At 71.9% G+C, this 53736-nt stretch carries 70 protein-coding genes (2 of these 70 running past the window's edge); 12 read left to right on the forward strand and 58 right to left on the reverse strand.

Translation table 11 applies throughout. From position 1 onward, the window contains the following. On the reverse strand, positions 1-769 hold the 5' portion of the coding sequence (gene guaB, locus GCU60_RS10510) for an IMP dehydrogenase (protein WP_163204929.1). Its footprint begins 746 nt before the window's first position; 769 of the gene's 1515 nt are visible here — the first part of the coding sequence; the start codon lies at positions 767-769; its stop codon lies off the left edge, out of view. A gap of 135 nt (positions 770-904) precedes the next feature. On the opposite strand from guaB, the gene GCU60_RS10515 reads away from it, so the two are divergent. Then, the gene (locus tag GCU60_RS10515; RefSeq protein ID WP_163204931.1) at positions 905-1303 is read left to right on the forward strand and encodes a DUF5319 family protein; all 399 of its coding nucleotides are present in this window, start codon (positions 905-907) and stop codon (positions 1301-1303) included. A gap of 158 nt (positions 1304-1461) precedes the next feature. Here GCU60_RS10515 and GCU60_RS10520 read toward each other — a convergent pair whose 3' ends face one another. Further along, positions 1462-2181: a DNA-binding response regulator gene (locus tag GCU60_RS10520; RefSeq protein ID WP_430537415.1), complete on the reverse strand. Its 720-nt coding sequence runs from the start codon at positions 2179-2181 to the stop codon at positions 1462-1464. Between the two features lie 361 nt (positions 2182-2542). On the opposite strand from GCU60_RS10520, the gene GCU60_RS10525 reads away from it, so the two are divergent. Continuing rightward, positions 2543-2842, forward strand: coding sequence for a WhiB family transcriptional regulator (locus GCU60_RS10525; RefSeq protein WP_104523745.1), 300 nt, complete (start codon positions 2543-2545; stop codon positions 2840-2842). Between the two features lie 137 nt (positions 2843-2979). Here GCU60_RS10525 and groL read toward each other — a convergent pair whose 3' ends face one another. Beyond that, positions 2980-4626 (reverse strand): chaperonin GroEL, encoded by a 1647-nt coding sequence (gene groL, locus GCU60_RS10530; protein ID WP_163204933.1) that lies wholly within the window; start codon positions 4624-4626, stop codon positions 2980-2982. A gap of 108 nt (positions 4627-4734) precedes the next feature. Next, the gene (groES, locus tag GCU60_RS10535) at positions 4735-5112 is read right to left on the reverse strand and encodes a co-chaperone GroES (protein WP_430537416.1); all 378 of its coding nucleotides are present in this window, start codon (positions 5110-5112) and stop codon (positions 4735-4737) included. Between the two features lie 142 nt (positions 5113-5254). Here groES and GCU60_RS10540 point away from each other — a divergent pair, with 142 nt between their 5' ends. Beyond that, entirely contained in the window at positions 5255-6487 is a 1233-nt protein-coding gene (locus GCU60_RS10540; protein ID WP_163204935.1) for a THUMP-like domain-containing protein, read from the forward strand. A 29-nt stretch (positions 6488-6516) separates the two neighbouring features. On the opposite strand, the gene tsaD is transcribed toward GCU60_RS10540, so the two are convergent. From tsaD to GCU60_RS21580, 4 genes are read right to left on the reverse strand one after another with little or no spacing between them, the layout of a single operon-like run. Next, entirely contained in the window at positions 6517-7551 is a 1035-nt protein-coding gene (gene tsaD, locus GCU60_RS10545; RefSeq protein ID WP_163204937.1) for a tRNA (adenosine(37)-N6)-threonylcarbamoyltransferase complex transferase subunit TsaD, read from the reverse strand. After that, a complete protein-coding gene (gene rimI, locus GCU60_RS10550; RefSeq protein ID WP_163204939.1) occupies positions 7548-7976 on the reverse strand; it encodes a ribosomal protein S18-alanine N-acetyltransferase in 429 nt (142 codons plus the stop codon). Before rimI ends, tsaD begins: the two co-directional genes overlap by 4 nt. Before the next feature lie 14 nt (positions 7977-7990). Further along, entirely contained in the window at positions 7991-8626 is a 636-nt protein-coding gene (gene tsaB, locus GCU60_RS10555) for a tRNA (adenosine(37)-N6)-threonylcarbamoyltransferase complex dimerization subunit type 1 TsaB (protein WP_163204941.1), read from the reverse strand. Between the two features lie 6 nt (positions 8627-8632). Continuing rightward, positions 8633-9169: a GNAT family N-acetyltransferase gene (locus GCU60_RS21580; protein WP_204261804.1), complete on the reverse strand. Its 537-nt coding sequence runs from the start codon at positions 9167-9169 to the stop codon at positions 8633-8635. Positions 9170-9270: 101 nt separating this feature from the next. Here GCU60_RS21580 and GCU60_RS10565 point away from each other — a divergent pair, with 101 nt between their 5' ends. Continuing rightward, positions 9271-9669 carry a GtrA family protein gene (locus GCU60_RS10565; protein ID WP_163204943.1) on the forward strand — a complete coding sequence of 133 codons (399 nt, stop codon included), beginning with the start codon at positions 9271-9273 and terminating at the stop codon, positions 9667-9669. 7 nt (positions 9670-9676) lie between these two features. On the opposite strand, the gene tsaE is transcribed toward GCU60_RS10565, so the two are convergent. From tsaE to GCU60_RS10620, 11 genes are all read right to left on the reverse strand, one after another. Then, entirely contained in the window at positions 9677-10123 is a 447-nt protein-coding gene (gene tsaE / locus GCU60_RS10570; protein WP_163204946.1) for a tRNA (adenosine(37)-N6)-threonylcarbamoyltransferase complex ATPase subunit type 1 TsaE, read from the reverse strand. Further along, positions 10120-10758 carry a uracil-DNA glycosylase family protein gene (locus GCU60_RS10575; RefSeq protein ID WP_163204948.1) on the reverse strand — a complete coding sequence of 213 codons (639 nt, stop codon included), beginning with the start codon at positions 10756-10758 and terminating at the stop codon, positions 10120-10122. Before GCU60_RS10575 ends, tsaE begins: the two co-directional genes overlap by 4 nt. A gap of 37 nt (positions 10759-10795) precedes the next feature. Continuing rightward, complete coding sequence (locus GCU60_RS10580) at positions 10796-11989, reverse strand: alpha/beta fold hydrolase (RefSeq protein ID WP_163204950.1); 1194 nt, start codon at positions 11987-11989, stop codon at positions 10796-10798. Then, complete coding sequence (gene alr / locus GCU60_RS10585; protein WP_163204952.1) at positions 11989-13125, reverse strand: alanine racemase; 1137 nt, start codon at positions 13123-13125, stop codon at positions 11989-11991. Before alr ends, GCU60_RS10580 begins: the two co-directional genes overlap by 1 nt. Then, positions 13122-14588 carry an NAD(P)H-hydrate dehydratase gene (locus GCU60_RS10590; protein ID WP_163204954.1) on the reverse strand — a complete coding sequence of 489 codons (1467 nt, stop codon included), beginning with the start codon at positions 14586-14588 and terminating at the stop codon, positions 13122-13124. The genes alr and GCU60_RS10590 overlap by 4 nt, the downstream gene beginning before the upstream one ends. Then, positions 14585-14971, reverse strand: a complete 387-nt coding sequence (locus tag GCU60_RS10595; RefSeq protein WP_163204957.1) for a holo-ACP synthase — start codon at positions 14969-14971, stop codon at positions 14585-14587. Before GCU60_RS10595 ends, GCU60_RS10590 begins: the two co-directional genes overlap by 4 nt. 102 nt (positions 14972-15073) lie before the next feature. Continuing rightward, positions 15074-16951, reverse strand: coding sequence for a glutamine--fructose-6-phosphate transaminase (isomerizing) (glmS, locus tag GCU60_RS10600; protein WP_163204959.1), 1878 nt, complete (start codon positions 16949-16951; stop codon positions 15074-15076). 84 nt (positions 16952-17035) lie between these two features. Further along, positions 17036-18382 carry a phosphoglucosamine mutase gene (glmM, locus tag GCU60_RS10605; RefSeq protein ID WP_163204961.1) on the reverse strand — a complete coding sequence of 449 codons (1347 nt, stop codon included), beginning with the start codon at positions 18380-18382 and terminating at the stop codon, positions 17036-17038. Between the two features lie 17 nt (positions 18383-18399). Beyond that, the gene (gene rpsI / locus GCU60_RS10610) at positions 18400-18819 is read right to left on the reverse strand and encodes a 30S ribosomal protein S9 (RefSeq protein WP_163204963.1); all 420 of its coding nucleotides are present in this window, start codon (positions 18817-18819) and stop codon (positions 18400-18402) included. After that, the gene (gene rplM / locus GCU60_RS10615; RefSeq protein WP_163204965.1) at positions 18816-19259 is read right to left on the reverse strand and encodes a 50S ribosomal protein L13; all 444 of its coding nucleotides are present in this window, start codon (positions 19257-19259) and stop codon (positions 18816-18818) included. Before rplM ends, rpsI begins: the two co-directional genes overlap by 4 nt. 146 nt (positions 19260-19405) lie before the next feature. Next, complete coding sequence (locus tag GCU60_RS10620; RefSeq protein WP_163204967.1) at positions 19406-19912, reverse strand: carbonic anhydrase; 507 nt, start codon at positions 19910-19912, stop codon at positions 19406-19408. A 63-nt stretch (positions 19913-19975) separates the two neighbouring features. Here GCU60_RS10620 and moeA point away from each other — a divergent pair, with 63 nt between their 5' ends. The 3 genes from moeA to GCU60_RS10635 are packed head-to-tail and all read left to right on the forward strand — an operon-like array spanning position 19976 to position 22178. Further along, positions 19976-21217, forward strand: coding sequence for a molybdopterin molybdotransferase MoeA (gene moeA, locus GCU60_RS10625; RefSeq protein WP_345770527.1), 1242 nt, complete (start codon positions 19976-19978; stop codon positions 21215-21217). Then, complete coding sequence (gene moaC / locus GCU60_RS10630; protein ID WP_163204969.1) at positions 21214-21687, forward strand: cyclic pyranopterin monophosphate synthase MoaC; 474 nt, start codon at positions 21214-21216, stop codon at positions 21685-21687. The genes moeA and moaC overlap by 4 nt, the downstream gene beginning before the upstream one ends. Next, positions 21684-22178, forward strand: coding sequence for a molybdenum cofactor synthesis domain-containing protein (locus tag GCU60_RS10635; RefSeq protein ID WP_163204971.1), 495 nt, complete (start codon positions 21684-21686; stop codon positions 22176-22178). The genes moaC and GCU60_RS10635 overlap by 4 nt, the downstream gene beginning before the upstream one ends. A gap of 144 nt (positions 22179-22322) precedes the next feature. On the opposite strand, the gene fdhD is transcribed toward GCU60_RS10635, so the two are convergent. After that, positions 22323-23159, reverse strand: a complete 837-nt coding sequence (gene fdhD / locus GCU60_RS10640; RefSeq protein WP_163204973.1) for a formate dehydrogenase accessory sulfurtransferase FdhD — start codon at positions 23157-23159, stop codon at positions 22323-22325. A 42-nt stretch (positions 23160-23201) separates the two neighbouring features. Between fdhD and mobA the strand changes: the two genes are divergently transcribed. Then, positions 23202-23792: a molybdenum cofactor guanylyltransferase gene (gene mobA / locus GCU60_RS10645; RefSeq protein WP_163204975.1), complete on the forward strand. Its 591-nt coding sequence runs from the start codon at positions 23202-23204 to the stop codon at positions 23790-23792. A gap of 10 nt (positions 23793-23802) precedes the next feature. Next, positions 23803-24468 carry an SDR family oxidoreductase gene (locus GCU60_RS10650; protein ID WP_163204977.1) on the forward strand — a complete coding sequence of 222 codons (666 nt, stop codon included), beginning with the start codon at positions 23803-23805 and terminating at the stop codon, positions 24466-24468. Between the two features lie 7 nt (positions 24469-24475). Here the strand turns inward: GCU60_RS10650 and truA are convergent, their stop codons facing one another. From truA to rpsL, 37 genes are all read right to left on the reverse strand, one after another. Further along, positions 24476-25393, reverse strand: coding sequence for a tRNA pseudouridine(38-40) synthase TruA (truA, locus tag GCU60_RS10655; RefSeq protein WP_345770528.1), 918 nt, complete (start codon positions 25391-25393; stop codon positions 24476-24478). Then, complete coding sequence (locus tag GCU60_RS10660; protein WP_239520892.1) at positions 25365-25661, reverse strand: hypothetical protein; 297 nt, start codon at positions 25659-25661, stop codon at positions 25365-25367. Before GCU60_RS10660 ends, truA begins: the two co-directional genes overlap by 29 nt. Next, a complete protein-coding gene (gene rplQ / locus GCU60_RS21585; RefSeq protein WP_163204979.1) occupies positions 25658-26272 on the reverse strand; it encodes a 50S ribosomal protein L17 in 615 nt (204 codons plus the stop codon). Before rplQ ends, GCU60_RS10660 begins: the two co-directional genes overlap by 4 nt. A gap of 156 nt (positions 26273-26428) precedes the next feature. Next, positions 26429-27505: a DNA-directed RNA polymerase subunit alpha gene (locus GCU60_RS10670; RefSeq protein WP_104527725.1), complete on the reverse strand. Its 1077-nt coding sequence runs from the start codon at positions 27503-27505 to the stop codon at positions 26429-26431. 105 nt (positions 27506-27610) lie between these two features. Next, the gene (rpsD, locus tag GCU60_RS10675) at positions 27611-28237 is read right to left on the reverse strand and encodes a 30S ribosomal protein S4 (RefSeq protein WP_163204981.1); all 627 of its coding nucleotides are present in this window, start codon (positions 28235-28237) and stop codon (positions 27611-27613) included. 36 nt (positions 28238-28273) lie between these two features. Then, entirely contained in the window at positions 28274-28681 is a 408-nt protein-coding gene (gene rpsK / locus GCU60_RS10680) for a 30S ribosomal protein S11 (protein ID WP_014377968.1), read from the reverse strand. 96 nt (positions 28682-28777) lie between these two features. Further along, entirely contained in the window at positions 28778-29158 is a 381-nt protein-coding gene (rpsM, locus tag GCU60_RS10685) for a 30S ribosomal protein S13 (protein ID WP_163204983.1), read from the reverse strand. A 14-nt stretch (positions 29159-29172) separates the two neighbouring features. Continuing rightward, positions 29173-29286 (reverse strand): 50S ribosomal protein L36, encoded by a 114-nt coding sequence (gene rpmJ, locus GCU60_RS10690; RefSeq protein WP_012950458.1) that lies wholly within the window; start codon positions 29284-29286, stop codon positions 29173-29175. Between the two features lie 74 nt (positions 29287-29360). Beyond that, complete coding sequence (infA, locus tag GCU60_RS10695; RefSeq protein ID WP_012950459.1) at positions 29361-29582, reverse strand: translation initiation factor IF-1; 222 nt, start codon at positions 29580-29582, stop codon at positions 29361-29363. 295 nt (positions 29583-29877) lie between these two features. After that, positions 29878-30735, reverse strand: coding sequence for a type I methionyl aminopeptidase (gene map, locus GCU60_RS10700; protein ID WP_239520894.1), 858 nt, complete (start codon positions 30733-30735; stop codon positions 29878-29880). A 40-nt stretch (positions 30736-30775) separates the two neighbouring features. Then, positions 30776-31390 (reverse strand): adenylate kinase, encoded by a 615-nt coding sequence (locus tag GCU60_RS10705; RefSeq protein ID WP_163204985.1) that lies wholly within the window; start codon positions 31388-31390, stop codon positions 30776-30778. Continuing rightward, positions 31390-32700: a preprotein translocase subunit SecY gene (secY, locus tag GCU60_RS10710; protein WP_163204987.1), complete on the reverse strand. Its 1311-nt coding sequence runs from the start codon at positions 32698-32700 to the stop codon at positions 31390-31392. Before secY ends, GCU60_RS10705 begins: the two co-directional genes overlap by 1 nt. A 171-nt stretch (positions 32701-32871) precedes the next feature. Next, positions 32872-33315, reverse strand: a complete 444-nt coding sequence (rplO, locus tag GCU60_RS10715) for a 50S ribosomal protein L15 (RefSeq protein WP_163204989.1) — start codon at positions 33313-33315, stop codon at positions 32872-32874. Between the two features lie 13 nt (positions 33316-33328). Then, positions 33329-33508 (reverse strand): 50S ribosomal protein L30, encoded by a 180-nt coding sequence (rpmD, locus tag GCU60_RS10720; RefSeq protein ID WP_163204992.1) that lies wholly within the window; start codon positions 33506-33508, stop codon positions 33329-33331. 1 nt (position 33509) lies between these two features. Beyond that, positions 33510-34124 (reverse strand): 30S ribosomal protein S5, encoded by a 615-nt coding sequence (rpsE, locus tag GCU60_RS10725; RefSeq protein ID WP_026857030.1) that lies wholly within the window; start codon positions 34122-34124, stop codon positions 33510-33512. A 49-nt stretch (positions 34125-34173) separates the two neighbouring features. Continuing rightward, positions 34174-34581 (reverse strand): 50S ribosomal protein L18, encoded by a 408-nt coding sequence (gene rplR / locus GCU60_RS10730; RefSeq protein WP_163204994.1) that lies wholly within the window; start codon positions 34579-34581, stop codon positions 34174-34176. Beyond that, on the reverse strand, positions 34581-35120 hold the full coding sequence (gene rplF / locus GCU60_RS10735; RefSeq protein ID WP_163204996.1) for a 50S ribosomal protein L6: 540 nt from the start codon (positions 35118-35120) through the stop codon (positions 34581-34583). The genes rplR and rplF overlap by 1 nt, the downstream gene beginning before the upstream one ends. A 12-nt stretch (positions 35121-35132) precedes the next feature. Then, positions 35133-35537 carry a 30S ribosomal protein S8 gene (gene rpsH / locus GCU60_RS10740; protein WP_430537417.1) on the reverse strand — a complete coding sequence of 135 codons (405 nt, stop codon included), beginning with the start codon at positions 35535-35537 and terminating at the stop codon, positions 35133-35135. Between the two features lie 138 nt (positions 35538-35675). After that, positions 35676-35861, reverse strand: a complete 186-nt coding sequence (locus GCU60_RS10745; protein WP_014377980.1) for a type Z 30S ribosomal protein S14 — start codon at positions 35859-35861, stop codon at positions 35676-35678. 19 nt (positions 35862-35880) lie between these two features. Further along, positions 35881-36465: a 50S ribosomal protein L5 gene (gene rplE / locus GCU60_RS10750; protein WP_163205000.1), complete on the reverse strand. Its 585-nt coding sequence runs from the start codon at positions 36463-36465 to the stop codon at positions 35881-35883. A 4-nt stretch (positions 36466-36469) separates the two neighbouring features. After that, on the reverse strand, positions 36470-36805 hold the full coding sequence (gene rplX, locus GCU60_RS10755; RefSeq protein ID WP_430537418.1) for a 50S ribosomal protein L24: 336 nt from the start codon (positions 36803-36805) through the stop codon (positions 36470-36472). A gap of 2 nt (positions 36806-36807) precedes the next feature. Then, positions 36808-37176, reverse strand: coding sequence for a 50S ribosomal protein L14 (gene rplN, locus GCU60_RS10760; protein ID WP_014377983.1), 369 nt, complete (start codon positions 37174-37176; stop codon positions 36808-36810). A 222-nt stretch (positions 37177-37398) separates the two neighbouring features. Further along, positions 37399-37689 carry a 30S ribosomal protein S17 gene (rpsQ, locus tag GCU60_RS10765; RefSeq protein ID WP_163205002.1) on the reverse strand — a complete coding sequence of 97 codons (291 nt, stop codon included), beginning with the start codon at positions 37687-37689 and terminating at the stop codon, positions 37399-37401. Continuing rightward, positions 37686-37919, reverse strand: coding sequence for a 50S ribosomal protein L29 (gene rpmC / locus GCU60_RS10770; RefSeq protein ID WP_089336468.1), 234 nt, complete (start codon positions 37917-37919; stop codon positions 37686-37688). Before rpmC ends, rpsQ begins: the two co-directional genes overlap by 4 nt. Continuing rightward, positions 37919-38335 carry a 50S ribosomal protein L16 gene (gene rplP / locus GCU60_RS10775; protein ID WP_104523783.1) on the reverse strand — a complete coding sequence of 139 codons (417 nt, stop codon included), beginning with the start codon at positions 38333-38335 and terminating at the stop codon, positions 37919-37921. The genes rpmC and rplP overlap by 1 nt, the downstream gene beginning before the upstream one ends. Before the next feature lie 4 nt (positions 38336-38339). Next, entirely contained in the window at positions 38340-39275 is a 936-nt protein-coding gene (gene rpsC / locus GCU60_RS10780) for a 30S ribosomal protein S3 (protein ID WP_163205004.1), read from the reverse strand. Beyond that, positions 39275-39739, reverse strand: a complete 465-nt coding sequence (rplV, locus tag GCU60_RS10785; protein WP_163205006.1) for a 50S ribosomal protein L22 — start codon at positions 39737-39739, stop codon at positions 39275-39277. Before rplV ends, rpsC begins: the two co-directional genes overlap by 1 nt. A gap of 20 nt (positions 39740-39759) precedes the next feature. After that, positions 39760-40041, reverse strand: a complete 282-nt coding sequence (gene rpsS / locus GCU60_RS10790) for a 30S ribosomal protein S19 (RefSeq protein WP_029340037.1) — start codon at positions 40039-40041, stop codon at positions 39760-39762. A 23-nt stretch (positions 40042-40064) separates the two neighbouring features. Next, the gene (gene rplB, locus GCU60_RS10795) at positions 40065-40898 is read right to left on the reverse strand and encodes a 50S ribosomal protein L2 (RefSeq protein ID WP_163205008.1); all 834 of its coding nucleotides are present in this window, start codon (positions 40896-40898) and stop codon (positions 40065-40067) included. Positions 40899-40972: 74 nt separating this feature from the next. Beyond that, positions 40973-41275: a 50S ribosomal protein L23 gene (rplW, locus tag GCU60_RS10800; RefSeq protein ID WP_163205009.1), complete on the reverse strand. Its 303-nt coding sequence runs from the start codon at positions 41273-41275 to the stop codon at positions 40973-40975. Continuing rightward, the gene (gene rplD / locus GCU60_RS10805) at positions 41272-42063 is read right to left on the reverse strand and encodes a 50S ribosomal protein L4 (RefSeq protein WP_345770529.1); all 792 of its coding nucleotides are present in this window, start codon (positions 42061-42063) and stop codon (positions 41272-41274) included. Before rplD ends, rplW begins: the two co-directional genes overlap by 4 nt. Continuing rightward, entirely contained in the window at positions 42060-42725 is a 666-nt protein-coding gene (gene rplC / locus GCU60_RS10810; RefSeq protein ID WP_163205011.1) for a 50S ribosomal protein L3, read from the reverse strand. Before rplC ends, rplD begins: the two co-directional genes overlap by 4 nt. A 15-nt stretch (positions 42726-42740) precedes the next feature. Then, positions 42741-43046 (reverse strand): 30S ribosomal protein S10, encoded by a 306-nt coding sequence (gene rpsJ, locus GCU60_RS10815; protein WP_014377994.1) that lies wholly within the window; start codon positions 43044-43046, stop codon positions 42741-42743. A gap of 115 nt (positions 43047-43161) precedes the next feature. Further along, complete coding sequence (tuf, locus tag GCU60_RS10820; RefSeq protein ID WP_014377995.1) at positions 43162-44355, reverse strand: elongation factor Tu; 1194 nt, start codon at positions 44353-44355, stop codon at positions 43162-43164. A gap of 89 nt (positions 44356-44444) precedes the next feature. Next, entirely contained in the window at positions 44445-46544 is a 2100-nt protein-coding gene (gene fusA / locus GCU60_RS10825; RefSeq protein ID WP_163205013.1) for an elongation factor G, read from the reverse strand. 85 nt (positions 46545-46629) lie between these two features. After that, positions 46630-47100: a 30S ribosomal protein S7 gene (rpsG, locus tag GCU60_RS10830; RefSeq protein ID WP_104527747.1), complete on the reverse strand. Its 471-nt coding sequence runs from the start codon at positions 47098-47100 to the stop codon at positions 46630-46632. Continuing rightward, positions 47100-47474 (reverse strand): 30S ribosomal protein S12, encoded by a 375-nt coding sequence (gene rpsL, locus GCU60_RS10835; RefSeq protein ID WP_014377998.1) that lies wholly within the window; start codon positions 47472-47474, stop codon positions 47100-47102. Before rpsL ends, rpsG begins: the two co-directional genes overlap by 1 nt. A 549-nt stretch (positions 47475-48023) precedes the next feature. Here rpsL and GCU60_RS10840 point away from each other — a divergent pair. The 3 genes from GCU60_RS10840 (at position 48024) to GCU60_RS10850 (ending at position 49847) form a co-directional block, all read left to right on the forward strand. Beyond that, on the forward strand, positions 48024-49064 hold the full coding sequence (locus GCU60_RS10840; RefSeq protein ID WP_163205015.1) for an LLM class F420-dependent oxidoreductase: 1041 nt from the start codon (positions 48024-48026) through the stop codon (positions 49062-49064). A gap of 62 nt (positions 49065-49126) precedes the next feature. After that, complete coding sequence (locus tag GCU60_RS10845) at positions 49127-49555, forward strand: hypothetical protein (RefSeq protein ID WP_163205017.1); 429 nt, start codon at positions 49127-49129, stop codon at positions 49553-49555. Next, positions 49545-49847, forward strand: coding sequence for a transcriptional regulator (locus GCU60_RS10850; protein ID WP_163205019.1), 303 nt, complete (start codon positions 49545-49547; stop codon positions 49845-49847). Before GCU60_RS10845 ends, GCU60_RS10850 begins: the two co-directional genes overlap by 11 nt. A gap of 162 nt (positions 49848-50009) precedes the next feature. On the opposite strand, the gene GCU60_RS10855 is transcribed toward GCU60_RS10850, so the two are convergent. Continuing rightward, positions 50010-53736: the 3' portion of a DNA-directed RNA polymerase subunit beta' gene (locus GCU60_RS10855; RefSeq protein WP_163205021.1), read on the reverse strand. 179 nt of this gene lie beyond the right edge of the window; the window shows 3727 of its 3906 coding nt (coding positions 180-3906); its start codon lies off the right edge, out of view; the stop codon is at positions 50010-50012.

Raw genomic sequence — 53736 nt, forward strand, 5'->3', positions numbered from 1 at the left:
TGTCGACGACGAGCACGTCGACGCCCGCCTCGACCAGCAGCCCGGCGCGCTTGAACGCGTCCTCGCCGACGCCGAGGGCGGCCCCCACGACCAGACGGCCGTCGGCGTCCTTGGTGCTGAGCGGGAACTGGTCGCGCTTGACGAAGTCCTTGACCGTGATCAGCCCGCGCAGCCGTCCGGCGTCGTCGACCAGCGGCAATTTCTCGATCTTGTGCTGCTTGAGCAGTGCCAGAGCGTCGTCGGGGTCGACCCCGACCGGCGCGGTGACCAGCGGCAACGGCGTCATCACGTCGCGCACCAGCCGGTTCTGGTCGGTCTCGAACCGCATGTCGCGGTTGGTGACGATGCCCAGCAGGACCCCGTCGCCGTCGACGACCGGGGCACCGGAGATCCGGTAGCGGGCGGAGAGGGCGTCGACCTCCGCCAGGGTGTTGTCCGGCGAGCAGGTGACCGGGTTGGTGACCATGCCGGCCTCCGACCGCTTGACCAGGTCGACCTGGCCGGCCTGCTCCTCCGCGGAGAGGTTGCGGTGCAGCACGCCCATGCCCCCGACACGGGCCATGGCGATCGCCATGCGTGCCTCGGTCACGGTGTCCATGGCGCTGGACAGCAACGGCACGGCCAGCGTGATCCGCCGGGTGACCCGGCTGCTGGTGTCGACCTCGGCCGGGACGACGTCGGACGCTCCCGGGACGAGGAGCACGTCGTCGTAGGTGAGTCCGAGGCGGGCGAACTTCGCCGGCAGCTCGGGCACGGAGTCGGGCTGCATGTGCGCGGCCACCCTTCGCAGCAGTTCGGTATCGGGCCGGTCGGGACGCGGCTGGGACGCGGGAGACCACCTCTGATCGTAGGCGGCGGCGAATCGGGGGCGGTGTTCCGGCCGTCCGGCGGCTACCGTGGAGGTGTGTCCCCGTTCGATGACGCCCTGGGGCCGGACTTCGGTCCGGCCGACCGTCCCGCTGCGCCACCACTCACCATGGAGGAGCGCGCCGGGGTGCTCGACGACCTCGCCGAGCTCGAGGTGTTCCGGACACTCCTGGAACCCACGGGCATCAAGGGCATCGTCGTGGACTGCCCCGACTGCGAGGAGGAGCACCACGTCGACTGGGCGCTGATGCAGGCGAACCTGCGCCAGCTCCTCGAGGAGGGGCAGACCGGCCGGCACGAGCCGCCGTTCGACCCGAACCCCGACGACTACGTCAGCTGGGACTACGCCAGCGGGTACGCCGACGGCGTCGCGGCGCGAGCCGAGCAGGACGAGCCCAGCGGCCGGCACAGCGGTCGGCACGCCCGCGAGGACTGAGCACATCGCGATCCTCCGGATCGCACCGCGGCCAGGTGCCGCCCCCGGCTCGACCTCCACGGGGAGCTGTCAGGGCAGACACCCGGATACGCACGAGGGCGGGAATCCGGTCGTGGATTCCCGCCCTCGTGCGCAAGGGAGCGCTCAGCGCTTCGCGGTCAGGCCATGATGCCGCGGCGGAAGCCCAGCGCGACGGCCTCGGCACGGTCCTTGGCACCCAGCTTGCGGAACAGCCGCCGGGCGTGGGTCTTGATGGTGTCCTCGGACAGGTAGAGCTCACGGCCGATCTGGGCGTTGCTCTTGCCCTGGCTCATGCCGGTGAGCACCTGCATCTCGCGCATCGACAGCGCGACCGTCGGAGCGGCGTCGCGGACCGTCGAACGCACCGTGGTGGGCGCCGAGCCCGCCAGCGGGGCGGCTCCGCTCCACGCGGGCACCGGCTGCTGGGGCACCGGCTGCTGCGGGATGCGGCCGCCGTCGGCACGCAGTCCCACGCGGGAGAGGCCCAGGCCCATCTCGATGGGGCTGGCGTCCCAGCGGAGGTAGCCGCGGGCACCGAAGGCCACGGCGGCGCGGACGCTGTCGGCGTCGTCGGGGGCACCGAGCACGAGCACCGGCAGGCCGGGATTGCCCCGCAGCGCCTGCGTCGCGGCCGACAGCCCGGTGTCGACGGCACGCTGGGTGCCGACCACCAGGACGTCGGGGGTGCGCGCGGCCAGTCGCGACATCAGCGACTGCGCGTCGCCCACGACCTCCACCCGGCCGACGAAGGGCAGCGCGACCAACCGCGAGGCGACGTCGTCACGGACCCGACGTCGCTCGTCGTACACCCACACGGTCGCGCCGTGCACCGGGGCACGCATCCTGTCCTCGATCACGCCTGCTCCTCGCTTCTCCGGCCACTGGCCGGTCCCCCCACCGGCGGGGATGACCCCCACCGGGTGTCGCTCGGGCGGAGGGCTCCCACCCGGGGGCCCTCCACCTCTGCGCAGGTCGCGAGACGTGTCCGGGCAACTCCCCCACCCGGACGTCGGCGCGACCTGGAGCCACCTTGATCGACTGACGGGGGTACCGACAGACGCCCTCACCCCCGGGGGTGAGCGCCCCCGAACGGTGGTGGCGCAGCACACACGGGTGAAAAGTTGCGAATCGGCCGTGTTTGACCCGCGTACGCCACGGGCACCGGCCCCTTGCAGCCGGACAGCCCTTCTCCGGCTCGATTCGAGTCCTGGAGGAGACATGGCCGACATCCGCAGACTCCCGACGCCCGTCGCCGAGGTCTGGGACTGGCAGCTCCACGGCGCCTGCCGTGGCGAGAACACGTCCCTCTTCTTCCACCCGGACGGCGAGCGCGGTCCGGCCCGGGCGCGGCGGCAGACCGCGGCCAAGGCCGTCTGCGCGCGGTGCCCGGTCGTGGAGGCCTGCCTGAAGCACGCCCTCGCCGTCCGTGAGCCCTACGGCGTCTGGGGCGGCATGAGCGAGGAGGAGCGGACCCGGCTGATCGCCGCCGAGCCCGCCGCAGTCGCTGCCGGGGTCTGACACACCCCTCACGAACGCCGAAAGGGCCGGTCCAGCATTCGCTGGACCGGCCCTTTCGTTGTGGTGACGTGCTGGAACGGCCCCCCTGCAGGGCCCCGCCGCGAGCCTGCGAGCGGCGGGGGCAGGGGGGTCCTTCCTCAGTGGCTGTGGCCGTGCCCGCCGTGCGAGTGGCCGTGGGTGTGGTGCCCGCCCCCGCCGTGGTCGTGGTCCTCCTCGGGAGCCTCGACGACCGCGGAGTCGGTGGTCAGGATCATCGCGGCGATCGACACGGCGTTGCCGAGTGCGGCCTTGGTGACCTTGACCGGGTCGATGACGCCCTGGCCGGCCAGGTCGCCGTACTCGCCGGTCGCGGCGTTGAAGCCCTGACCGGCGCCGGCCTCGCGCACCTTGGCGACGACGACGCGACCCTCGAAGCCGGCGTTCTCCGCGATCTGAACCGCGGGGGCGTCCAGCGCGACCCGCACCGCACGGGCGCCGGTCAGCTCGTCGCCCTCGAGGTCCAGCGCGTCGATCGCCGCGGCCGCGTGCACCAGAGCCGAGCCACCGCCGGGGATGACCCCCTCCTCGACCGCCGCGCGGGTGGCCGCGATGGCGTCCTCGATGCGGTGCTTGCGCTCCTTGAGCTCGACCTCGGTGGCCGCGCCGACCCGGATGACGCCGATGCCGCCGGCCAGCTTCGCGAGCCGCTCCTGCAGCTTCTCGCGGTCCCAGTCGGAGTCGGTGGCGTCGATCTCGCGGCGGATCTGCGCCACGCGGTCGCCGATGGCCTCCGACGTTCCGCCGCCGTCGACGATCGTGGTGGCGTCCTTGGTGACGGTGACCCGGCGGGCGGTGCCGAGCACCTCCAGGCCGACCTGGTCGAGCTTGAGGCCGACGTCCTCGGTGACGACCTGACCGCCGGTGACGACGGCGAGGTCGGTCATGAACGCCTTGCGGCGGTCACCGAAGAACGGCGACTTCACCGCGACGACCTTGATGGTCTTGCGGATGGAGTTCACGACCAGGGTGGACAGCGCCTCGCCCTCGACGTCCTCGGCGACGATCAGCAGCGGACGGCCGCCGGTCGACAGCACCTTCTCCAGCAGCGGCAGCAGCTCCGCCAGCGCGCCGACCTTGCCGCTGACGAGCAGCACCAGGGCGTCGTCCAGGACGGCCTCCATGGCCTCCTGGTCGGTGACGAAGTACGGCGAGAGGTAGCCCTTGTCGAACTGGAGGCCCTCGGTGACGTCCAGCTCGGTGTGCAGGGTGTTGCTCTCCTCGACGGTGATGACACCGTCCTTGCCGACGCGCTCCATCGCCTCGCCGATCAGGTCGCCGACCTCGGCGTCCTGGGCGGAGATGGTCGCGACCTCGGCGATGGCCTCGCGCTTCTCCACCGGGATCGCGGCGGCGTCGAGGGCGGCGTGGACCGCGTCGACGGCGGCGCGCATGCCGCGGCCGAGCGCCATCGGGTTGGCACCCGCGGCGACGTTGCGCATGCCCTCGTGCACGAGCGCCTGGGCCAGCACCGTGGCGGTGGTGGTGCCGTCACCGGCGACGTCGTTGGTCTTGGTGGCGACGCTCTTGGCGAGCTGGGCGCCGAGGTTCTCGTAGGGGTCCTCGAGGTCGACCTCGCGGGCGATGGTGACGCCGTCGTTGGTGATCGTCGGGGCGCCGAACTTCTTGTCGAGGACGACGTTGCGGCCGCGCGGGCCGATCGTCACCTTGACGGTGTCGGCGAGCTTGTCGACGCCGCGCTCGAGCGCGCGCCGGGCGTCCTCGTTGAACTTGATGATCTTGGCCATGTGGGACCTCTCGATCAGGGCATGCGGGAAAAGACGACCGCCCCGGGACCCGAGTTCGGGTCGCCCGGGGCGGTCGGAGAACTACGTGGTGGAGCTAGTGGCGCGAGGTCACTTCTCCACGACGGCGAGCAGGTCACGCGCGGAGAGGACGAGGTAGTCCTGACCGGCGTACTTGACCTCGGTGCCGCCGTACTTCGAGTAGATGACCACGTCGCCGACGTTCACGTCGAGCGGAACGCGGTTGCCGTTGTCGTCGATGCGGCCGGGGCCGACGGCGACGACGGTGCCCTCCTGGGGCTTCTCCTTGGCGGTGTCCGGGATGACCAGACCGGAGGCGGTGGTGGTCTCGGCCTCGTTGGCCTGGACCACGACGCGGTCCTCCAGCGGCTTGATGCTGACCTTGGTAGCGGTCGTCACGTCGGTGACGCCCCCTTCGGTGTCGGACGGCTGGTGGATGGTGGTGCTGTGGTGCTGATGCTGTGGCACGGGATCCGGGCACCCGCCGTCGCGGGGGTCGGGCGCCAGCCCGTGTCGCTTGGCACTCTACCTATGAGAGTGCCAGCCGCTCAACCCGGTCCCCGGGGTGGGTGACGGCGGGCCGGACCGGCCCGTACGCCACGCTGTGCAGGTGGATCCGGAATCCGAGGAGCAGGCCGCCGAGACGGTCCGCCAGCTGCGCGCCCTGGCGACGCCGGAGGGCGCGGCGGCGCTGGACCTCGCGTCGGCGCTGCTCGACGCCGGGACCGATCCGGTCGCGGCGCTGAGCCGGCTGCGCGGCGAGGTCGGGACGGACCTGGCCGGCCCGGCGTGGGGCATCGCCCGCCAGCGGCAGCGGGCCCGGGCGACGTTCGGGGCGGACGCCGGTCGGATGCTGTTCACCTCCGACGCCCTGGAGCAGGCCGGACGTCCGGAGCTGGCCGCCCGGCGCGCGACCCGGCTGCTGGCCGGGGGCGGCGACTCGGTCGCCGACCTCGGTTGCGCGGCCGGCACCGACACGATCGCGCTGGCCAGGGCCGGCGCCCGCGTGCTGGCCGTGGACCTCGACCCGGTCGCCCGCGAGCTGACCGCCGTCAACGTCGAGGCGCTCGGGGTCGCCGACGACGTCTGGGTGGTCGCGGGCGATGCCGTGGAACTGGTGGCGGCGGCCCGTGGCGGCGAGGTGGCCGGGTGCGGCGCCGCCGTGCTCGACCCCGCCCGGCGGGCCGGCGGAAAGCGGCAGCTGGACCCCGACCGCTGGTCGCCCCCGTGGTCGACCGTCGCGCTCCTGCTGGAGAAGGTGCCCACGTCGGTGGTGAAGGTGGCGCCCGGGCTGGACCACGAGCGCGTGCCGGCCGGGGTCGAGGCGGAGTGGGTGTCGGTCGGCGGCTCGATCGTGGAGGCGCTGCTCTGGGGCCCGGCGGTGTCCACCACGTGGCGTCGGGCGACCGTGGTGCGCGACGGCGAGGTGCACGAGCTGACCGCCGACGCCGACCCCGGCCCGGCAGCCGCCGGTCCGGTGCGCGCGTTCCTGCACGAGCCCGACCCGGCGGTCATCCGGTCGGGGCTGGTCTCGCTGGTGGCCGCGCAGCTGGGCGCCACGCTCGTGGACCCGACGATCGCCTACCTGACCTCCGACGCCGCGGCGGACGGCCCCTGGGTCCGGTCCTACCGGGTCGAGGAGGTGCTGCCGTTCAACCTGAAGAAGCTCAAGGCGCTGCTGCGCTCGCGCGGCGTGGGCCGCGTCGTCGTCAAGAAGCGCGGCTCGGCCATCGAGCCGGAGACCCTCGCCCGCCAGCTGCGCACCGATGCCAGGGGGACGGCGACCGTCGTCGTCACCCGGGTCGCCGGCGCCCCCACGGCGCTCGTCTGCGACGTCACGTAGGGCCAAAGTGGCCATTTCGGCCCTCAGGTTCAGCGGCTGACGACGTCGATCGGCAGGGAGCTGTCCGCCCCGAGGTCGGGCTCCGACGGCGCCACCCCGGCCGCGACCAGCCGGGACCCCAGCGCGGCCACCATCGCGCCGTTGTCCGTGCACAGCCTGGGGCTGGGCACCCGCAGCACGATGCCGGCCTTGGCGCAGCGCTCCTCGACGAGGGCACGGAGCCGGGAGTTGGCCGCCACTCCCCCGCCGAGCACGAGGTGGTCCACGCCGTGGTCCGTGCAGGCGCGCACCGCCTTGGCGGTCAGCACGTCGGCGACCGCCTCCTGGAAGGACGCGGCGACGTCGGCCACCGGCACCGGCTCGCCCGCCCGCTCGCGGGCCTCGATCCAGCGGGCGACGGCGGTCTTCAGTCCGGAGAACGAGAAGTCGTAAGGCGCGTCGCGCGGGCCGGTGAGGCCGCGCGGGAACGCGATCGCGCGCGGGTCGCCCTCGCGGGCGGCCCGGTCGATCGGCGGACCGCCGGGGAACGGCAGGCCGAGCACCCGGGCGACCTTGTCGAAGGCCTCGCCGGCGGCGTCGTCGATCGTGCGCCCCAGCGACTGCACGTCCTGGGCCAGGTCGGGCACGAGCAGCAGCGAGCTGTGGCCGCCGGACACCAGCATCGCGATCGAGGGCTCGGCCAGCGGACCGTGCTGCAGCTCGTCGACGGCGACGTGCGCGGCCAGGTGGTTGACGCCGTACAGCGGCTTGTCCAGCGCCAGCGCGTACGCCTTGGCCGCGGCCACCCCGACCAGCAGCGCGCCGGTCAGGCCGGGCCCGGAGGTGACGGCCACGGCGTCGACGTCGGAGGCCGCGATGCCGGCCTCGTCCAGCGCGCGGTGCACCGTGGGCACCATCGCCTCGAGGTGCGCCCGCGAGGCGATCTCCGGGACGACCCCGCCGAAACGCTCGTGCTCGGCCATCGAGGTGGCGAGGGCGTCGGCGAGCAGGGTGTGCCCGCGGACGATGCCCACGCCGGTCTCGTCGCACGAGGTCTCGAACCCGATGACCAGCGGCTCGCTCACGGCCTCTCCCGTTTCATGACCACGGCGTCCGTGCCGCTCGGTTGGTAGTACTTCGGCCGCCGGCCGATCTCGGCGAACCCGCGCCGCCGGTACAGCTCCTGCGCCCGCTCGTTGTCCGCGCGGACCTCCAGCAGTACCACCGGGCTGCGCCGGCGGTCGGCCTCGGCCAGCAGGGCGTCCAGCAGCAGCGCGCCGATGCCCTCCCCCTGCCGGGTGCCGGTGACGCCGATCGTGGCCACGTGCGCCTCGTCGTCGTAGGCGATGAGCCCGGCATACCCGACGACCGCACCTTCGTCGTCGGCCACCAGGTAGTGCCGCGTCCGGGTCTGGGCGAGCTCGTCGCGGTACATCGCCGCCGTCCAGGTGTCGGGGGCGAACAGCTCCTCCTCCAGCACCATGACCGCGGGCAGGTCGGCGAGCGACATCGGCCGCAGCCGGGTCACTGCGTCACGGCCTTGATCGAGGTCGGCGGCACGGCGTCGGGCCGGCGGAGGTAGAGCGGCACCAGCGGCCCGGCGGACGCCGGGTCGGCCAGCTGGGGGCCGGCCGCGCGCACCAGGCCCGCGGTGGTGACGTCGGCGGCCGTGACGTCGGCGCCCAGCCGGGCGGCGAAGGCCGGGTCGCCGGTGAACGGGCCGGGCAGCCCGAGCTCCTCCGGTCGCACGACGGCCGGCCCGTCGGTCCGGGTGCCGTCGGCGGCGTAGGTGGCCCAGTAGACCTCCTTGCGCCGGGCGTCGGTGACGACCGTGCGCGCCCCGGAGCCGACCGCGTCCAGCGAGCAGACGCCGATCACCGGCAGCCCGCGGGCGTCGGCGATCGCCGCCGCGGTCACCACCCCGACCCGCAGACCGGTGAAGGGACCCGGCCCCAGTCCGGTGACGACCGCCTCGACCTCGGACAGCGCCAGGCCGGCGTCGGCGAGCACGCCCTGGACGGCCGGCGTCAGCAGCTCGGCGTGCTTCGTGCCGGAGGGGACCGCCCGCTCGGCGAGCACCTCGGTGCGACCGTCGGGCGTCCAGCGCGCCAGCCCGGCGACGAGCGTCGGGGTGGCGGTGTCGAGCGCGAGGAGCAGCACGACGGATCAGCCTAGGTGAGTGCCCGCCGCCACCTCGTAGACGATCTCCAGCCCGTCCTCCTCGTCGACCTGCTCCCCCACCTCGACGAAGCCCTCACCGAGCACGAGGTCGCGCGAGACGACGTTGTCCGGGGCGATGCTGGCGCGCACGGTGGCGACGGCGGGCTCGGCGGCGGCGCGGGCCAGCATGGCCCGGAGCGCGGCGCGGGCGTACCCCTGCCGGCGGTGCGCGGGGTCGATCGAGTAGCCGACCTCGACCATGCCCGCGGCGTCCGGTGGGCCGTGGAAGCCGGCCTTGCCGACCGCCAGTCGCCGGGCCGGGTCCCAGACCACCCGGGTGATCCAGTCCAGGCTGGGCGGGTCGACCAGCACCTGGGCGGCGCGGATGCTCCACACCCAGCGGCACTCCTCGCCGGCCAGGTACGGGCTCAGCGGCACCGGCGCGCCGGCCTCGGCGGTCGCCAGGTCGCCGTCGGCGAGGGCGCGCAGCACCGCGCGGTCCAGCCGGACCAGCTCCACCCGCGGACCGCTGCCTCCACTCACGGCGGCAGGCTAACCGGGGCGCCCTCCGGCCGCCCAGGGCACGGGCAGCGATACTCCCGGCACCCCCGCGGCAGAAGGGGGCACACGCGGGGAGGCGGTCGATGGCGCAGGAGGCCGGCGACGGGTTGGTCCGCCAGCTCCTGCGGTTCGGGATCGTGGGCGGCGTCAGCGCCCTGGTGGACCTCGGCGTCTACGCCCTGGGCCTGCACCTCGGGCTGGCCACGTACGCCGCCCGGGCACTGAGCTTCGCCGCCGGCACCACCACCGCCTACGCGCTGAACCGCCGGTGGACCTTCGCGGCCACCGGCGGCGCCCGGCGGGCCGCCGGGTTCGCCGTCCTCTACGGCACGACGTTCGTGGTGATCCTGGCGACCAACGCCCTCGGCCTGGCGCTGCTCCCGGAGAGCTCCTGGCGGGTGACCCTCGCGTGGGCCGCCTCGCAGGGGCTGGGCACCGCGATCAACTTCGTGCTGCTCCGCCGGGTCGTCTTCCGCGACTGACGCCGGCTCAGCCGAGCCGTTGCTCCCAGCCCGGCCCGTGCGGCACCAGCACGGCGGTGCGGACGTCGTCGTCGCGCCGGTCCAGCCGCACCTCGAGGTGCTCGTCGGCCAGCTGCTCGACCAGCCCCTGTCCCCACTCGACCACGGTCACGGACGACGCGACCGTGACATCCAGGTCCAGGTCGTCGACGTCGGCGTGCCCGCCCAGCCGGTAGGCGTCGACGTGCACCAGCGGGATCCGGCCGTCACGGTGCACGCGGGCGATGACGAACGTCGGCGAGGTGACCGGCTCGCGCACGCCGAGCCCGGCGCCGATGCCCTGGGTGAGCGCGGTCTTGCCCGCCCCCAGGGGGCCGACCAGCACCACGAGGTCACCGGGCCGGGCCAGGGCGGCCAGCCCCCGCCCGAGGGCATGGGTGTCGGCGAGGGTGGCCAGCACGTGCTCCCGCTTCACGCGGCCCCTCGCAGCGTCGTGGCGACGGCGGTCAGATCGGCCAGCAGTCCCGCCCGCGGCGCCCCGTTCGGGCCGAACCGGATGGCGGCCGAGGGGTGGTAGGTGGCCCACACCGCCCGCCCGTCCACCTCGTGCGGGCGCCCGCGGACCGCGGCCAGGACGGTGCGCGGCCCCAGGAACCACTTGGCCGACGACAGCCCGAGCGCGACGACGACCGGCGCGTCCAGCAGCTCCAGCTGGCGGCGCAGCCAGCCACTGCACCGGGCGACCTCCGGCGCCTTCGGCGTCCGGTTGCCCGGCGGGCGGCACTTCACCACGTTGAGCACGGCCGCCTCGGCCCGGTCGAGCCCGGCCTCACCGAGCAGCAGGTCCAGCAGCGCCCCGGACTTCCCGACGAACGGCCGGCCGGTCTCGTCCTCCGTGGCGCCGGGCGCCTCGCCCACCAGCACGAGGCGGGGTCGCCCGGTGACCGGCACGTCCCCGACGACGACGTGCTGCCGGGCCGCCGCGAGCTCCGGGCACGCCAGGCACCCGCCGGCGGAGCGGGCCAGCGACGACCAGTCGGGTGCGGCCGCGGCCGTGCGCGCCACCTCCTCGGCGGCGGCGTCGAGCCGGGGCGGACGGGGTGCGGCCACCCGCGAACCATAACGACGGCGGTCGTGCCCGAACCGATCAGCCCCGGGCGCCGGCCGAGCGCTCGGCGGCGACCCGTCGCAGCAGGGCGGTGAGCGCCGCGCTCACCTCGCCGGGCTCCTCCAGGGGCACCATGTGCCCGGCGGCCGGGACGACGACGTACTCGACCCGGTCCTGGTCCGCGCCCCCGAGCCCCGCCACGATCAGGTCGCTGTGCTCCTTGGGGATCATCTTGTCGCGGTCGCCGGTCAGCACCAGGGTGGGCACCGCCCGGAGCGGCTCCAACGAGCCGGTCTCGTCCAGGCCGGCGAGCGCCGGGTAGAACTCCGCGATCACGTCCACCGGCGTGCCGGCGATCATCGCGTCCACGTAGCGCACCAGGGCCGGGTCCACGTCGCCCCGGCCGAAGGACAGCGACCGGGTCGCCGCGGACACCAGCTCTGCCGCCAGCCGCCGGGTCCGTTCGGCGAACACGGGCCGGTGCCGCATCGTCCAGGCCGCCACCGGCAGGACGGCGGCGCGCACGCGGGTGAGCATCTCCGGCAGGCCGAAGTCCAGGTCGGCCAGGTTGCCGCTCGACGTCGACACCAGCGCGGCGCCGACGACGCGGCTGCCGAACAGCTCGGGACGCAGCGCGGCCAGCCCCATGATCGTCATGCCGCCCATCGAGTGCCCGACGAGCACGACGGGTCCGCGCGGTGCCCGGGCGTCCAGCACCGCCAGCAGGTCGCGGGCGAGCTGGTCGATCGTCGAGTGCTCCGGCGTCCCCCGGCCCGACGCGCCGTGCCCCCGCTGGTCGTAGAAGACCAGCCTGGCATCGGGCCGGTGCCCGTTCTCCGTGGCCAGCTCCGCGGCCAGGGTGCGCCGCTGGAACGCCCACGAACCCATGGACAGCGTGTAGCCGTGGACGAAGACGACGGTCAGCGGCGCATCCCGCGGCCCGATCTCCTCCACGGCGAGCACCACGCCGTCGTCGGCCTGCACCAGCGCGGTGCGGTCGGCGGGCCTGGCCTCGACGCCCAGCGGGTCGACCTGCCGCAGCTGGCCCTCGCTGAGGTTCTCCGGCAGCTCCGCGGCCGGCCCGAGCTCGGCGGCCCGGAGCCGTCGCGCCGCGATGCGGCTGACGGCCACGCCGGCGGCGGTGCCCGCGGCGGCGAGACCGAGCAGACCGCCGACGACCCCGGCGGTGTGGGCCCTCGGGTGCTTGTGCGCGAGCCGGCGGTCGCGCGCCATCAGACGGCCCCCGCGGACCCGACGTAGCAGCGGGTGAACCGCCCCCCGATCCGGGTGACCAGCTCGTAGTGGATGGTGCCGGTGGCGTCGGCCCACTGCTGGGCGGTGGGCTCCCCGCCCTCTCCGGGCCCCCACAGCACCACCTGGTCCCCCGGGGCGACGGCCGCGTCGCCGACGTCGAGGACGAACTGGTCCATGCACACCCGGCCCGCGATCGTCCGCTTCGCGCCGGCCGCCAGCACCGGGGCGGCGTTCCCCCCGGCCCGGGGCACGCCGTCGGCGTAGCCGACGGGCACGAGGGCGAGGGTGGTCTCGGCGGGCGTGGTGTACGTGTGCCCGTAGGAGACCCCGGCGCCGGCCGGCACCCGCTTGGTCAGCGCGACGCGGGCCTGCACGGTCATCGCCGGTCGCAGGCCGTGGTCGGCGGCATCCCCGCCCAGCGGGTCCAGCCCGTAGACGGCGACGCCCGGGCGCACCATGTCGAACCAGGTGTCCGGCAGCGCCACGGTCGCCGCGGAGTTGGCCAGGTGCCGGCGGGCGTCGGTGAGGCCGGCGGCGCGGGCGATGCCGACCGCCTCCTCGAACACCCGCACCTGCGCCCCGATCGTGGGGTGGGTGGGTGCGTCGGCATGGGCCATGTGGCTCCACAGCCCGACGACGGTCAGATCCCCGTCGGCCTGGGCCCGGGCAGCGGCCGCCACCAGCTCGGGCCAGTCGGCCATCGTGGCGCCCTCCCGGGACAGCCCGGTGTCGGCGAAGAGGTGCAGCCGCGCCGGGCGGCCGGTCTCCCGGGCGGCGGCGACCACCTCGGCCAGGCCCCAGCCGGCGTTGACCGACACCTCGACGTCGGCGGCCAGCGCGGCGGCGAGGTCGGCGCCCGGCCCGTTCAGCCAGGCGAGCAGCGGGGCGGTCACGCCGGCCGCGCGCAGCGCCAGCGCCTCGGCCAGCACCGCGACACCCAGCTGGTCGGCGCCACCGGCCAGGGCTGCCCGTGCCGACGGCACCAGGCCGTGGCCGTAGCCGTCGGCCTTCACCACCGCCATCAACGGCCGGCCGACCCGTTCGCGCAGCACCGCGGTGTTCGCCGCGATCGCGTCGAGGTCGACGACCACCTCCGCCCCGGTCCCGTTCGTCACGGCCCCGAGTCTGGCAGGCCACCGGGGCGGATCCCGCGCACCCGGCTGATCGTCTCGGGCAGGCGGCGCACGAGGTCCCCGGCGACGAAGGGCCCGCGCGCGGCGGCCACCTGCCCGGCACGGCCGTGCACGTGCGCGGCGACGGCGGCGGCCTCCGCCAAGGGCAGGCCGGTGGCCAGCAGGGCACCCGCGATGCCGGAGAGGACGTCACCGGTGCCCGCGGTGGCCAGCCACGGGGTGCCGGTCGCGTTGACGAAGGCGGTGCCCTCCGGCGCGGCGACCACCGTCGCGTCGCCCTTCAGCAGCACGATCGCGCCGAGGTCTGCGGCCAGCCGGCGCGTGGCCCCGATGCGGTCGCTGCCCGGCTCGGCGCCGAACCGGGCGAACTCGCGGTCGTGCGGGGTGAGCACCGTGGGCGCGCGGCGGCCCCGCACGAGCTCCGGCTCGCGGGCGAGCAGGGTCAGCGCGTCGGCGTCGACGAGCACCGGCAGGTCGGTGGCGAGCACCTCGGCCAGCACCGCGCGGGCGTCGTCGTCGGTGCCCATGCCGGGCCCGACCACCCAGGCCTGCACGCGGCCGGCGTCCGCGGGCCGCCCGTCGGTGACGATCGCCTCGGGCCAGGCGGCCCGGACGCCGTCGGCGGCCGTGCCGGCGTACCGGACCAGCCCCGGACGGGTGCGCAGCGCCGCTCCGGTGCACAGCACGCCCGCGCCGGGGTAGGTGGCCGACCCGGCGACGACGCCCACCACCCCCTGCGAGTACTTGTCGTCACCCGCGTCGGGTTCCGGCAGCCGCGCGGCGGCGTCGGCGTCGGTCAGCTGCCACGCGCCGGGGGCCGGCAGGTGCTCGTCCAGCCCGATCTCCACCAGGTGCACCTCGCCGGCGTGCGCCCGCCCGTCGCCGACCACGAGGCCCGGCTTGACCGCGCCGAAGGTGACCGTGTGCGTGGCGGGGAAGGCGGCACCGTCGACGGCACCGGTGTCGGCCGCGACCCCGCTGGGCACGTCGACGGCCACCATCAGCGCCGGCCCGACCGCGGCGCGGTCCACCAGCGCGGCGGCGTCCGGCCGCAGCCCGCCGGAACCACCGATCCCGACGATGCCGTCGAGCACGAGGTCTGCCCGGTCCAGGTGGGCTCCGGCCTCGGACGGTTCCACCACGCGGCCACCGGCCTTCAGCAGCGCGCGGAGGCCGCCGGCGTGGGTGCGGTCGGATGCCAGCAGGACGGCGGTGACCCGCACGCCCCGGCGGGCCAGGAAGGCACCGGCGAACAGTGCGTCCCCGCCGTTGCCGCCGGCCCCGACGAGGAGCGTCACCCGGGTGCCGGAGGCCCGGCCGAGCAACCGCAGGCAGACGGTGGCCAGCCCGGTCGCCGCTCGCTGCATGAGCGCGCCGTCCGGCAGGGCCGCCAGCAGCGGCGCCTCCGCCGCCCGGACCTCCGCGGCGGTGAACAGGCCGATCACGTCGTCTCCCGGGCCAGGCCCTCGGCGACCACGACCGCCGAGGCGATGCCGCCGTCGTGGCTGAGGCTCACGTGCCAGGACGTGACGCCCAGCTGGGCCGCCCGGCCGGCGACCGAGCCGCGCACCGCCAGGTGCGGCCGGCCGTGGTCGCCCACGGTCACCTCGGCGTCGTGCCAGTGCAGGTCACCGGGGGCACCGAGCGCCTTGGCCAGTGCCTCCTTGGCGGCGAACCGGGCGGCCAGCGACTCCCCCGTGCGCGGCGCACCCGACGGGGTCCGCTGCTCGTCGGCGGTGAACAGGCGGTCGCGGAGCCCGGGCGTGCGCTGCAACGACTGCGCGAACCGTTCCACCGGCACCACGTCGATCCCGACCCCGATGATCACCCGGCCAGTCTGCAGGGTGATCGTCGACGACGCCGCTCCGAGCGCAAGGCCCCGACCAGAGGCTCGCCCCGAGCGTGCGAGGGGTGAGGAGGTCGGGGTCCTTCACTCGACGGTGACGCTCTTGGCCAGGTTGCGGGGCTGGTCGACGTCGAACCCGCGGGTGTCGGCGATCTCGCAGGCGAGCACCTGCAGCGGCACCGTGGTGACCACCGGGGCGAGCAGGGTCGGCGTGCGCGGCACCCGGATCAGGTGGTCGGCGTACGGGACGACGTCCTCGTCGCCCTCCTCGGCGATCACGATCGTCCGTGCCCCGCGGGCACGGACCTCCTGGATGTTGGAGACGACCTTGCCGTGCACCGAGTTGCGGCTGCGTGGCGACGGCACGATCACCACGACCGGGGTGCCCTGGTCGATCACGGCGATCGGGCCGTGCTTGAGCTCGCCGGCGGCGAAGCCCTCGGCGTGGATGTAGGCCAGCTCCTTGAGCTTGAGGGCCCCCTCCAGCGCCACCGGGAACCCGACGTGCCGGCCCAGGAACAGGATGGTGCCGGCGTCGGCCAGTGACCGGCCGAGCTCGCGCACCGGCTCCATCTGCTCCAGCACGGTGGCCACCGCGTCGGGCAGGGCGCGCAGGTCCTCGACGATCGCGGCGATCTCGTCCTCGTACTTCACCCCGCGCACCTGGGCGAGGAAGAGCCCCACCAGGTAGCAGGCGACGACCTGGGCGAGGAAGGCCTTGGTCGAGGCGACGGCGATCTCCGGACCGGCGTGGGTGTAGAGGACGGCGTCGGACTCGCGCGGGATGGTCGACCCGTTGGCGTTGCAGATCGCCAGCACGCGCGCCTTCTGGTCCTTCGCGTGGCGCAACGCCATCAGGGTGTCCATCGTCTCGCCCGACTGGCTGATGACGATCACCAGCGTGGAGCGGTCCAGCACCGGGTCGCGGTAGCGGAACTCGCTGGCGACCTCGACCTCGACCGGGATCCGCGTCCAGTGCTCGATCGCGTACTTGGCGATCAGGCCCGCGTGGAAGCTGGTGCCGCAGGAGACGACGAAGATCTTGTCGATGTCGCGCAGCTCCTGGTCCGACAGGCGCACCTCGTCGAGCACGAGCTCGCCGTCCTCGGCCAGCCGGCCCAGCAGCGTGTCGGCGATCGCCTGCGGCTGCTCGGCGATCTCCTTGAGCATGAACCAGTCGTAGCCGCCCTTCTCGGCGGCGGCGGCGTCCCAGTCGACCGTGTAGGCCGTCGGCTCGGCCGGCGTGCCGTCGAAGCCGGTGACCGTCAGCCCCCGGGTGCGGTCGATCTCGACCACCTGGTCCTGGCCGAGCTCGCGGGCCTCCTTGGTGTGCCCGATGAACGCGGCGACGTCGGAGCCCAGGAAGTACTCGGCGGTGCCGTCCACGGTCTCGCCGACGCCCACGACCAGCGGGCTGCTGCGGCGGGCGGCGACGAGCGTGTCCGGCTCGGCGACGTGCGTGCAGACGAGCGTGAAGGCACCCTCGAGACGGCGGGAGACCCGGCGCAGCGCCTCGGCCAGCCGTCCCTCGCCCTCCGGCGTGCTCTGGTAGACCGCCGCCAGCAGGTGGGCGACGACCTCCGTGTCGGTCTCGGAGGTGAACTCGACGCCGGCGGCCTCGCACTCGGCCCGCAGCGACGCGAAGTTCTCGATGATGCCGTTGTGGATCACCGCGACCGACCCGTCGGCGGAGACGTGCGGGTGCGCGTTGCGGTCGGTCGGCCCGCCGTGGGTGGCCCACCGCGTGTGCCCGATGCCGATGGTGGCCGCGGGCAGGGGTTCTTCGGCGAGGACCTTCTCCAGGTTGGCCAGCTTGCCGGCCTTCTTCGCCGTGCTCAGCTCGCCGCCGGAGAGGACGGCGATGCCCGCGGAGTCGTAGCCCCGGTACTCCAGCCGGCGAAGGCCCTCCAGGACGACGTCCAACGCGCCCTGCGGACCGACGTAACCCACGATGCCGCACATTGCTCCGAGGGTACCGGGGCGGACGCGGTCGACGGTCCCGCCGAGGCGGGAGGACCCCCAAGGGGGTGTCTGCTGCCGGCTCGGTCAGCCCGCGCGTGCCACGACCGCGGCGAGCCGCTGGGCCACCGCGTCGGCCAGGTCCTGGGTCGGCGCCTCGACCATGACCCGCACGAGCTGCTCGGTGCCGGACGGGCGCAGCAGCACCCGGCCGGCCTCGCCGAGCTCGGCCTCGACGGCGTTCACCGCGGCGGCCACCTCGTCGCTCTCGGCGACGGCGAGCCGGTCCTGCACGGGGACGTTGATCAGCACCTGCGGCAGCCGGCGCACCACGGAGGCCAGCTCCGCCAGCGAGGAGCCGGTGGCGGCCATCCTGGACAGCAGCGCCAGCCCGGTGAGCAGACCGTCGCCGGTCGTGGCGTGCTCGAGGAACACCAGGTGCCCGCTCTGCTCGCCGCCGAGGCTCAGCCCCCCCGCGCGCAGCGCCTCCAGCACGTACCGGTCGCCGACCGCGGTGGTGTGCACGGAGATGCCCGCGTCCCGCATGGTGTGGTGGAAGCCGAGGTTGCTCATCACCGTCGCCACGACGGTGTCGGCCTTGAGGGCGCCGCGCTCGTGCAGGGCCAGCGCACAGATGGCGAGGATGGCGTCGCCGTCGACGACGTCACCGGCGGCCGTGACCGCCAGGCAGCGGTCGGCGTCACCGTCGTGCGCGATGCCGATGTCGGCCCCGCGCTCCCGGACCGCGTCGATCAGCGGGCCGAGGTGGGTCGAGCCGATGCCGTCGTTGATGTTCCAGCCGTCGGGAGCGCAGCCGATCGCGTGCACCGTGGCACCCGCGCGCCGGTAGACCTCCGGAGCGGCGCCGGCGGCCGCGCCGTGCGCGCCGTCGACGACCACCGAGAGCCCGGTGAGGGGCTGGTCGACCGTCGAGAGCAGGTGCTCGAGGTAGGCGTCGGCACCGTCGGCGAGGGCGCTCACGCGGCCGATCGCGGCACCGGTCGGGCGATGGTCCGCCGACGAGCCGGACGTCACGGCCTGCTCGATGGCGGCCTCGAGGGCGTCGGGCAGCTTGTGCCCACCGCGGCTGAAGAGCTTGATGCCGTTGTCCGGCATGGGGTTGTGACTGGCCGAGATCATCACGCCGAGATCGGCGTCGCTGCGGCCGGTCAGGTAGGCCAGCGCCGGGGTGGGGACCACCCCGGCCAGGAGCACCTCTGCTCCGGCGCTGGTGAGGCCCGCGACCACTGCGGCCTCGAGCATCTCCCCGCTGGCACGGGGATCACGGCCGACGACCGCGACGGGACGCGAGGTCCCGTCGCGGTCGGCGAGCACGCTTGCGGCGGCGCGAGCCACCGAGAGGGCCAACTCCGGCGTGAGGTCGGAGTTGGCCCGACCCCGGACGCCGTCGGTCCCGAAGAGTCTCCCCCCCATGGACGACGCCGTCCCGGTCAGCGCTTGGAGTACTGAGGCGCCTTGCGGGCCTTCTTGAGCCCGTACTTCTTGCGCTCCTTGACCCGCGGGTCACGGGTGAGGAAGCCGGCCTTCTTGAGGGCCGGACGGTCCTCGGCCTCGATCTCGATGAGGGCCCGGGCGATGGCCAGGCGCAGCGCGCCGGCCTGGCCGGTGACGCCACCACCCTTGAGCAGGGCGACGACGTCGTACTGCTCGGCCTTCTCGAGGGTCACGAACGGCTCGCGGATGAGCTGCTGGTGCACCTTGTTCGGGAAGTACTGCTCCAGGGTGCGGCCGTTGAGCTTGAACTCGCCGGTGCCGGGGAGGAGGCGGACGCGGACGATCGCTTCCTTGCGCCGGCCGACGGTCTGGATCGGACGCCCGTCGGCGTCGGTCACGGTCAGTGCGCTGGTCACTGGGCCACCTGCTTGATCTCGTAGGTCTGGGGCTGCTGCGCGGCGTGCGGGTGCTCCGGGCCGGCGTAGACCTTGAGCTTCTTGAGCATCTGACGGCCCAGGGTGTTGTGCGGCAGCATGCCCTTGATCGCGCGCTCGACGACGCGGTCGGGGTGCGTGCGGAGCTGGTCGCCGACGTTCGTGGTCTTGAGACCACCCGGGTGACCGGAGTGCCGGTAGGCGACCTTGTCGTCGCGCTTCGAGCCGGTCAGCGCCACCTTGCCGGCGTTGACGATGACGACGAAGTCGCCGACGTCCACGTGCGGGGCGTACTGGGGCTTGTGCTTGCCGCGCAGCAGCTGCGCGGTCTGGCTGGCCAGTCGACCGAGCACCACATCGGTGGCGTCGATGACGTGCCAGGCCCGGGCGACCTCGCCGGGCTTGGGGGTGTACGTGCGCACGGGCGCTCGACTCCTCGTCGTCGGGGTGGCTGGTGGGATCGCCTCACCGAGTACGGGAGACAGGGGACGGCGCGCGGGCACCAGCCGGCTTGCGCGCGCCAGCCGGTCACGATACCAGCCGCGGCGGTGCCGCCTGCCGGGCCCGGTCAGCGGGCGCCGGCGTCCAACTCGGTGACCTCGCGCAGGCGCCCGGTCTCGACGTCGTACACGGTGCCGCGCACCTCGTGGGAGAGCAGGTACGGGGAGTCGCGCACCAGCCGCATCGACTCCCGCACGTCGGCGTCGACGTCGGTGAAGGTGCGGGCCGCCCACGGCGGGCGCCGGCCGGTCGCCTTCTCCACCGCGTCGGCGAAGCTCACGTCGTCGGTGGACTGCAGACCGCACTCGGTGTGGTGCACGAGCACGATCTCGCGCGTGCCGAGCGCGTGCTGGCTCAGGGTCAGCGACCGGATGACGTCCTCGGTGATCACGCCGCCGGCGTTGCGGATGACGTGTGCGTCGCCGACCTCCAGGCCCAGCACACCGAACAGCGGGATGCGGGAGTCCATGCAGGCCACGACGGCGACCTTGCGGGCCGGGCGCACCGGCCTGCTGCCGGGGAAGCGCTCCGCCCAGGCCGCGTTCGCCTCGAGCATCCGGTCGATCTCCGCCACGTCACCCTCCGTCTCACCGTGCCGTCCGGGGGACAGTAACCGGCGGCCGACGAGCTGGCTCGCGTGACCATCGGCCAGGATGGACGGGTGCGCACGGTCGAGGAACACCAGGCGGTGGTCGACGCGCTGCTGCCGCCGATGCCCGCGGAGACGGTCGCGCTGGCCGGGGCCCACGGCCGTGTGCTGGCCCTCGACGTGGTCGCCGAGGTGCCGCTGCCGGGCTTCGACAACTCGGCGATGGACGGCTATGCCGGGCGGTGGGCGGAGCTGGCCTCCGCCGACGGGTCCCCCGTCCGCCTGCCGGTGGCCGAGGACATCCCGGCCGGGCGCACCGACGTCGTCCCCCTGGCGCCCGGCACGGTGCACCGGATCATGACCGGCGCCCCGCTGCCGCCGGGCGCCGACGTCGTCGTCCCGGTGGAGCTCACCGACGCCGGCACCGAGGTGGTCGAGATCCGCGACCGCCCGCCGATCGGCAGCCACCTGCGCGCCGCCGGTGAGGACATCGCGGCCGGCACGGTGGCCCTGTCCGCCGGCGCACCCCTGGCCGCCGCCCAGCTCGGCCTGGCGGCGGCCGTGGGAGTACGCGAGCTGAGCGTCCGGGTCCGCCCGCGGGTGCTGATCCTGTCCACCGGCAGCGAGCTGGTCGCCCCCGGGCAGCCGCTGGCCCGCGGCCAGATCTACGAGTCCAACTCGGTGCTGCTGGCCGCCGCGGTGGAGGAGGCCGGCGGCCTCCCCCGGCGGCTGCACTTCGTCCCCGACGACGTCGACCAGTTCCTCGCCACGGTGCGGGCCGAGCTGGGTAGGCGGGGAGACGGTCCAGTCGACCTGCTGGTCACCAGCGGCGGGGTGAGCGCCGGCGCGTACGAGGTCGTCAAGGACGCCTTCGCGACCCTGGGCACCGTCGAGTTCGGCAAGGTGGCGATGCAGCCCGGTGGCCCGCAGGGCGCCGGCACGGTCGACGGCGTCCCGGTGATCACCCTGCCCGGCAACCCGGTGAGCGCCTTCGTCTCCTTCGAGGTGTTCGTCCGCCCGGCGCTGCGCCGCTCCCTCGGGCACGCCTTCCCCGACCGCCTGCGGGCGCCGGCCCGGCTGACCAGCCCGCTGCGCTCCCCCGCGGGCCGTCGCCAGTTCCTGCGCGGCCGCTACGACGCCGGCCAGGTCTCCCAGGTCGGCGGCCCCGGGTCGCACCTGGTGGCCCACCTCGCCCGCGCCAACTGCCTGGTCGTCGTCCCCGAGGACGTCACCGAACTGCCCGCCGGCGCCGAGGTCGACGTCGTGCTGATCGAGGGAGCCCTCCAGTGAGCGAACCGCGCCTGACCCACGTCGACGATCGCGGCGCCGCGCGGATGGTGGACGTGAGCGCCAAGCAGGTGACCGCACGGGAGGCGACCGCCGCGGGCCGGGTGCTGGTCAGCGCCGCGGTCGTCGACCTGCTGCGCGGGAAGGGCGTGCCGAAGGGCGACGCCGTCGCCGTCGCCCGGATCGCCGGCATCGCCGGGGCCAAGCGCACGCCCGACCTCGTGCCGCTGTGCCACCCCATCGCGCTGCACGGCGTCACCGTCGACATCGAGGTCGCCGACGACGCCGTGGAGATCACCGCCACCGCCCGCACCGCCGACCGGACCGGTGTGGAGATGGAGGCGCTCACCGCGGTGACCGTCGCCGGGCTCACGATGATCGACATGGTCAAGGCGGTCGACCCGCGGGCCTCGATCACCGAGGTCCGGCTGCTGCGCAAGATCGGCGGGAAGAGCGGGGAGTGGCTCCGGTGAGGGAGCTCCCGGCCGGCGCGCGCGCCGTCGTCCTGACCGCGTCCAACCGGGCCTCCGCGGGCGTCTACGAGGACCGCAGCGGCCAGGCCCTCGCCGCTGGTCTGCGGGAGCTCGGCTTCGCCGTGGAGGGACCGCACGTCCGGCCCGACGACGTCGGCGAGCTCGAGGCGGTGCTGCGGGCATCGGTGGACCTCGGCGTCGACCTGGTCGTCACCACCGGCGGCACGGGGCTCTCCCCGACCGACGTCACCCCGGAGGCCACCCGCGCGGTGATCGAGCGCGAGGCGCCCGGTATCGCCGAGGCCGTCCGCCGTTACGGCGCCGACAACGGCGTGCTCACCTCGGTGCTGTCCCGTGGCCTGGCCGGCACGGCGGGCCGCACGCTGATCGTCAACCTGCCCGGCTCGACCGGCGGGGTGAAGGACGGCCTGGCCGTGCTCGGCCCGCTGCTCCCCCACGTGGTGAGCCAGCTCCGCGGCGGCGATCACTGAGCCATGACATTGCGGTCCTCCGGACCGCACCGCGGCCAGGTGCCGTCCCCGGTCTGCGCTGAGCGAGTCCGCGACACCACCGGAGGAGCCTCCGGTCCCGTCCGGCGGCGCCGCCGTCGCAGGCGGCTCCCGCCAGGTGCCGCGTCAGTTCTCCGGTGCCAGCTGGATCCGCTCGGTGTGCGTGTAGACGTTGCAGCCGTCGCCGCGCAGGAAGCCCACCAGCGTGATGCCGACCTCGCGGGCCAGCTCCACCGCCAGCGAGGACGGCGCCGACACCGCGGCGAGCACCGGGATCCCGGCCATCGCCGCCTTCTGGGTGAGCTCGAAGCTGGCCCGCCCGCTGACCATCAGCACGTGCGCCGCCAGCGGCAGCCGGCCCTCGCGCACGCCGTCGCCGACGACCTTGTCGACGGCGTTGTGCCGGCCGACGTCCTCGCGCAGCGCCAGGAGCTCGCCGGCCGCGGTGAAGAGGCCCGCGGCGTGCAGCCCGCCGGTCTTGTCGAACACCTGCTGGGCGGCGCGGAGCCGGTCGGGCAGCGCGAGCAGCACCTCCAGCGGCAGCCGCACCCGGTCGCCGGCGACGTCGTAGGAGGTCTTGGTGCGGATCGCGTCGATGCTGGCCTTGCCGCAGACCCCGCACGAGCTGGACGTGTAGAAGTTCCGCTCCAGCCCCGTGTCGGGGATCGGCACACCGGGCGCGAGGTCGACGTCCACGACGTTGTAGGTGTTGCGGCCGTCGGCGTCGACCGAGTCGCAGTACCGCAGGCCGGCGACGTCGTCGGACCCGTGGATGACGCCCTCGGTGGCCAGGAAACCGTGCACCAGGTCGAAGTCGTCGCCCGGCGTCCGCATCGTGACCGCCAGCGGCGTGCCGTTCAGCCGGATCTCCAACGGCTCCTCGGCGGCGACCGTGTCCGGCCGGGTGGTGTGCTGCGGACCTCGGATGCGCAGCACCGGGGTGCGGCTGGTGACTCGTCCCACGGCGTGGACGGTACCCACGCCGGGCGGCCTACGGTGCTGCCCATGGAGGAACTCCCGCCGTACTCGGCCGTGGTGCTGGCCGGCGGCCGGGCCTCCCGCCTCGGCGGCCGGCCCAAGCCGCAGCTGGAGGTCGGCGGCCGCAGCCTGCTGGCCGCGGTCCTCGGCGCGGTCGCGGACGCCCGGCGCCGGGTGGTGGTCGGCCCGGTGCAGGACGCGCCGGCCCACGTGGTCTTCACCCGCGAGGAGCCCGCCGGCGGCGGACCGGTCGCCGCGCTCCGCGCCGGGCTCACCGCCGTGGACACCGACGTCGTCGCCGTCCTCGCCGGGGACCTCCCCTTCCTCACCGGCGACCTCGTCCGCACGCTGCGGCGGCGCCTGGTGGACGACGGGGTCCTCGTCGTCGACGACACCGGCCGCGACCAGCTCCTGCTGGGCGTCTGGCGGACGACGGCGCTGCGGACGGCCGTCGGGGACCCGGGCGGGCCCGCGGCCCTGCACCGGGCGCTGAGCGGGCTGGCGGTGGACCGCCACCGGCCGGAGGTGGCGCCGGGCGCTCCCCCGCCGTGGCTGGACTGCGACACCCCCGAGGAGCTGGCCCGGGCCCGGGCGGTAGCCGGCCGCCGCACCGGGTAGGGGCCGGGGCATGCGCATCGTCATCGCCGGGGCCCACGGGCAGGTCGCCCGCCGCCTGGGCCGCCTGCTGTCCGCCCGCGGGGACTCCGTCACGGGCCTCGTCCGCAACCCCGACCACCGGGCCGACCTGGAGGACGACGGCGTGACGCCGGTGGTCCTGGACCTGGAGTCGGCCACGGTGGACGACGTCGCCGACGTGCTCACCGACGCCGACGCCGTGGTCTTCGCGGCGGGTGCCGGCCCGGGCAGCAGCAAGGATCGCAAGGACACCGTCGACCGGGGCGCCGCAGTCCTGCTCGCCGACGCCGCCGAGCGGGCCGGCGTGCGCCGCTACCTCCTCGTGTCCTCCATGGGGACGGACATGGTGGCCGACGGCGCCTCCCCCGAGGGCGTGGACGAGGTGTTCACCGCCTACCTGCGCGCCAAGCTCGCCGCCGAGCAGGACCTCCTGGCCCGCCCGGAGCTGGCCGTGACCGTGCTGCGGCCCGGCGGGCTCACCGACGACGCGGGCACCGGGACGGTCACCCTCGACCGGCACGTCGAGCGGGGCAGCATCCCGCGCGACGACGTCGCCGCGGTGCTCGTCGCCCTGCTGGACGCCGGGCGGGACGGCGCCGTCGTGGAGCTGGTGTCCGGGGGGACGCCGATCGCCGAGGCCGTCGCCGCGGTGCCCTGACCGCCGGTCAGTCGCCGCGGCGGGCGCGGGTGACCTGCGTGCGGGAGGCCAGCTCGGAGTCGGGCGGGTAGTCGACGGCCACGAGGGTGAGGCCGTGCGCGGGGGCCACCGGCACGTCACTCGCGCGCTCCGTGCGGCTGAGCAGGCCGGCCGGCCAGTCCAGCGGACGGCGGCCCTCGCCGACCGCCACCAGCCCGCCCACGAGGCTGCGGACCATCGAGTGGCAGAAGGCGTCGGCCGAGGCGTCGATCCGGACGGTCTGCGATCCGTCATCCTCGTGCTGCCGGGCGACGGTCAACCGCAGCAGCGTGCGGATGGTCGTGGCGCCCTCGCGGCGCCTGCAGTAGGCGGCGAAGTCGTTCTCCCCGAGCAGCAGCCCGGCGGCCAGGTCCATCGCGCCGGTGTCCAGGCGGCGCGGCCAGGCCACCGTGTCGGCGCGTCGCAGCGGCGGCGGACCGGAGGGCGCGTCGGTGAGGCGGTAGACGTAGTGCCGGGCCAGCGCCCCGAACCGGGCGTCGAAATCCGGATGGGCCTCCTCCACCCGCGGCACGCCGATGTCGGCGGGCAGCACACCGCGCAGCCGGCGGACGAGCTTCTCCTGCTGCTCCTCCCACACGGCGTGGGGGACGTCGCAGTGCACCACCTGCCCCGTGGAGTGCACGCCGGCGTCGGTGCGGCCGGCGACCGTCAGGTCGACGTCCGTGCGCAGGACCGTCGCCAGTCCCCGCTCCAGTTCCTCCTGCACCGTGCGCAGCGCCGGCTGGCGGGCCCAGCCGTGGAAGCCCGTGCCGTCGTACTGGACGGCGAGACGGAGACGGACGAGCCCGCCACCGTTGCCGGTGGCGGGCTCGTCCGTGTGCTGCTGGGTGCTCAGCGCGTGTTCGCGATCGTGTGCGTCAGCGCGGGTCGGGCGCCGACTCGCCACCGGGAGCGTTCAGGCTCGCCGTGGCGGCGTCGCCCATCTCGGCGGCGTTGATCTCGGCGGCGACCGCCTCGGCCAGCTCCGGCGAGAGCGCCGGGTCGTCGACCACGGCGGTGTTCTGCGCGACCGGCTCCGGGGTGACGTCGCCGTCGTCCTGGCGCTCACCGTCGGGGTTGTAGACGTCGGTGACGATCTCCTGGGCCTCGTCGGTGACGGAGCCGTCGGTCACGGCCGGGGAGGTGTCCCCGCCGGGGCCGGTGGAGCTGGTCACTTGGCGCCGTCCGTGTCGGACTCCGCCGCGGCGTCGTCGGAAGCCGTCTCGTCCGCGGTCGCCTCGGCCGTCTCGACCTCAGCGGTCTCCTCGGTCGCGGTCTCCTCGGTCGCGGTCTCCTCGGCAGGCGTCTCCTCGGCCGGCTCGACGGCGTCGGCGGTGACCTCGCCCGAGGCGGCGGCCGCGCCGGCACCGGCGGCGAACTTCGTGCCGCGGGCCCGCTCGGCCTCGCCGACGGCCTGCTGGCCGACGGTCAGGGCCTCGACCAGCTCGATGACCGCCATGGGCGCGTTGTCGCCCTTGCGGGGACCGACCTTGGTGATCCGGGTGTAGCCACCGGGACGGTTCTCGTAGCGAGGACCGATCTCGGCGAAGAGCGTGTGGACGACGTCCTTGTCACGGATGGTCGTCATCACCTGACGACGGGCGTGCAGGTCACCGCGCTTGGCGAAGGTCACCAGCTTCTCGGCCAGCGGACGCAGGCGCTTCGCCTTGGTCTCGGTGGTGGTGATCCGCCCGTGCTCGAACAGCGAGGTGGCCAGGTTGGCCAGCATCAGCCGCTCGTGCGCGGGGGACCCGCCGAGACGGGGGCCCTTGGTGGGGGTGGGCATGTCGGTCCTTCCTCAGGCGGCCGGGCGCTCGCTGCCGGCTGCATCCGTGATGCTGCTGTCGTCCGTACTGCGGTGGTGCTGCACTGCTCGTGGCGTCAGTGTCGCGCGCCCCGCGGCGGGGACGGACGGCGGGTTCGCCGTCCGTCCCGCACCGCCTCAGAGCTGCTCGGTCTCCTGGTAGGAGGTCTCGTCGTACTGCGCCTGGTCGTAGCCGGCGGCGTACTCGCCCGTGCCCTGGTAGGCGTCGGTCTCGTAGCCCTCGTCGTAGCTCTCGACCGAGGTGGGGATGAACCCGGGCGGGCTGTCCTTGAGCGCGAGGCCCATGGCCGCCAGCTTCATCTTGACCTCGTCGATCGACTTGGCGCCGAAGTTACGGATGTCGAGGAGGTCGGCCTCGGAGCGGGTGACGAGCTCACCGACGGTGTGCACGCCCTCGCGCTTGAGGCAGTTGTAGGACCGGACGGTGAGGTCCATGTCCTCGATCGGCATCGAGAAGTTCGCGATGTCGGCGGCCTCGGCCGGGCTGGGCCCGACCTCGATGCCCTCGGCGTCGACGTTCAGCTCGCGCAGCAGGCCGAACAGCTCGACGAGGGTCGAACCGGCGGACGCGATGGCGTCCCGCGGGGCCAGCGACGGCTTGGTCTCGACGTCGACGACCAGGCGGTCGAAGTCGGTGCGCTGCTCGACACGGGTCGCCTCGACGGCGTAGGTGACCTTGAGGACCGGCGAGTAGATCGAGTCCACGGGGATGCGGCCGATCTCCTGGCCGGGCTGCTTGTTCTGCGGCGCCGGCACGTAGCCACGGCCACGCTCGACGACCAGCTCGACCTCGAGACGGCCCTTGCCGTTGAGCGTCGCGATGTGCAGGTCGGGGTTGTGCACCTCGACACCGGCCGGCGGCGCGATGTCCGCGGCGGTGACCTCGCCCGGCCCCTGCTTGCGCAGGTACATGGTCACCGGCTCGTCGGAGTCGGAGCTGACGACCAGGCCCTTGAGGTTCAGGATGATCTCGGTGACGTCCTCCTTGACGCCCGGCACGGTGGTGAACTCGTGCAGGGTGCCCTCGATGCGGATGCTGGTGACAGCCGCACCGGGGATGGACGACAGCAGCGTGCGCCGCAGGGAGTTGCCGAGGGTGTAGCCGAAACCCGGCTCGAGCGGCTCGATGACGAACCGCGAGCGCTGCTCCGAGATGATCTCCTCGGTCAGCGTGGGGCGCTGTGCGATGAGCATTGGTTCTCCTTCATGTCCTCCGGCACCCGCCATATGACGCCGTGAGGGTGGTGCTGGCTCCGGCGGGCATCTGTCCGCCCGCCGGAGCCGGTACTGCAGTGGTGCTTACTTCGAGTACAGCTCGACGATCAGCTGCTCCTGGACCGGGGTGTCGATCACCTGGCGGGCCGGGATGCTGTGCACGAGCACGCGCAGCTGGCTGCTGATGACCTCCAGCCACGGCGGAACGGGACGCTCGCCGGCGCGCGCCTGGGCGATCTCGAACGGCAGCATCGTGCGCGACTTCTCCGCGACCTCGACGATGTCGTTCTCGCTCACCCGGTAGGACGGGATGTCGACCTTGCGGCCGTTGACCCGGATGTGGCCGTGGCGCACCAGCTGGCGGGCCATGTCGCGGGACTCGGCGAAGCCGGCCCGGTAGACCACGTTGTCCAGCCGCGACTCCAGGATCTGGAGCAGGACCTCACCGGTCTTGCCGGTCTTGCGGTTGGCCTCTTCGTAGTAACCGCGGAACTGCTTCTCCAGCACGCCGTAGATGCGGCGCGCCTTCTGCTTCTCACGAAGCTGGAGCAGGTACTCGCTGTCCTTGCTGCGGCCACGGCCGTGCTCGCCCGGCGGGTAGGGCCGGATCTCGATCGGGCACTTCGCGGACTCGCACTTGCTGCCCTTGAGGAACAGCTTCATCTTCTCGCGCCGGCACAGGCGGCAGTCGGCTCCGGTGTAACGGGCCACGTCAGGTACTCCTCGTTCGTCTCGTCAGTCGGCCGGTCAGACCCGGCGGCGCTTCTTGGGCCGGCAGCCGTTGTGCGGCTGCGGCGTGACGTCCTGGATCTGTCCGACCTCGAGGCCGGTGGCCTGGAGGGAGCGGATCGCGGTCTCCCGGCCGGAGCCGGGGCCCTTCACGAAGACGTCCACCTTGCGCATGCCGTGCTCCTGCGCCTTGCGGGCCGCGTTCTCGGCGGCCATCTGCGCGGCGAAGGGGGTCGACTTGCGCGAGCCCTTGAAGCCGACATGGCCGGCGGAGGCCCAGCTGATCACGTTCCCGTTGGGGTCGGTGATCGAGACGATCGTGTTGTTGAACGTGCTCTTGATGTGCGCAGCACCGTGAGCGACGTTCTTCTTCTCCTTGCGGCGGACCTTCTTGGCACCGGCCGCGGCGCGAGCCCTGGGAGGCATGTGTGTGTGGGGTTCCTTCTCTTCGTGGCCTAGAGAGGCAGCACGCGCTGCACCGTCGTTCCCCCCTCAGGGACGCGCGACGGCGCGGTACGCGGCTTACTTCTTGCCGGCCTTCTTCTTGCCGGCGATGGTCTTGCGCGGGCCCTTGCTCGAGCGCGCGTTGGTCTTGGTGCGCTGACCGTGCACCGGGAGACCGCGGCGGTGCCGCAGGCCCTGGTAGCAACCGATCTCCACCTTGCGACGGATGTCGGCAGCGACCTCGCGGCGGAGGTCACCCTCGACGCGGAAGTGCTCGTCGATGTAGTCGCGGAGCTTCAGCAGGTCCTCGTCACTGAGGTCCTTGGCGCGCAGGTCCGGGCTGACGCCCGTCGCGGCCAGGGTCTCCTTGGCGTGGTGCCTGCCGATTCCGTAGATGTAGGTGAGCGCGATCTCCATCCGCTTCTCGCGGGGGAGGTCGACGCCAGCCAGTCGTGCCATGTTCAGGTACTCCCTCAGCCCTGGCGCTGCTTGTGCCGGGCGTTGTCGCAGATGACCATGACCCGGCCGTGCCGGCGGATCACCTTGCACTTGTCGCAGATCTTCTTCACCGACGGCTGGACCTTCACCGGTGCCGCCCCTCATTTCCTCGGATCGTGTGCCCGCCGCGCTCTGCCTCGCGGCAGCTGCACGGTCCGAGCGGTTACTTGTAGCGGTAGACGATGCGACCGCGCGTCAGGTCGTAGGGCGAGAGCTCCACGACCACGCGGTCCTCGGGCAGGATGCGGATGTAGTGCTGCCGCATCTTGCCGCTGATGTGGGCGAGCACCCGGTGCCCGTTCTGCAGTTCGACCCGGAACATCGCATTGGGCAGCGGCTCGACGACGCGACCCTCGACCTCGATGGCCCCGTCCTTCTTCGCCATGCCTTGAACGCGCTCCCTGACTCGGTGGTACTGGATCCTCGTGCGCCCGCGCCGGAACCCGGCTGGACGCACACGGAGATTGCAGAACAGGTGGTGCAGGCGCTCTCGCAGAGGGCGTCTCGCGTCACGCGGCCACAGCACGACGACGAAACGGCGCTAGCGCCACAGAAGATCGTACCCCGGTGCCCCACCCGTCACCAACCCGCCCCCGTAGTGACGGTGGTGACGTGCTGGGACGGGCTCGCCGCAGGGCCCCGAGCGAGCGCAGCGCGTCCCGGGAGGCGCTGGCCCTTCCTCAGGTTCGAGGCGTGATCCCGAACGGTGCCAGGCCGGCGACCCCGCCGTCCTCGGCCGTGAGCACCCAGGGGCCCTCGGGCGTGATGGCCACCGTGTGCTCGAAGTGACCGGCCCGGGAGCCGTCCTTGGTGACGACGGTCCACCCGTCGTCGAGCTCGGCCGTCGCCGGGTCGCCCACCGTCACCATCGGCTCGATCGCCAGCGCCAGCCCCGGCACCAGCTTGGGCCCACGCCCGGCGCGGCCGTAGTTCAGCACGTGCGGGTCCTGGTGCATCTCGGTCCCGATACCGTGCCCGCCGTAGTGGTCCACGATCCCGTACCCGTGCTGGTGGGAGCGGATGGACTCCTCGACCGCGTGGCTGATGTCGGTCAGCCGGCCGCCGGCGACCGCACGGGCCAGCCCGGCCCACATCGAGCGCTCGGTCACCTCGAGCAGGGCGGCGTCCTCGGGGGACGGCTCCCCCACCGTGACGGTGACGGCGGAGTCGCTGTGCCAGCCGTCCAGGATGGCGCCGCAGTCGATGGAGATGTTGTCGCCGGCCTCGAGGCGCCGCTCCGGGTTCGGGATGCCGTGCACGATCTCGTCGTTGATCGAGGTGCAGATCGTCCCGGTGAAGCCGTGGTACCCGAGGAAGTTCGGCACCGCGCCGTGCGAGCGGATGTGGTCCTCCGCGACGGCGTCCAGCTCCCCGGTGCTGACACCGGGAGCAACCGCGGCCCGGACCGCCGCGAGGGCCCCGGCCGTGACGAGGCCGGAGGCACGCATGAGCTCGATCTCGTGCGCCGTCTTGATCTGGATCATGCGTCCACTCCACTTCGCCAGCAGCGGGATGCGACCCAGGATGCCTGTCGTCATCTACCGCGCTGCTCCTTCACCGGGCCACCGGGGCCGGCAGTCAGACCGAGGCCGGCTGACCGGACTCGTCGCCGCCGTCGACGCCCAGTGCGCGCAGCGCCCGGGCGGTGACCTCCTCGACCGACCCGATCGCGTCGATCCGGGCCAGCAGACCCTCGCTGTCGTAGAAGCCGGACAGCGGCGCCGTCTGTTCCCGATAGACCTTCAGGCGGTGACGCACCGTCTCCGGCTTGTCGTCGTCGCGCTGGACCTCCTGGCCGTCGACGACCATCCGCCGGCCGGAGAGCCGGCGCACCAGCTCCTCCTCGTCGACGACGAGCTCGAGGACCCGGTCGAGCGCGTTCCCGAGGTCGTGCAGGGAGGACCGGAGCTGCTCGGCCTGGGCGATCGTCCGCGGGAAGCCGTCGAGCAGGAAGCCCGCCTTGGCGTCGGGCTCGGCGAGACGGTCCTTCACCATGGCCAAGGTGATCTCGTCGGGGACGAGGTCACCGGCGTCCATGTAGGTCTTCGCCTTCAGGCCGAGCTCGGTCTGCCCGCTGACGTTCGCGCGGAAGATGTCACCGGTCGAGATCGCCGGCACGCTCAGCTCACCGGCGATGATCTGCGCCTGGGTGCCCTTGCCCGCTCCGGGAGGGCCCAGGAGGACGACGCGCACTACTTCAGGAACCCTTCGTAGTTGCGCTGATTGAGTTGCGTCTCGATCTGCTTCACCGTCTCCAACCCCACTCCGACCATGATGAGGACCGCGACCCCGCCGAACGGGAAGTTCTGGTTCTGCCCCGGCTGCGTCACGGCGAGGAAGAAGTTCGGGAGCACCGCGACGATGCCCAGGTACATCGAGCCGGGGAGCGTGATCCGGGACAGCACGTACTGCAGGTATTCGGCAGTGGGCCGGCCGGGGCGGATGCCCGGGATGAAGCCGCCGTAGCGCTTCATGTCGTCGGCCCGCTCCTCCGGGTTGAACGTGATCGACACGTAGAAGTACGTGAAGAACACGATCAGGCCGAAGAACACCGCGATGTGGACCGGGCTGCTCTGGTCGACGATGTTGTTCTCGAAGAACTGCCGGACGCCGCCGGTCTCGTTGCCCTGCAGCTGGATGATCAGCTGCGGCAGGTACAGCAGCGACGACGCGAAGATGACCGGGATGACGCCGGCCTGGTTGACCTTCAGCGGCAGGTAGGTGGACGTGCCGCCGTACATGCGCCGGCCCACCATCCGCTTGGCGTACTGCACCGGGATGCGGCGCTGGGCCTGCTCCACGTACACGACGGTGCCGATGATGACGACGGCGATCACGCAGACCACCGCGAAGACGACGCCGCCGCGCGACTGGAGGATCGACCCGCCCTCGGCCGGGATGCGTGCGGCGATCGAGGTGAAGATCAGCACGGACATGCCGTTGCCGATCCCCTTCTCGGTCAGCAGCTCGCCGAGCCACATGATCATGGCCGTACCGGCGGTGAGCGCGATGACCAGCACCACGGTCGTCCACACCGAGTTCGACGGGATGATCTGCTCGCTGCAGTTCGGGAAGAGCTGGCCGCTGCGCGCCAGGGCGATGATGCCGGTGCTCTGCAGGACCGCGAGGGCGATCGTCAGGTAGCGGGTGTACTGGGTCAGCTTGGCCTGACCCGACTGCCCTTCCTTCTTCAGCACCTCGAAGCGCGGGATCACCACCACCAGCAGCTGCACGATGATGCTCGCCGTGATGTACGGCATGATCCCCAGCGCGAAGACCGAGAGCTTCAGCAGCGCGCCGCCGGAGAACAGGTTGACCAGCGAGTAGATGTCCCGCTGGTCGGATGCCTGCGCCTGGTCGAGACAGCTGTTGATGGCCTCCACGGAGACGCCGGGCCCCGGGACCTGCGCCCCCAGCCGGTACACGGCGATGATCGCCAGGGAGAACAGCAGCTTGCGCCGGAGGTCTGGCGTCCGGAACGCCGCGGCGAACGCCTGCAGCACGTGCCCTCCCCTGATCGTTCGTAAGAGATTAGCAATGCGGCCGACCGCCGCTGCCACGACACAGTCGCCGGCCGCGACCGCACAACGGCCGGTGCCCGGCCGCGTGACGCGGCCGGGCAGCAGACGACCCCCGCGGGCGCGGTGTCACGCTCCCGCGGGGGTCGCCCGTTGTCAGATGCGGTTGGTGCTGCCCCCGGCAGCGCCGATCTTCTCGGCGGCGGACGAGGAGAAGGCGTGCGCGTGGACGTCGACCTTCACGCCGCCCAGCTCGCCGGTGCCGAGCACCTTGACCGGGTGACCACGACGGACCGCGCCGGCCTCCACGAGGGTGTCCGGGTCGACCAGACCACCCTGCGGGAAGAGCGCCGCGATGCGGTCGAGGTTGACGACCTGGAACACGACCTTGTTCGGGTTCTTGAAGCCCGAGAGCTTGGGCAGCCGCATGTGCAGCGGGGTCTGCCCACCCTCGAACCGCGCGTGGGTGTTCCCGCGCGCGCCGGTGCCCTTGGTACCGCGACCGGCCGTCTTGCCCTTGGAGCCCTCACCGCGACCCACGCGGGTCTTGGCGGTACGGGCGCCCGGGGCCGGGCGCAGGTGGTGGACCTTCAGAGTCATAGCGAGTCTTTCCTCAGACCTCTTCGACGGTGACCAGGTGCGGCACCGTTGCGACCATCCCGCGGATCTCGGGACGGTCCTCCTGGACGACCGAGTCGTTGATCTTCTTCAGGCCCAGCGAGCGCAGCGTCTGCCGCTGGTTGGGCTTGGTGCCGATCGCCGACTTGACCTGGGTGACCTTCAGCTGCGCCATCTCAGACCCCCTGACCCGCACGGGCACGCAGCATGGCGGCCGGGGCGACGTCCTCGAGGGGCAGACCACGGCGAGCCGCGATCTCCTCCGGGCGGACGAGGTCCTTCAGGGCCTGCATCGTGGCGTGCACGATGTTGATCGGGTTGGACGACCCGAGGCTCTTCGACAGCACGTCGTGGATGCCGGCGCACTCGAGCACGGCACGCACCGGACCACCGGCGATGACACCGGTACCGGGGCTGGCCGGCTTCAGGAGCACCACACCGGCCGCCGCCTCACCCTGCACCGGGTGCGGGATGGTGCTGGCGATGCGCGGCACCTTGTAGAAGTGCTTCTTGGCCTCCTCGACACCCTTGGCGATCGCCGCGGGCACCTCCTTGGCCTTGCCGTAACCGACGCCCACGGTGCCGTCGCCGTCGCCCACGATCACCAGGGCGGTGAAGCTGAAGCGACGACCACCCTTGACGACCTTGGACACGCGGTTGATGGCGACCACGCGCTCGATGTAGTTGCTCTTCTCGGCGGGAGCGCCTCCGGGGCCCCGCCCGCCGTCACGACGGTCGCGGCGGTCGTTACCGCCGCCGGCGCCGCCGCCGCGTCGCTGTGGTCCTGGCATCAGACGTCCCTCTCGATCTGCTCGGTCGTGCTGCTACGGGTGGCGGTCATCAGAAGTCCAGCCCACCCTCACGGGCACCGTCGGCGAGGGCGGCGATGCGCCCCGCGTACCGGTTGCCACCACGGTCGAGGACGACGGCGGTGTAGCCGGCGGCCTTCGCGCGCTCGGCGATGAGCGCACCCACCTGGCGGGCCAGGGCGGACTTGTCGCCCTCGGCGCCACGCAGGCCGGCGTCCATCGTCGAGGCGCTGGCCACCGTGCGACCGACGGTGTCGTCGACCAGCTGCACGTGGATGTGCCGCGAGCTGCGCTTGACCACCAGGCGCGGACGCTCCGGCGTGCCGGAGACCCGCTTGCGCAGCCGGTTGTGACGACGGAGCCGCGAAACGCGGCGCGCCGTGCTGATGTCGGTTCCGACGGGCTTGTGGACCCGAACGGCCTTCTCTGCCTGAGCCATCACTTACCCGTCTTCCCGACCTTGCGCTTGACGACCTCGCCCTGGTACCGCACGCCCTTGCCCTTGTACGGGTCGGGCTTGCGGATCTTGCGGATCTTGGCTGCGACCTCGCCGACCAGCTGCTTGTCGATGCCGCTGACCCGCAGGCGGGTCGGGGACTCGACGGCGAAGGTGATGCCCTCGGGCGCCTCCACCGGAACCGGGTGGCTGAAGCCCAGGGCGAACTCGAGGTTCGAGCCGCGGGCCTGGACGCGGTAACCGACGCCGACGATCTCGAGGGTCTTCGTGTAGCCCTCGGTGACACCGGTGATCATGTTGGCGATGAGCGTCCGGGACAGCCCGTGCAGGGCCCGGTTCTGCCGCTCGTCGTTGGGCCGCTGCACCAGCAGCGTGCCGTCGTCGCTGCGCTCGACCGTGATCGGCGTCGCGACCGTGTGCGAGAGGGCGCCCTTGGGGCCCTTCACGTTCACCATCTGGCCGTCGATGGCGATGTCCACGCCACCCGGCACGGGAATCGGCAGTCGTCCGATCCGTGACATCTCGCTCGCCCCTTACCAGACGTAGGCGAGGACTTCCCCACCCACGCCCTTCTTGTTCGCCTGCTTGTCGGTCAGGAGCCCGGTCGACGTCGAGATGATCGCGACGCCGAGGCCGCCGAGGACCTTGGGCAGGGCCGTGGACTTCGCGTACACCCGCAGACCGGGCTTGGAGACCCGGCGCACGCCGGCGATGCTCCGCTCGCGGTTCGGGCCGTACTTGAGGTCGATCACGAGGTGCTTGAAGGTGTGGCCGTCCTTCTCGACGTCGTCGACCTTCCAGCCGGCGATGTAACCCTCCTGCTGGAGGATCTCCGCGATGTGCGTCTTCAACTTCGACGACGGCATGGACGCAGAGTCGTGGTACGCCTGGTTGGCGTTCCGCAGACGCGTCAGCATGTCCGCGATCGGGTCGGTCATCGTCATGGTGTCTGGTGCCTCTCTCGCCGCGGTTCCACGTGCGCTGGGTCTCGGAGACTTGGCGCGGGGCCTGTCGGCGATCGGTGGTGCTGTGGTCCGGCCGGTGCTCGTGCCCCGGCCGGGTCGTACGGCTGCGACTTACCAGCTGGACTTGCGGACGCCCGGGAGCTCCCCGGCGTGCGCCATCTCCCGCAGGCAGATCCGGCACAGGCCGAACTTGCGGAAGACCGCGTGCGGACGTCCGCACCGCTGGCAGCGGGTGTAACCGCGGACCGCGAACTTCGGCTTGCGGGCCGCCTTGTTGATCAGAGCCTTCTTGGCCATCTGTCTCTCCTGCCCCGGCTCAGCGGGTCGTGTTCACGACGGTCAGGCCGGCGAAGGGGAACCCGAGCTGGCGGAGCAGCTCGCGACCCTCCTCGTCGGTCGTGGCGGTGGTGACCAGCGTGATGTCCATACCGCGCGGCCGGTCGATCTTGTCGACGTCGATCTCGCGGAACATCGACTGCTCGGTCAGGCCGAACGTGTAGTTGCCGTGGCCGTCGAACTGCTTGGCGGACAGGCCGCGGAAGTCGCGGATACGCGGCAGGGCCAGGGCCAGCAGGCGGTCCAGGAACTCCCACATGCGGTCGCCGCGGAGGGTGACCTTCGCGCCGATCGGCATGCCCTCGCGGAGCTTGAACTGCGCGATGGACTTGCGGGCTCGCACGACGGCCGGCTTCTGACCGGTGATGGCGGTGAGGTCGCGGACCGCGCCGTCCATCAGCTTGGCGTCGCGGGTGGCCTCGCCGACGCCCATGTTGACCACGATCTTGGTCAGACGCGGGATCTGCATGACGTTCTCGTAGCCGAACTCCGACTGGAGCGCGGGGACGATCTCGTCGCGGTAGTAGGAGAGCATGCGGGGCAGCTCACGGGTGGGTGCGCTCATGAGGTCAGAGGTCCTTACCGGTGCGCCGCGAGACCCGGATGCTGCGGCCTTCCTCGTCCTTGCGGATACCGACCCGGGTCGGCTTGTCCTCGGAGTCGATCACCATCACGTTGCTCACGTGGATGCGCGCCTCCTGCGTGACGATCCCGCCCTGCTGGGCGCCGCGCTGCGTCGAGCTGATGCGGGTGTGCTTCTTCACCCGGCCGACGCCCTCCACCAGGACCTTCTGGTCCTTCGGGTAGGCCGCGATGACCCGGCCCTTCGCGCCCTTGTCCTTGCCGGACAGCACGAGGACCGTGTCGCCCTTCTTGACCTTCATCGAGGGGGTCTTCTCCGCCATGATCACAGCACCTCCGGCGCGAGCGAGATGATCCGCATGAAGCGCTTGTCGCGGAGCTCACGGCCCACGGGGCCGAAGATGCGCGTCCCGCGCGGGTCGCCGCTGTCGCGGATGATGACCGCGGCGTTCTCGTCGAAGCGGATGTAGGAACCGTCCGGACGACGGCGCTCCTTCACCGTGCGGACGATAACGGCCTTGACCACGTCGCCCTTCTTGACGCCGGCACCGGGCAGTGCGTCCTTCACGGTGCCGACGATGACATCGCCGATGCCTGCGTAGCGCCGCCCGGAACCGCCGAGCACGCGGATGCAGAGGATTTCCTTTGCACCGGTGTTGTCGGCGACTCGCAGTCGCGACTCCTGCTGGATCACGCCTACTCCCAAATATTGTTGTGACAGCCGGGCCGGAACGGTGAACCGGCTGTCCGGCACCCGCGTGCGGACGCACCGGCGGCCGAAGCTGCCGGTGCGTCCGAGGCACGGGTACCGGGATGCGGCGCGCACCCGGGGGGCGCGCCAGTCGTCCAGCCTACTCGTTGCTGCTGGACGTGCGCGAGGCGGCCCTGGCGGGCCGCACGCGCGCGGGTGCTGGTGCTACTTGGCCTTCTCGATGACCTGCACGAGCCGCCACCGCTTGGTGGCCGACATCGGACGGGTCTCCATGATCTGCACGCGGTCACCGATGCCGGCGTCGCCCTGCTCGTCATGGGCCTTCAGCTTGCTGGTCCGCCGGATGACCTTGGCGTACAGGCCGTGCTTCACGCGGTCCTCGACCTCGACGACGATGGTCTTCTCCATCTTGTCGCTGACGACGAGGCCCTCGCGGACCTTGCGGTAGCCACGGCCGGCCAGGCCGGGGCCGGTCGACTCCTGGGTCTCGCTCATGCCACACCCTCGTTCGGGGCGACCGAGAGACCCAGCTCGCGCTCGCGCATGATCGTGTAGATCCGGGCGATGTCGCGGCGGACGGTCTGCAGTCGCCGGTTGTTGTCCAGCTGGCCGGTGGCCACCTGGAAGCGCAGGTTGAACAGTTCTTCCTTGGACTCGCGCAGCCGCGCAGCGAGCTCGTCGACAGAGAGCTCGCGCAGCTCGGGAGCGGTCAGACCGGCGGCCATCACACTTCTCCTTCACGCGTGATGAAGCGGCACTTCATCGGCAGCTTGTGGATCGCGCGGCGCATGGCCTCACGGGCCACGGGCTCGGCGACACCGGACAGCTCGAACAGCACGCGGCCGGGCTTGACGTTGGCCACCCACCACTCGGGCGAACCCTTACCGGAACCCATGCGGGTCTCGGCGGGCTTCTTGGTCAACGGACGGTCCGGGTAGATCGAGATCCACACCTTGCCGCCACGCTTGATGTGCCGGGTCATCGCGATACGAGCGGACTCGATCTGGCGGTTGGTCACGTAGGCGGGCTCGAGAGCCTGGATCGCGAACTCACCGAAGTTGATCTCGGTGCCACCCTTGGCCCGGCCGGAGCGGCTCGGGTGGTGCTGCTTGCGGTGCTTGACGCGCCGTGGGATGAGCATGGCGTCAGGCCCCCTGTTCCGGACTCGTCGTGTTCTCGGTGGCCGTGGTCTCGGCGGCCGCGGTGGCCTCCGGGCCGGCGGCCTCGGCAACGGTCTGCTCGGGCGCGACCTCACCGGACGTCTGCGCGACGACGGCCTCGGGCGCCGTGGCGTCCGCGACCGGCCCGGTGGAGGACTCGACTGCGGCGCGACCGGCCTCGGTCCCGCCAGCGGTGGTGCCCGACGAACCAGAACGACGCTGCGGGCGCTGGGCCCGCTCGCGGCGCTGCTGGCGGTCGGCCAGCGCCTCGAGGGCGGCGCGCTCGGCCCGGGAGCCGCTGACGTCGCCCTTGTAGATCCACACCTTGACGCCGATGCGACCGAAGGTCGTACGGGCCTCGTAGATGCCGTAGTCGATGTTGGCGCGCAGGGTGTGCAGGGGCACGCGGCCCTCGCGGTAGAACTCCGAGCGGCTCATCTCGGTGCCGCCGAGGCGGCCCGAGCACTGCACCCGGATGCCCTTGACCTGCGGGCTGCGCTGCGCGGACTGCATCGCCTTGCGCATGGCACGGCGGAAGCTGACCCGGCTGGAGAGCTGCTCGGCCACGCCCTGGGCGACCAGCTGCGCGTCGGACTCGGGGTTCTTGACCTCGAGGATGTTCAGCTGCACCTGCTTGCCGGTGAGCTTCTCGAGCTCGCCGCGGATGCGGTCGGCCTCCGCGCCACGACGGCCGATGACGATGCCCGGCCGGGCGGTGTGGATGTCGACGCGGACCCGGTCGCGGGTTCGCTCGATCTCGACCTTGGAGATGCCGGCCCGCTCCATGCCCTTGGACATGAGCTTGCGGATCGCGACGTCTTCCTTGACGTAGTCCTTGTACAGCTTGTCCGCGTACCACCGGGACTTGTAGTCGGTGGTGATCCCGAGCCGGAACCCGTGCGGGTTGACCTTCTGACCCACTAGCGGGTCCCTCCCCTCGTGTTGTTCGTCTGCTGGGTGGCCGGGCCCGACATGCCGGTGTCCCGGCGCGCCTTGCGCGACTTCTGCGCGAGGACGTCGCTGGTGGCGACCTCGCTCACCTCGACGGTGATGTGGCTGGTCCGCTTGTTGATGCGGAACGCACGACCCTGCGCACGCGGACGGATCCGCTTGAGGGTGGGGCCCTCGTCGACGTAGGCGGCGCTGATCACCAGCGCTGCCGGGTCGAGCTGCAGGTTGTGCTCGGCGTTGGCCACCGCGCTGGCGACCACCTTGGCCACCGGCTCGCTGGCCGACTGCGGGGCGAACCGCAGCAGCGCCAGGGCCTCATCGGTCGGCAGGTAGCGGATCATGTCCACCACCCGGCGGGCCTTCATGGGAGTGACGCGGACGAACCGGGCCGTAGCCCGGGCGACCGGCGCCTCCTGTCCCAACTGGGAAGTCATCTGTTTCTCTCTCTACCTGGTCAGCCCCGCCGCGAGCGGCGGTCGTCCTTGATGTGCCCACGGAAGGTGCGCGTGGGAGCGAACTCGCCGAGCTTGTGCCCGACCATCGCCTCGGTCACGAACACCGGCACGTGCTTGCGGCCGTCGTGCACCGCGAGGGTGTGGCCCAGCATGTCCGGGATGATCGTCGAACGGCGTGACCAGGTGCGGATCACGTTCTTGGTGCCCTTTTCGTTCTGAGCGTCCACCTTCTTGAGCAGGTGGTCGTCGACGAACGGGCCCTTCTTCAGGCTGCGTGGCATCTCTGTCGGACTCCTCTTCCCGCTCAGCGCTTCTTGTTGGCGCGCCGGCGGCGCACGATCAGGGCGTCACTGGCCTTCCGCTTGCGCGTACGACCCTCCGGCTTGCCCTTGGGGTTCACCGGGTGACGACCACCGGAGGTCTTGCCCTCACCACCACCGTGCGGGTGGTCCACCGGGTTCATGGCGACACCGCGGACGGTCGGGCGCTTGCCCTTCCACCGCATGCGGCCGGCCTTGCCCCAGTTGATGTTCGACTGCTCGGCGTTGCCCACCTCGCCGACGGAGGCGCGGCAGCGCACGTCGACGTTGCGGATCTCGCCCGAGGGCATGCGCAGCTGCGCGAAGCGACCCTCACGGGCGACCAGCTGGACGCTGGTACCCGCGGAACGGGCGATCTTCGCGCCGCCACCGGGACGGAGCTCGATGGCGTGAACCACGGTGCCGACCGGGATGTTCCGGAGCGGCAGGTTGTTGCCGGGCTTGATGTCGGCCGCGGGGCCGCACTCCACCGTGTCGCCCTGCTTCAGGCGGGCCGGCGCGATGATGTAGCGCTTCTCGCCGTCGGCGTAGTGCAGCAGCGCGATGCGCGACGTGCGGTTCGGGTCGTACTCGATGTGCGCGACCTTGGCCGGCACGCCGTCCTTGTCGGCCCGACGGAAGTCGATGACCCGGTACGCGCGCTTGTGACCGCCGCCCTGGTGACGAGCGGTGACCTTCCCGTGCACGTTGCGCCCGCCCCGACCGTGCAGCGGTCGGACCAGCGACTTCTCGGGGTGGTCGCGGGTGACCTCGGCGAAGTCGGCGACGCTGGAGCCGCGTCGGCCCGGCGTCGTCGGCTTGTACTTGCGGATAGCCATTGCTGACTCAGTCCCTGTCTTCTATCTCTGGTCCGTGGATCCGGGTGGAGGGGTGGGCCGGAGGCCCAGCCGCCTCAGGCGCCCGGGCCCCCGAAGATCTCGATGCGGTCGCCCGCGGCCAGCGACACGATGGCGCGCTTGGTGTCCTTGCGCTTGCCCATCTGTGCGCCCCGGCTGCGCTTGCGCTTGCCCTGGCGGTTGATCGTGTTCACGCCGAGGACCTTCACGTTGAAGATCTGCTCGACCGCGATCTTGATCTGCGTCTTGTTGGCTTCCGGCAGCACGATGAACGTGTACTGGTTCGCCTCGAGGAGCCCGTAGCTCTTCTCGGAGATGACCGGGGCGAGCAGGACGTCCCGGGGGTCGCGGACGCTCATGCCTTCTCCTCGGTGGTCTCTTCGACGGTGCCCTCGCCGACGGCGGGGGCGATGGACGGGAAGCCACCGGGGATCTCGGAGGTGGCGAGGTCGGGCAGGTCGGCGCCGGAGCGCTTGCCCTTGACCGGGCCGGCCACGAACTCCGCGAGCGCGGCCTCGGTGAAGATGACCTCGTCGGACACCAGCACGTCATAGGTGTTCAGCTGGCCGGCCTCGATGAGGTGCACCTCGGGGACGTTGCGCAGGCTGACCCAGTTGAGGACGTCGTCGCGGTCGAGCACGATCAGGACCCGCTTGGCCTGGGTCACCGCGTGCAGCGTCGCGAGGGCTGCCTTCGTCTTCGGCGCATCGCCGTCCACGAACGCGGAGACCACGTGCACCCGGCCCTCGCGGGCCCGGTCGGAGAGGGCACCGCGCAGGGCGGCGGCCTTCATCTTCTTCGGGGTCTTCTGCTCGTAGTTCCGCGGCTGCGGACCGTGGACGATGCCACCGCCGGCGAACTGCGGCGCGCGGGTCGAGCCCTGACGGGCGCGGCCGGTGCCCTTCTGGCGGTAGGGCTTGGCGCCACCACCGCTGACCTGGCCACGCGTCTTGGTCGAGTGCGTGCCCTGACGCGCCGCGGCGAGCTGCGCCACGACGACCTGGTGCATGAGCGACACGTTCGCGTTGGCGTCGAAGAGGTCACCGGGCAGCGTCACGCTGCCGGTGGTCTCGCCGGCCGGGGTACGGACGTCGACCTGCCGGTCGGCGCGCGCCGCGGCGGCGGCGCTGTTGATGGACGTGGTCACTTGTTGTCACTCCCCACGGGGCCACCCTTGACGGCCGAGCGGACCAGCACGAGGCCGCCCTTCGGACCGGGGATGGCGCCCTTGATCAGCAGGAGGCCGCGCTCGGCGTCCACCTTGTGGACCACCAGCGACAGGGTCGTCGTCTTGACCGCACCCATGCGGCCGGCCATCTTCAGGCCCTTGAAGACGCGGCCGGGCGTCGAGGCCCCACCGATCGAACCGGGCGACCGGTGCTTGCGCTGGGTACCGTGCGACGCGCCGAGGCCCTTGAAGCCGTGACGCTTCATGACGCCGGCGGTGCCCTTGCCCTTGCTGGTGCCGATGACGTCGACCTTGGCCACGCCGTCGAACACGTCGGCGGTCAGCTCCTGGCCGACCGTGTAGTTGCCGGCGTCCTTCGTGCGCAGCTCCACCAGGTGACGCCGCGGCGTCACGCCCGCCTTGGTGAAGTGCCCGCCCTCGGGGCGGTTCACCTTGCGCGGGTCGATCTCACCGAAGCCGAGCTGGACGGCGGAGTAGCCGTCCACCTCGGGGGTGCGCACCTGGGTCACCACACACGGGCCCGCCTTGACGACGGTCACCGGCACGAGACGGTTGTTCTCGTCGAAAACCTGGGTCATCCCCAGCTTCTCGCCGAGGAGACCGCGAAATGTGCTCGCCATGTCTGCTGACTGCCCTTACTGAATGTTGACGTCGACCGAGGCCGGCAGGTCGATGCGCATCAGCGCGTCGACCGTCTTCGGCGTCGGGTCGAGGATGTCGATGAGCCGCTTGTGCGTGCGCATCTCGAAGTGCTCGAACGAGTCCTTGTACTTGTGCGGCGAACGGATCACCGCGTACACGTTCTTCTCCGTCGGCAGCGGCACGGGGCCGACCACTCGCGCTCCGGTCTTCGTGACCGTCTCCACGATGCGTCGCGCCGAGGCGTCGATCGCCTCGTGGTCATAGGCCTTCAACCGGATGCGGATCTTCTGTCCCGCCATCGCTGTCTTCTGCTCCTGCCGATCGGTTGTGAAAGTTCGAGTGGGTCTGCTGACCCGCGGGTCGACGACCCGGGTGAGGGGCGGCGGCCGGGTCCCGGCCGCCGCCCGTCAGGTGTTACTTGTTGATCTTGACGACCCGGCCGGCGCCGACGGTACGGCCACCCTCACGGATGGCGAACCGCAGGCCCTCCTCCATGGCGATGGGCTGGATGAGCTCCACCGTCATCTCGGTGTTGTCGCCCGGCATGACCATCTCGGTGCCGGCGGGCAGGGTCACGACGCCGGTCACGTCCGTGGTCCGGAAGTAGAACTGGGGACGGTAGTTGTTGAAGAACGGCGTGTGACGGCCACCCTCGTCCTTCGAGAGGATGTAGACCGAACCCTCGAAGTTGGTGTGCGGGGTGATCGAGCCGGGCTTCACGACGACCTGGCCGCGCTCCACGTCCTCGCGCTTGATGCCGCGGAGGAGCAGACCCACGTTGTCGCCGGCCTGACCCTGGTCGAGCAGCTTGCGGAACATCTCGACGCCGGTGACGGTCGTCTTCGTCGAACCCTCGCGGATACCGACGATCTCGATCTCCTCGGAGACCTTGACGATGCCACGCTCGACGCGGCCGGTGACGACCGTGCCACGACCGGTGATGGTGAAGACGTCCTCGACGGGCATGAGGAACGGCTTGTCGATCTCGCGCTCCGGCTCCGGGATCGCGGTGTCGACGGCGTTCATCAGCTCCATGAGCTTGTCGCCCCACTCGGCGTCGCCCTCGAGCGCCTTGAGCGCGGAGACGCGGACCACGGGGACGTCGTCGCCCGGGAACTCGTACTCGCTGAGGAGCTCGCGGACCTCGAGCTCGACGAGCTCCAGGATCTCCTCGTCGTCGACCATGTCGGCCTTGTTCAGGGCGACGACGATGTAGGGGACGCCGACCTGGCGGGCCAGGAGGACGTGCTCCTTGGTCTGCGGCATCGGGCCGTCGGTGGCGGCGACCACGAGGATCGCGCCGTCCATCTGGGCCGCACCGGTGATCATGTTCTTGATGTAGTCGGCGTGCCCGGGGCAGTCGACGTGCGCGTAGTGACGGTTCTCCGTCTGGTACTCGACGTGCGCGATCGAGATCGTGATGCCGCGAGCCTTCTCCTCGGGCGCCTTGTCGATCTGGTCGAACGCGGACGCCTCGTTGAGGTTCGGGTACTTGTCGTGCAGGACCTTGGTGATCGCCGCGGTCAGCGTCGTCTTGCCGTGGTCGATGTGCCCGATGGTGCCGATGTTGACGTGCGGCTTGGTCCGCTCGAACTTGGCCTTGGCCACTGGGTTCCTCTCCTCGTGGTTACGCAGGTGGTGCGTGCTCTGGGGTGGGGTGGTGCTCGGGGAGTGCGGGCGGGATCGCCCGCACTCCGTTACTCGCCGGTCGCCTTGGCGATGATCTCCTTGGCGACGTTGGCCGGGACCTCGGCGTACGAGTCGAACACCATCGAGTAGCTCGCCCGTCCCTGGGTGCGGCTGCGCAGATCGCCCACGTAGCCGAACATCTCCGACAGCGGCACCAGTGCCTTGACGATGCGGGCGCCGGAGCGCTCCTCCATCGCCTGGATGATCCCGCGGCGGGAGTTGAGGTCGCCGATGACGTCGCCCATGTTCTCCTCGGGCGTGGTCACCTCGACCGCCATGAGCGGCTCGAGCAGGGCCGGGCTGGCCTTGCGCGCCGCCTCCTTGAAAGCGATCGAGCCGGCGATCTTGAAGGCCATCTCCGAGGAGTCGACCTCGTGGTACTGCCCGTCCAGCAGGCTCGCCTTGACGCCCACCATCGGGTAGCCGGCCAGGACGCCGTACTGCATGGCGTCCTGCATGCCCGCGTCGACCGAAGGGATGTACTCCTTCGGGATGCGGCCACCGGTGACCTTGTTCTCGAACTCGTAGGTCGCCGAGTCGCCGCTCATCTCGAGCGGCTCGATGGCGATCTGCACCTTCGCGAACTGACCGGACCCACCGGTCTGCTTCTTGTGGGTGTAGTCGTAGCGCTCGACGGCCTTGCGGATCGTCTCGCGGTAGGCCACCTGCGGCTTGCCGACGTTGGCCTCGACGTTGAACTCCCGGCGCATGCGGTCGACGAGGATCTCCAGGTGGAGCTCGCCCATGCCCGAGATGACCGTCTGACCGGTCTCCTCGTCGAGACGGACCTGGAACGTCGGGTCCTCCTCGGCCAGCTTCTGGATCGCCGTGCCGAGCTTCTCCTGGTCGGACTTCGTCTTCGGCTCGATGGCCACCGAGATGACCGGCGCCGGGAACGTCATCGACTCCAGGATGACCGGCTTCTGCGGGTCGCAGAGGGTGTCACCGGTCGTCGTCTGCTTGAGGCCGTTGACCGCCACGATCTGACCGGCACCCACGCCATCGCGCTCCTCGCGCTTGTTGGCGTGCATCTGGTAGATCTTGCCGATCCGCTCCTTGCGGTCCTTGGTGCTGTTCAGCACCGGCGAACCGGCGTCCAGGCGACCGGAGTACACGCGGACGTAGGTGAGCTTGCCCAGGTGCTGGTCGGTCTGGATCTTGAAGGCCAGCGCCGAGAACGGCTCGTCCTCGTCGGCGTGCCGCAGGACCTCGGTCTCGCCGTCCAGCGCGGTGCCGACGATCGCCTCGATGTCGAGCGGGCTGGGCAGGTAGTCCACGACCGCGTCGAGCAGCGGCTGCACGCCCTTGTTCTTGAAGGCGGTGCCCGTCAGGACCGGGTTCACCTGACCACCGATGGTGGCCTTGCGGATCGCGGCCTTCAGCCGGTCGACCTCGATCTCCTCGCCACCGAGGTAGTCCTCCATGAGCGAGTCGTCGAAGTCCGCGATGTTCTCGAGCAGCTTCTCGCGGTACTCGGCGGCCTGGTCGGCGAGCTCGGCGGGGATCTCCTCGACGGCGTAGTCCTCGCCCATCTTGGTCTCACCGCGCCAGGTGAGGGCCTTCATGGTGACCAGGTCGACGACGCCGATGAAGTCGGCCTCGGCACCGATCGGCAGCTGCAGCACCAGGGGGTTGGCCCCGAGCCGCTCCACCATCATGTCGACGCAGCGGAAGAAGTCCGCGCCGGTGCGGTCGAGCTTGTTGACGAAGCACATGCGCGGGACGCCGTACTTCTCGGCCTGCCGCCAGACCTGCTCGGTCTGCGGCTCGACGCCGGCGACACCGTCGTAGACCGCGACGGCACCGTCGAGGACGCGCAGCGAACGCTCCACCTCGACGGTGAAGTCCACGTGCCCGGGGGTGTCGATGATGTTGATGTCGTGGTCGTTCCAGGTGCACTTCGTCGCGGCGGACGTGATGGTGATGCCGCGCTCCTGCTCCTGCTCCATCCAGTCCATCGTTGCCGCGCCGTCGTGGACCTCACCGATCTTGTACGTGATACCGGTGTAGAAGAGGATGCGCTCGGTCGTGGTGGTCTTGCCGGCGTCGATGTGCGCCATGATCCCGATGTTCCGGGTCTTGCGGAGCTGGGCCTCGTTGCTGGCCATTACTTCTCCTCTTGGATCTGGTCCGCGTGCGGGTTCCGGGGGTGGCCCGGACGTCCCGCCGGCCGCGGGTGCTGATGGACGGACGTCACCAGCGGTAGTGCGCGAAGGCCTTGTTCGACTCGGCCATCTTGTGCGTGTCCTCGCGCCGCTTGACGGCGGCACCCAGACCGTTGCTCGCGTCGAGCAGCTCGTTCATCAGACGCTCGGTCATCGTCTTCTCGCGGCGCGCCCGGCTGTACTGGATCAGCCAGCGCAGGCCGAGCGTGGTGCTGCGAGAGGCGCGGACCTCGACCGGGACCTGGTAGGTCGCGCCACCGACACGGCGGCTGCGGACCTCGAGGGACGGCTTCACGTTGTCCAGCGCGCGCTTGAGCGTGACGACCGGGTCGGTGTCGCTCTTGGCACGGGCGCCCTCGAGGGCGCCGTAGACGATCGCCTCGGCGACGGAGCGCTTGCCGTCGACCAGCACCTTGTTCACCAGCTGGGTGACGAGGGGCGACTGGTACACCGGGTCGGCGATCAGCGGGCGCTTCGGCGCGGGACCCTTGCGCGGCATTAGCTCTTCTCCTTCTTGGCGCCGTACTTGCTACGAGCCTGCTTGCGGTTGCGGACGCCCTGGGTGTCCAGCGAACCGCGGATGATCTTGTAGCGCACGCCCGGGAGGTCCTTCACCCGGCCGCCGCGCACCAGCACCATCGAGTGCTCCTGCAGGTTGTGGCCGACGCCCGGGATGTAGGCGGTCACCTCGATGCCACTGGTGAGGCGGACGCGGGCGACCTTCCGCAGCGCCGAGTTCGGCTTCTTCGGCGTGGTCGTGTACACGCGGGTGCACACGCCGCGGCGCTGGGGGGAACCCTTCAACGCCGGCGTCGTGGTCTTGACGACCTTGTCCTCGCGGCCCTTGCGGACCAGCTGGTTGATCGTGGGCATGGGTGGCCTGGATCTCCTACCTGCGCTGGGTGGTGCTCATCGATTGCCTGCCGACTGCTCTGTTCTGCTGGTGGTGCTCGGGTGCCGGCCCCCGGTGGGGAACCTTTCCGATCCCGGCCGTGTTCCACCTCCGGTCCACGCGGTCGGGTGTGTCGCCCTACCCCGGACCGGTCCGATGAAGGACCGAACTCGGTTGCCCCTCGCGACTCGGCGCCGCCACCCTCCGGTCACCGCGTCGGACGCGGCCCGGCGGATGGTCCCCGGCGACCAGGAGGAATTCCACCTCTGGCCGCCCAGGCGCACCGCGAACGGGAGCAGGCCCAGGGCACCCTGGGCACGGCTGACCACGATACCCGTGCCACCTGGGCCGGTCAAAGCCGGGTCCCTCACACCTTGTCGACAGGGCGACAGGAGGGAGGCGGGCACGAGCCGAGTGGCCGGACACTACCGCCGTCGGCGGGCGGAGCACAGCTCCTCCGCTCCCCCGCGCGGCGACCGATACCGTGCGGAGCGGCGCCAACGGTGGCGCCGGGGAACAGAGGAGTGCACGTGCGCATCGGCATCCAGGCCAGCTACAGCGGCGGCTTCCAGGAGACGGCGGCGGAGATCCGCGACCTCGAGGCGGCCGGCCTCGACATCGCCGCGGTGGCCGAGGTCTACACGTTCGACGCGGTCAGCCAGCTGGGCTACCTGGCGGCGGTCACCGAGCGGGTGGAGCTGCTCAGCGCCATCCTGCCGATCTACAGCCGCACGCCGGCCCTGACCGCGATGACCGCGGCCGGGCTGGACTTCGTCTCCGGCGGCCGCTTCACCCTGGGACTGGGCGCCTCCGGACCGCAGGTCATCGAGGGCTGGCACGGGCTCCCCTACGACGCCCCGCTGCAGCGGACCCGCGAGGTCGTGGAGATCTGCCGCCAGGTGTGGCGCCGCGAGCGGCTCGACCACCAGGGCAAGAAGTACACCGTGCCGCTGCCGGCCGACCAGGGCACCGGCCTGGGCAAGCCGCTGAAGCTGATCAACACCCCGGTCCGCGAGCGCGTCCCCGTGATGCTCGCGGCACTCGGCCCCAAGAACGTGGAGCTGGCGGCCGAGATCGCCGAGGCCTGGGAGCCGATCTTCTTCGTGCCGGAGAAGGCCGCGTCGGTCTGGGGCGACTCCCTCGCCGCCGGCCGGGCCAAGCGCGACCCGGCACTGGGCGAGCTGCAGGTGATCACCGGCGTCCCCGTCGCCATCGGCGACGACGTCGAAGGGTTGCTGGACCTCGTCCGCCCGGCGCTGGCGCTCTACATCGGCGGGATGGGCGCCCGGGGCAAGAACTTCTACAACGACCTCGCCGTCCGCTACGGGTACGAGGCCGAGGCCAAGCAGATCCAGGACCTCTACCTGGACGGCAAGAAGGACGAGGCCGCGGCGGCAGTGCCGGACGACCTGGTCCGGGCGTCCTCCCTGATCGGGCCGGAGTCCTACGTCGCCGAGCGGATCGCCGCCTTCGCCGAGGCCGGCGTGACCACCCTGATGCTGCAGCCCCTCGACGGCAGCCGCGAGGCCCGCCTGAGGACCGTGGAGACCATGAAGCGCCTGGCGGGCTGACTCGACCCTCGCACTCCCGTCGGGGGTTTCCATACCGGAAACAGTGAGCTACTGTTTCCGGTATGGAAACTCCGTCCCCGGAGGAAGCGCGCGCCGCGTTGGACCAGTTGTCCGCGGACGAGAGCGCCGTCCGCTACCCGCCTCTCCCCCGCTGGTTCTTCCTCGCCCAGGCTGCCCTGGTCGCCGGCATCTGCCTGGCCCAGCTGCTGCCCCGCTCCGATGCGCGCAACGCCATGTTCGGGGCGGCGGTCGTGGCCGTCGTGCTCGGTGGCAGGTACTGGTTCCACCGCCCCCAGGTCGCCTGGGTGGCGCCGTCGGCGCGCGACATGTTCCCGTTCCTCGCCGCCCTGCTCGCCGTGGCCGTGGCCTGCCTGGTGGTCGACGCGACGACCGGCGCGGAGTGGATCTGGATCGCCGGCGCAGTGGTCGCGGCCGGCATCGTGCTGTTCACCGGCCACGCCTACCGGAGGGCCCACGGCGATGCCGCCTGAGGCACCGGCGTTCGACGAGGTGATCCACGCCCCGCAGCGGCTGCGGATCTGCGCGGCCCTCAGCGCCGCCCACAAGGTGGAGTTCGGCTTCCTGCAGGAGCGGCTGGGGCTGTCCAAGTCCGCGCTCAGCAAGCACCTGTCCCACCTCGCCGATGCGGGCTACGTCAGCCAGGACCGGGCCGTGCGCGACGCGCGGAGCCGGCTGTGGCTCTCCCTCACCCCGGAGGGCAGGCGCGCCTACGCGAGCCACGTCCGGGCGCTCCAGGAGATCGTGGGCAGCACGGACGGCTGACGACCGTCGTCCTCCCTCGCCGTTCCGGGTCCTCCCTCGTGGTCGACCGCGCGGGAGGACCCCTGATGATCAGGAGGCCTGATCATCACGGCACGCCCGGACGCGAAAGGGCCCCGCAGGCAGATGCCTGCGGGGCCCTTTCGTCACTGCGTGGCTAGGGGATCAGCCTCGCCAGTCGTACTCCTCGAGACGCACGGCCTCGCCGGTGCCCTGACCGAAGACGTCCGGGCTGTAGTACTGCCCGTCGTCGTACCCGGCCATGGTGTAGACGGCGGCACGCGCCTCCTCGGTCGGCTCGACCGTGATGTTCCGGTAGCGGCTGATACCCGTACCCGCCGGGATCAGCTTTCCGATGATCACGTTCTCCTTGAGGCCGAGCAGGCTGTCGCTCTTGCCCTGGATCGCCGCGTCGGTGAGGACCTTCGTCGTCTCCTGGAAGGAGGCGGCCGACAGCCACGACTCGGTCGCGAGCGAGGCCTTCGTGATGCCCATGAGCACCGGACGGGCCGAGGCCGGCTCGCCGCCCTCGGCGACGACACGGCGGTTCTCGGTCTCGAACAGCGTCCGCTCGACGAGCGCACCCGGCAGGAACTCCGTGGCGCCCGAGTCGATGATGGTCACCCGCTTCAGCATCTGGCGGATGATCACCTCGATGTGCTTGTCGTGGATCGACACGCCCTGGCTGCGGTAGACCTCCTGGACCTCGCGGACCAGGTGCAGCTGCACCTCGCGCGGGCCCATGATCCGCAGCACCTCGTGCGGGTCGACGGCACCCTCGGTCAGCTGCTCGCCGACCTCGACGTGCGCACCGTCCTCGACCCGCAGCCGCGAGCGACGCGACAGCTTCTCGTAGACGACCTCGTCGGAGCCGTCGTCCGGGGTGATGGTCAGCTTGCGGAACTGCTCGCTGTCCTCGATCCGGACGGTGCCGGCGAGCTCCGCGATCGGCGCCTTGCCCTTGGGGACACGGGCCTCGAAGAGCTCGACCACACGCGGCAGACCGTGCGTGATGTCGGCACCGGCCACACCACCGGTGTGGAAGGTGCGCATCGTCAGCTGCGTGCCGGGCTCACCGATGGACTGGGCGGCGATGATGCCGACGGCCTCGCCGACGTCCACCAGCTTGCCCGAGGCCAGCGAGCGGCCGTAGCAGGTCGCACAGGTGCCCAGCAGCGACTCGCAGGTGAGCACGCAGCGGACCTTGACCTCGGCCACGCCGGCGTCGATCAGCGTCTGGATGAGCACGTCGCCCAGGTCGGCGTTCGCCGGGGCGATGACCGTCCCGTCCTCGGCCACCACGTCGGCGGCCAGGGCGCGGGCGTAGACGCTGGTCTCCACGTGCGCGTCACGGGTGACGACGCCGTCGACGAGGGTGCCGATCGGCATGAGCACGCCGCGCTCGGTGCCGCAGTCCTCCTCGCGGATGATGACGTCCTGCGACACGTCCACCAGACGACGGGTGAGGTACCCGGAGTCGGCGGTCCGCAGGGCGGTGTCCGCGAGACCCTTGCGGGCGCCGTGCGTGGAGATGAAGTACTCCAGCACGGACAGACCCTCCCGGAAGTTGGCCTTGATCGGCCGCGGGATGATCTCGCCCTTCGGGTTGGCGACCAGACCACGCATACCGGCGATCTGGCTGATCTGCATCATGTTGCCTCGGGCGCCCGAGTTGACCATGACCCAGACCGGGTTGGTGGTCGGGAAGTTGTCCACCATCGCCTGGGAGACCTCGGCCCGCGCGCGGGTCCAGATCTCGATCAGCTCGCCACGACGCTCGGAGTCGGTGATGACGCCGCGCTCGTACTGCTTCTCGATCTTGGCGGCCTCGGCCTCGTGCCGGTCCATGATCTCGCGCTTGGCCGGCGGGGTCACGACGTCGTCGATGGCGATCGTGACGCCGGAACGGGTGGCCCAGCGGAAGCCGGCCGCCTTGAGGGCGTCCAGCGTCGCCGCCACCTGCACCTTGGGGTAGCGCTCGGCGAGGTCGTTGACGATCGCCCCGAGCTCCTTCTTCGGCACCTGGTAGTTGACGAAGCGGTAGTCCTCGGGCAGGGCCTCGTTGAACAGCACCCGGCCCAGGCTGGTCTCGACGACGGAGGGCTGCCCCGGCGTCCAGTCCTCGGGCTGCGCCCAGGCCTCGTTGACCTTGCCGTTGTCGACACCGAACACCTCGTCGAGGCGGATCAGCGCGCGCTCCTGCAGGCCCAGGGCACCCATGTCGTAGGCCATGAGGGCCTCGGCCGCCGAGGCGTAGGCCGCCGGACGGCCACCATCGGCCTCGTGCCGCGAGGGCACCAGGGTCGTCAGGTGGTAGAGCCCCAGCACCATGTCCTGGGTCGGCGCGGTGATCGGACGACCGTCGGCCGGGCTCAGGATGTTGTTCGAGCTCAGCATCAGGATCCGGGCCTCGGCCTGCGCCTCGGCCGACAGCGGCAGGTGCACCGCCATCTGGTCACCGTCGAAGTCCGCGTTGAACGCGGTGCAGACGAGCGGGTGGATCTGGATGGCCTTGCCCTCGACCAGCTGCGGCTCGAAGGCCTGGATGCCCAGACGGTGCAGCGTCGGCGCGCGGTTCAGCAGCACCGGGTGCTCGGTGATGACCTCTTCCAGCACGTCCCAGACCACGGGGCGCGCACGCTCGACCATCCGCTTGGCGGACTTGATGTTCTGCGCGTGGTTGAGGTCGACCAGCCGCTTCATGACGAAGGGCTTGAAGAGCTCCAGGGCCATCTGCTTGGGCAGACCGCACTGGTGCAGCTTCAGCTGCGGGCCGACGACGATGACCGAACGGCCGGAGTAGTCGACGCGCTTGCCGAGCAGGTTCTGGCGGAACCGGCCCTGCTTGCCCTTGAGCAGGTCGCTCAGGGACTTCAGGGGACGGTTGCCCGGACCGGTGACCGGCCGGCCGCGACGGCCGTTGTCGAACAGCGCGTCCACGGACTCCTGGAGCATCCGCTTCTCGTTGTTCACGATGATCTCGGGCGCGCCGAGGTCCAGCAGACGCTTCAGCCGGTTGTTCCGGTTGATCACGCGGCGGTAGAGGTCGTTCATGTCGCTGGTGGCGAAGCGGCCACCGTCGAGCTGCACCATCGGGCGCAGGTCCGGCGGGATGACCGGGACGCAGTCCAGCACCATGCCCATGGGCGAGTTGCGGGTCTGCTGGAACGCCGCGACGACCTTCAGCCGCTTGAGGGCCCGCAGCTTGCGCTGGCCCTTGCCGCTGCGGATGGTCTCGCGCAGCGAGGCGGCCTCGGCGTCGAGGTCGAAGCCGGCGAGCAGCTTCTGCAGCGCCGCGGCGCCCATGCCGCCCTCGAAGTACTCACCGAAGCGGTCGCGCAGCTCGCGGTAGAGGCCCTCGTCGGCGATGAGCTGCTTGACCTCGAGCTTGCGGAAGGTGTCCATCACCTCGTCGAGGCGGTCGATCTCCCGCTGCGAGCGGTCGCGGAGCTGGCGCATCTCGCGCTCGCCACCCTCGCGGACCTTGCGGCGGACGTCGGACTTGGCGCCCTCCGCCTCGAGCTCGGCCAGGTCGGCCTCGAGCTTCTGCTGCCGCGCCTCGACGTTGGCGTCGCGCTGGCCCTCGAGGTTCGACTTCTCGGCGCTGATCTCGGCCTCGATGGTCGGGAGGTCGCGGTGCCGCGCCTCGTCGTCGACCGAGGTGATCATGTAGGCCGCGAAGTAGATGATCTTCTCGAGGTCCTTCGGCGCCAGGTCGAGCAGGTAGCCCAGGCGCGAGGGCACGCCCTTGAAGAACCAGATGTGCGTGACCGGCGCGGCCAGCTCGATGTGGCCCATCCGCTCGCGACGCACCTTGGCGCGAGTGACCTCGACGCCGCAGCGCTCGCAGATGATGCCCTTGAACCGGACGCGCTTGTACTTACCGCAGTAG

Source organism: Blastococcus saxobsidens, from assembly GCF_010682065.1.
Classification (GTDB): Bacteria; Actinomycetota; Actinomycetes; order Mycobacteriales; family Geodermatophilaceae; genus Blastococcus; species Blastococcus saxobsidens_B.

Coding starts and splice junctions, on each gene's coding strand:
- GCU60_RS10525 (WP_104523745.1), top strand. CDS start 2,543: ATGGCCGACATCCGCAGACTCCCGACGCCCGTCGCCGAGGTCTGGGAC.
- groL (WP_163204933.1), bottom strand. CDS start 4,626: ATGGCCAAGATCATCAAGTTCAACGAGGACGCCCGGCGCGCGCTCGAG.
- rimI (WP_163204939.1), bottom strand. CDS start 7,976: ATGTCGCTCGCCGACCTGCCCGCGGTCATGGTGCTGGAGGAGGAGCTG.
- GCU60_RS10565 (WP_163204943.1), top strand. CDS start 9,271: ATGGCGCAGGAGGCCGGCGACGGGTTGGTCCGCCAGCTCCTGCGGTTC.
- GCU60_RS10580 (WP_163204950.1), bottom strand. CDS start 11,989: ATGGCGCGCGACCGCCGGCTCGCGCACAAGCACCCGAGGGCCCACACC.
- glmS (WP_163204959.1), bottom strand. CDS start 16,951: ATGTGCGGCATCGTGGGTTACGTCGGTCCGCAGGGCGCGTTGGACGTC.
- glmM (WP_163204961.1), bottom strand. CDS start 18,382: ATGGGGGGGAGACTCTTCGGGACCGACGGCGTCCGGGGTCGGGCCAAC.
- mobA (WP_163204975.1), top strand. CDS start 23,202: ATGGAGGAACTCCCGCCGTACTCGGCCGTGGTGCTGGCCGGCGGCCGG.
- GCU60_RS10650 (WP_163204977.1), top strand. CDS start 23,803: ATGCGCATCGTCATCGCCGGGGCCCACGGGCAGGTCGCCCGCCGCCTG.
- rplQ (WP_163204979.1), bottom strand. CDS start 26,272: ATGCCCACCCCCACCAAGGGCCCCCGTCTCGGCGGGTCCCCCGCGCAC.
- GCU60_RS10670 (WP_104527725.1), bottom strand. CDS start 27,505: ATGCTCATCGCACAGCGCCCCACGCTGACCGAGGAGATCATCTCGGAG.
- rpsK (WP_014377968.1), bottom strand. CDS start 28,681: ATGCCTCCCAGGGCTCGCGCCGCGGCCGGTGCCAAGAAGGTCCGCCGC.
- rpsM (WP_163204983.1), bottom strand. CDS start 29,158: ATGGCACGACTGGCTGGCGTCGACCTCCCCCGCGAGAAGCGGATGGAG.
- infA (WP_012950459.1), bottom strand. CDS start 29,582: ATGGCGAAGAAGGACGGGGCCATCGAGGTCGAGGGTCGCGTCGTCGAG.
- map (WP_239520894.1), bottom strand. CDS start 30,735: ATGACGACAGGCATCCTGGGTCGCATCCCGCTGCTGGCGAAGTGGAGT.
- rplO (WP_163204989.1), bottom strand. CDS start 33,315: ATGACTCTGAAGGTCCACCACCTGCGCCCGGCCCCGGGCGCCCGTACC.
- rpmD (WP_163204992.1), bottom strand. CDS start 33,508: ATGGCGCAGCTGAAGGTCACCCAGGTCAAGTCGGCGATCGGCACCAAG.
- rpsE (WP_026857030.1), bottom strand. CDS start 34,124: ATGCCAGGACCACAGCGACGCGGCGGCGGCGCCGGCGGCGGTAACGAC.
- rplR (WP_163204994.1), bottom strand. CDS start 34,581: ATGGCTCAGGCAGAGAAGGCCGTTCGGGTCCACAAGCCCGTCGGAACC.
- rplF (WP_163204996.1), bottom strand. CDS start 35,120: ATGTCACGGATCGGACGACTGCCGATTCCCGTGCCGGGTGGCGTGGAC.
- rpsH (WP_430537417.1), bottom strand. CDS start 35,537: ATGACCGACCCGATCGCGGACATGCTGACGCGTCTGCGGAACGCCAAC.
- GCU60_RS10745 (WP_014377980.1), bottom strand. CDS start 35,861: ATGGCCAAGAAGGCTCTGATCAACAAGGCGGCCCGCAAGCCGAAGTTC.
- rplE (WP_163205000.1), bottom strand. CDS start 36,465: ATGAGCGCACCCACCCGTGAGCTGCCCCGCATGCTCTCCTACTACCGC.
- rplX (WP_430537418.1), bottom strand. CDS start 36,805: ATGGCGGAGAAGACCCCCTCGATGAAGGTCAAGAAGGGCGACACGGTC.
- rpsQ (WP_163205002.1), bottom strand. CDS start 37,689: ATGAGCGAGACCCAGGAGTCGACCGGCCCCGGCCTGGCCGGCCGTGGC.
- rpmC (WP_089336468.1), bottom strand. CDS start 37,919: ATGGCCGCCGGTCTGACCGCTCCCGAGCTGCGCGAGCTCTCTGTCGAC.
- rplP (WP_104523783.1), bottom strand. CDS start 38,335: ATGCTCATCCCACGGCGCGTCAAGCACCGCAAGCAGCACCACCCGAGC.
- rplV (WP_163205006.1), bottom strand. CDS start 39,739: ATGACTTCCCAGTTGGGACAGGAGGCGCCGGTCGCCCGGGCTACGGCC.
- rpsS (WP_029340037.1), bottom strand. CDS start 40,041: ATGCCACGCAGCCTGAAGAAGGGCCCGTTCGTCGACGACCACCTGCTC.
- rplB (WP_163205008.1), bottom strand. CDS start 40,898: ATGGCTATCCGCAAGTACAAGCCGACGACGCCGGGCCGACGCGGCTCC.
- rplW (WP_163205009.1), bottom strand. CDS start 41,275: ATGAGCGTCCGCGACCCCCGGGACGTCCTGCTCGCCCCGGTCATCTCC.
- rplC (WP_163205011.1), bottom strand. CDS start 42,725: ATGGCGAGCACATTTCGCGGTCTCCTCGGCGAGAAGCTGGGGATGACC.
- rpsJ (WP_014377994.1), bottom strand. CDS start 43,046: ATGGCGGGACAGAAGATCCGCATCCGGTTGAAGGCCTATGACCACGAG.
- fusA (WP_163205013.1), bottom strand. CDS start 46,544: ATGGCCAGCAACGAGGCCCAGCTCCGCAAGACCCGGAACATCGGGATC.
- rpsG (WP_104527747.1), bottom strand. CDS start 47,100: ATGCCGCGCAAGGGTCCCGCGCCGAAGCGCCCGCTGATCGCCGACCCG.
- rpsL (WP_014377998.1), bottom strand. CDS start 47,474: ATGCCCACGATCAACCAGCTGGTCCGCAAGGGCCGCGAGGACAAGGTC.
- GCU60_RS10845 (WP_163205017.1), top strand. CDS start 49,127: ATGGAAACTCCGTCCCCGGAGGAAGCGCGCGCCGCGTTGGACCAGTTG.
- GCU60_RS10850 (WP_163205019.1), top strand. CDS start 49,545: ATGCCGCCTGAGGCACCGGCGTTCGACGAGGTGATCCACGCCCCGCAG.